Genomic DNA, 56,779 nt, shown 5'->3' on the forward strand with positions numbered 1-56,779 from the left:
GTGTTGCGACGCTGCAAAGCCTTCTCGGGGTAGACATTGGGATCCAGGTCGACCGGGTTCTTGACCAGGCCCGCGAGAGTCGCCGCCTCGCGGACGTTGAGCTTGTCGGGACTCTTGGAGAAGTAGCGATCGGCCGCAGCGCTGATACCGTACGCGCCGCCGCCGAAGTAGGCCAGGTTGAGGTAGCGCTCCAGGATCTCGTCCTTGGTGTGCGTCTCTTCGTACTGGATCGCGAGCTTCAGCTCACGGATCTTGCGGGCCGTGGACTTCTTGGTCGCGGCGCGGACCTGTTCCTTGGTCTTGGCCTGTGACACGAGGGTGAGCTTGACGAGCTGCTGCGTAATCGACGATCCGCCCTGCGTCTGACCGTCGGAGGCATTGTTGACGAGGGCTCGCAGTGTTCCCTTGAGGTCGAGCGCGCCGTGCTCGTAGAACCGGTTGTCCTCGATCGCGAGCTGCGCCTGCTGCATGACCGGCGCGATCTCCTTGAGGGGCACGTCTTGCCGGTTCTCCTTGTAGAAATACGCGATGAGGGAGCCGTCGGCGGCAAGGAGACGCGTCGTCTGGGCGCTCGGCTGATCTTCGAGGGTCAGCGGCAGATTGACGACGTCGGTGGTCACCTTGTTGAACGTGATGGCGACGACTGCGGTGGCGGGGATCAGCATCATCGCGACCAGGAGGCCACCCAAACCAGAGAGCCGAGCTATCGCTCCGATCAGTACTGACTTGCGCGGGCTGCGGGTTTCAGACTGGGCTGCGCGTCGTAGGGAGCTGCGAAAGTCGTCCAATGCCATAGAAGACAGAGTACGTGACCAGTGATAGCGAAGCTGCCAGGCGACAAGCTGTCTAGTCATTTGTGGCTAGACAAAATGGTCCACAACGCTCTGACGCCGGGGGGACCAAGTTCCTAGATTTGAAAGTAACCAACTTCGGCCACCGTGGCCGGTCTCGGGGAGGTTTGGATATGTGGAATGAAAATTGGGCAGCTGATGCTGCTTGCCGTGGTAAGTCTGATGCTTTGTTCGTCAAGGGCGCTGAGCAGACTCGCGCGAAGCAGGTGTGCGGGACGTGTCATGTACGCGCCGAATGTCTGGCCGAAGCGCTCGACAACCGCATCGAGTGGGGTGTGTGGGGTGGAATGACTGAGCGCGAACGCCGTGCGCTGCTGCGTCGTCGCCCGAACGTCACCGCGTGGCGCAGTATCCTTCAGGTCGCTGTCTGAGCCGTTTCGGCCAGAAGAGCACCGATCTGACGTAGCCCGTCGAGATCGTGGACGTCGCCGGGAAGAGCGGCGACCGACACCGTCGGCACAGCCGGATGGGCGGCACTGAAACGTCGCTTGAGACGTGACTCGCGCGCGTCGACCCGCATGCGGTCGGCGTGGATGTCGAGCAGTTCGGCGGTCATCTTGTCGGTCGGGGTGCCGGCGCTCAGTTGGTGGCTCGCCGATTCGGCGTCGACCGCGCTGACGGCTTCGACTGGATTCTCGTGAACCCGGTTGACCACCAAGCCGGCAAGCGGCATCTGCTCGCCGGAGAGTCGTTCGACAAAGTACGAGGCCTCCCGCATCGCAGCGGGCTCGGGCGCCGCGACGACGACGAATGCGGTTCCGTCGGCCTGCAGCAGTGCGTACGTGCTCTCCGCGCGTTGGCGAAAGCCTCCGAACAGTGTGTCGAAGGCGGCGATGAACGTCTGCATGTCGGTCAGCACCTGTGCGCCGAGCACTTTGTTGAGTGCGCTGGTGACGATGCCGAAACCGGCGCTCAGGAGCCGTGCGGGGCCCTTCGCCGGGGCCAGCATGATCTTGATGAACCGGCCGTCGAGCATCGACGCGAGCCGGTCGGGCGCGTCGAGGAAGTCCAATGCGGAGCGGGACGGCGGGGTGTCGACCACAATCAGATCCCAAGTGCCGGTCGCGTGCAGCTGACCGAGCTTTTCCATCGCCATGTACTCCTGTGTGCCCGCGAACGAGCTCGACAAAGCGACGTAGAACGGGTTCGACAGGATCTGTGCGGCCTTCTCAGGGGTTGCATGCTGTTCGACGACCTCGTCGAACGTCCGTTTCATATCGAGCATCATGGCGTCGAGTGAGCCACCGTCGAGCTCAGCGCCCTTGACCGGTCGCGGAGTGTTGTCGAGCTCGGTCAACCCCATCGACTGGGCGAGGCGGCGGGCCGGGTCGATCGTCAGTACGCAGACCTTGCGACCCTTCTCCGCCGCGCGAAGGGCCAACGCCGCAGCCGTCGTGGTCTTACCGACTCCCCCGGAACCGCAGCACACGATGATCTCGGTGGCAGGTGACCCGAGTAGGGCATCGATGTCGAGCCGGCCGCCCAGGGAGGTCCGATGGCCGCCACGGGCGGGAGTGCGGCCCTTACGGGTCGACGGGCTGGTCTGGGCCTTGCCGGTCATGTGAGCTCCCTCAGCCGTTCGGCCAGCTCGAACAGGCCGCCTAGATCGATCGCATCACTCAGCAGCGGCAGCTCGACGAGACTCTGGCCGCACCCGTCGAGGATCTCGCGCTGCCCGTCCTGCAGGTGCTGGCGCTCGACGTGGGCGAGCCCGCCCGCGATCAGCGGCTCGGCTGCGACTTGGGGGAGCCGGGTCTTGGTCAGCGACTTGGCGACTTTCGCGGCGGTGAGTTTGCCGTCGGACAGTGCCTCACGGGTGGCGGCCGAGACGAGTGATGGGCGCACGAGATTGAGGACGACATGACCGACGGGCAGACGTTCGGACGTCAGCTCGGCGATGCCATCGATCGTCTCCTGCACCGGCATCTCCTCCAGCACCGTGACCAGGTGAACGCGGGTCGCTGTCGACCGCATCATCTGCATGATGGAGTCGGCCTGACGCCGGATAGGCCCGACCTTGGCGAGGCCGGCCACCTCGGAATTGACGTTGAGGAACCGGGTGATGCGTCCGGTCGGTGGGGCGTCCATGATCACGGCGTCGTACGTGAACCGGTTGCCGTCGCGGCGTCTGGCGGCCTCATAGACCTTGCCGGTCAGCAGGACATCGCGGACCCCCGGCGCAATCGTGGTCGCGAAGTCGATGATCCCGAACCTGTCGAGTGCCTTGCCGGCACGACCCAGGCGGTAGTACATCGCGAGATATTCCAGGAGTGCTGCTTCCGGGTCGATCGCGAGCGCGAAGACCTCACCGCCGCCCAGCCCGACCGCGACCAGCCGCTCCTCATACGGCAGCGGCGGCACGTCGAACAGCTGGGCGATGCCCTGACGGCCCTCGACTTCACAGAGCAGAACCTTCTTGCCCTTGTCGGCCAGCGCGATCGCCAAAGCAGCGGCAACGGTTGTCTTGCCGGTGCCGCCCTTGCCGGTGACGACATGGAGCTCGGTCGATTGGGCCACGTCACGAGCCTACCGAGCTTGAGCGATGGCGCCTCTCGATCAGTGATTTCCCTACTTACCGACCGTCTCAGACGTTCCTACGCTGGAGGCTCCCCGGGCCAAGGAGTTCTGTCATGCGCCGATGCGTCATCGCCGTCACCGCTGCCGTGTTGTGGACCCTCGGCGCCTGCGGAGGCAGCGAAGACCCCTCTCCGGCCAAGGGCGCTGTGGATTCGGGAGACTCGGGCAAATCCGGAGACTCCAGCGACAAGGTCGCCGAAGCCTTCGATCCGTGCACCGAGATCTCAGCCGATGAGGTCGGCAAGATCATCGGTGCGATCGTCACCTCCGAGGTCGGGCCATTCGATGCCTGCGAGTACGACCAGGAAGATCCTCGGGCGACGTCGGTCGCGATCGACACCCAGCCTGAGGCTGATCTGGGTGGCGGATTCGAGGTCTATAAGTCAGGCTCGGTCTCTGCCCTGACCGATGCGCAGCTCACCGACGTCCCGGGGGTCGGTGATACTGCGTTCGCGGTCACGGGGCGATTCGGCGACGGCGAGAACACTCAGCTGCAAGGCGCAGCCCTCGTCGACGGTGTTGTCATCACGGTCAACCTGACCCAAGCCTCAGGCGTGACCGCCGACGTTCTGGTCGACCAGGCGACCCAACTTCTGAAGCTGGCAGCGGCAAAGGCCTGATTCAGACGGCTGGCCGGATCGGAGGGCAGCTTCGCCAGATACAGTCACATCATGACCAAATGGGAGTACCTCACCGCCCCGATCCTCGTCCATGTCTCGAAGCAGATCCTCGACAACTTCGGCTCTGACGGCTGGGAGCTCGTGCAGATCGTTCCGGGCGCCAACCCCGAAAGCCTTGTCGGCTACTTCAAGCGACCGGTCGCCTGATGTCCGGCGTCGACGAGCGGCTTGCCGAGATCGGCCTCACCGTTCCAGTTGCTCCGGCACCCGTCGCGGTCTACGTGCCGTCGGTCCGCTCGGGACAGTTCGTGTTCACGTCAGGACAGTTGCCGCTGGCTGACGGACAACTGCTCGCCACGGGCAAGGTCGGCGGCGAAGTCAGCGCCGAGACGGCGTACGAGTGCGCGCGCCAGTGCGCCCTCAACGCGATCGCGGCCGTGCGGCAGCAGGTCGAGCTCGACGACATCGTGCGCGTTGTCAAGGCGACGGTCTTCGTCGCCAGCACGCCCGACTTCACGGGCCAGCCCGGCGTCGCCAATGGCGCGAGCGAGCTGTTCGCCGCAGCGTTCGGCGATGCCGGTCAGCATGCCCGCAGCGCCGTGGGCGTCCCGGTCCTACCGCTCGACGCGCCGGTCGAGGTCGAGCTGGTGGTGGAAGTTCGATGATCCGCATCCCGCTGCCCGAACGATTGCGCGACTCGGCAGCGAACCCGCCTCAGACTCCGGTCCAACCACGGGACGCCTCGACGATCGTCGTCGTCCGCGACGGGGACGACGGCATCGAGGCGTACTTGATGCGTCGGCAGACCAGCATGGCGTTCGCGGCGGGGATGTACGTTTTCCCCGGCGGCGGGCTCATGGCGACTGATTCACATCCCGACATCCCCTGGTTCGGCCCCGATGCCGAAGAGTGGGGGCGGCGTTTCGGCTGCGAGCCCGACCTGGCCCGTGGGCTGGTTGTTGCTGCGGTTCGTGAGACCTTCGAGGAAACCGGGATCCTTCTGGCAGGCCCTGATGGCGAGACGATCGTGTCCGATACAACCGGCGATGAAATGGAAGCGGCACGAGTCGCCCTCGATGCCGGCGAACTGGCGTTCGCCGACTTCCTGAACGATCGCGGTCTCGTGCTGCGGGCAGATCTGCTCGGCGCCTGGGCCCACTGGATCACGCCGGAGTTCGAACCGCGGCGCTATGACACCAGGTTCTTCGTGGCTGCTCTTCCGGCCGGCCAGACCGTCGGAACCATGAGCCGTGAGGCCGATCATGCCGAGTGGGCACCGTTGACCAAGGCGTTGGCCGCAGCCGAAGCCGGCGAGGTCGCCATGATGCCGCCGACGATCTCGACGTGCCGCGATGTTTCGGTCTACACGGCAGCGACCGTCGTAGCTGCTTCGGCCGATCGTACGTTCACCACGATCGTGCCGAAACTGGTGCTGATCGACGGTGAGCCGTACCTCGAGACCTATCTGGGGGATTCAGCATGAGCGTCACAACGGTCACCGATCGGGTCTCGTTCGTCCTGGCCGAGAATCCCGGCATCATGACCCTGAACGGCACGAACACCTGGATCCTGCGCGAACCGGGCGCCGCGCGATCGGTTGTCGTCGATCCGGGGCCGAACGATGAGCAGCATCTTCAGAACGTCCTCGCGGCGGCAGGGGAGGTCGCGCTGGTGCTGTTCACCCACCGGCACTTCGACCACACCGAGGCGTTGGGACGGTTCGCCGAACTGACGGGCGCGCCGACCCGGTCATTCGATCCGGACTTCACAACCGGTGCTGACCCGTTGGAGGACGGGGAACGGATCGTCGTCGACGGCCTGGAGCTCGAGGTCATCGCGACTCCCGGTCATACGACCGATTCGGCCTGTTTCCTGATCGGCGCGGAGAACTCACTGCTGACCGGCGACACGATCCTCGGTCAGGGCACGACGGTCATCGCACATCCCGACGGCGTCCTCGGGGCGTACCTCGACTCATTGGCCTTGATCCGCGAGCTCGTGCAGGAGGGTCTGGTCGAGCGGATCCTGCCGGGCCACGGCCCTGTCATCACGACGCCCGAGCCGGTTGTCGACTTCTACCTGGAGCACCGCGCCGAGCGACTCGACCAGGTCAGGGCAGCGGTGGAAGCCGGCGCGTCGACGCCGCGCGAAGTCGTCGAAAAGGTCTACAAGGACGTCGACGAGATCCTCTGGCCGGCCGCCGAGCAGAGCGTCAAAGCTCAACTCGACTATCTGGCCTGACCCGGTCGTCGGTTTCCCACGAGACCTACCGTCTTTGTCACGTACCTGGCGTTGCAGCGCTGGGTACGTGACAAAGACGCTAGGTGGGTGCGTTCGGAGCAGGTGCGCCGTGGTCAGCGGGCGCGACGCTGGAGGCGTTCCAGGTCGAGGATGACGACGCTACGGGGCTCGAGGCGCAGCCAGCCGCGGCTCGCGAAGTCGGCCAGAGCCTTATTGACCGTCTCACGGGAAGCGCCGACCAGCTGGGCCAGTTCTTCCTGCGTCAGATCGTGGTTGACGTGGATGCCGTCGTCGGCGCGACGGCCGAAACGCGAGGCCAGATCGAGCAGCGCCTTGGCGACACGGCCGGGCACATCGCTGAACACGAGGTCACCGACAACCTCGTTGGTGCGGCGCAGGCGACCAGCGAGCTGGTTCAGCAGCGCATGGGCGACATCGGGATGCGCATTCAGGACCGGCGACAGCGCCTCGTGTCCCAGCGACTTGAGTTCGACGTCGGTCACGGCGGTGGCCGTCGCGGAGCGCGGTCCGGGGTCGAAGAACGAGAGCTCGCCGAACATCTGACCGGGGCCGAGGATCGCCAACAGGTTCTCGCGACCGTCCGGGGACGTACGACCGAGCTTGATCTTGCCGTCGGTGACGACATACAGCTGATTGCCGTCATCGCCTTCGCTGAACAGGATCTCCCCGCGGCGTAAGGACGACGATGACATCGAAGATTCGAGTGCCCCCGCGACCTCATCGTCGAGGCCGGAGAACAGCGGCGCCTGCCGGAGAACGTCGTCGGTCACGGTGTTGCCTATCTCTCGTTGCTGGGATCACCATGTGGTGTTCCTTGTGCAGTTTCCCACATCCGGACTGTTCAGGGCCAACCACTCGCCGCGACACGTAGGCTTCCATTGTGACCGATGCCGTGAATCGCCCGGACACGTCGCTCGTCAGGCGGGCCCGCAAGGTCAACAGAGTGCTCGCCGAAACGTATCCCGACGCCGGTTGTGAACTCGATTTCCGCAATCCCTTCGAGCTGCTGGTCGCCACGGTGCTGTCCGCCCAGACGACCGACCGCCGGGTCAATGCGATCACTCCGGCGCTGTTCGCGGCCTATCCCGATCCCTATGCGATGGCGGCGGCGGCACGTGCCGATCTCGAAGAGATCATCCGGCCGACCGGATTCTTCCGAGCCAAGACCGACAGCTTGCTGGGGTTGTCGGCCGCGCTGGTCGAACGCTACGACGGACAAGTCCCCGGCCGTCTGGAAGATCTCGTGACATTGCAGGGCGTCGGTCGCAAAACGGCCTTCGTCGTGCTGGGCAATGCCTTCGGCGTACCCGGCCTGACGGTCGACACGCATTTCGCCCGCCTCGTCCGCCGACTCGGCTGGGTACCGCCCGAAGTGGCCAAGGACCCGATCAAGACCGAGCATGCCATCGCAGCGATCTTTCCCCGCAAAGACTGGACGATGCTGAGTCATCACCTGATCTGGCACGGTCGACGACGCTGCCACGCCAAGAAGCCCGCATGCGGCGCGTGCCCGGTCGCGCGGTGGTGTCCGTCGTACGGGATCGGACCGACCGATCCGGTCGAAGCCGAGGCTCTCGTGACGACACAGGGACCCGCGTGACGCCGCAACGGGGCGCCATGTGGCTCAGCAGTCCACAATGGACTCCATGACCGCCCCGAGCCTGCCTGCGTGGTTGCGCCCCCTCGCGACGCTCGCCTCGTCGGTCGAGGCCCGGCATCTATCACCCAATTTCACGAATGTGCCGCCGGATGCACGTCCGGCCGCGGTGCTGATGCTGTTCTCCGAAGGTCCTGACGGCCCCGAACTGTTGTTGACCGAGCGCTCACGGACCATGCGCAACCATCCTGGTCAGATCTCATTCCCGGGCGGCAAATCCGATCCTGAGGACGCCGATCCGGCCGCGACGGCGCTGCGTGAGGCAGAAGAGGAGATAGGTCTCGATCCGGCGACCGTCGATGTGTTCGGCGAGTTGCCGACGCTGTGGGTGCCGCCGAGTAATTTTGCCGTCACTCCTGTGCTCGCGCACTGGCGGGAGCCCAAACCTCTGGGTCCGGTCAGCGACCAGGAAGTCGTGTCGGTGCTGCATCTGCCGATCCACCGACTCATGGATCCGGCCAACCGGTTCAGCATCCGTCATTCGTCGGGCTGGGTGGGACCCGGCTTCGAGGTCGGCGCTCCGATGCCGTTGTGGGGATTCACCGCCGGCATCGTGTCACGACTGTTCGAGCAGGTCGGCTGGGAACAGCCGTGGGACGACAGCGTCGTGCGCCCGCTGCCTGAGTTGCCAGCATGAACTCGCTCGATCTGATCATCGTCGTGATCCTGATCGGCTATGCGATCTCGGGTTACTTCCAGGGCTTCGTGGTCAACCTCATCGCGACGGTGGGCCTGCTGGTCGGGGGACTGCTGGCAGTCGCGCTGATCCCCCGATTGCTCTCGGGTGATTCGCCGACCTTGTCGAGTTCGCTGCTCGCGCTGGGGCTCGTGATCGGCGCCGCCGCGATCGGGCAGGCCGTCGGGGCGTACGTGGGATCGGACTTGCGCGATGCCATGACGTGGCGCCCGTTGAGGTGGGTCGATGCTGTGGCGGGAAGCGGACTCAGCATCATCGCGGTGCTGTGTGCGGCGTGGGCTTTGGGCTACTCGGTCAGCGGAACCTCGATTCCCTATCTCTCGGTCGCCTCGCGGGACTCGTCGATCCTGCAACGGGTCGATGCCGTCATGCCGAAGCAGGCGACCTCCGTGCTGCGCTCGTTCAACGAGGTTCTCGACTCCAACATCTTCCCGCGCTACCTCGATCCGTTCCAGAGCGAAGAGATCGTCGCGATCGGTCCACCCGATGAGGAGACGCTGGCGCGTCCGGGCGTCGAGCGCGCGCGGGACAGCGTCGTGAAGATCTTGGGCCGCGCCAAGTGCGACCGTGGCATCGAGGGGTCAGGCTTCGCCTATGCCGATGGGCGGATCATGACGAATGCGCACGTTGTGGCCGGTGTTTCGAAGCCCTCGATCGTGATCGGCGATCGCCGGGTGCCCACGCGGGTCGTGCTGTTCGACCGAAAGCTTGATGTCGCGGTGCTCGCGGTCGACGGGGTCGACCTCGACCCGCTGAAGTTCGACACCGGCGGCAAGGACGGACAGTCGGCGGCGATCCTCGGCTTCCCCGAGAACGGCCCGTTCGATGCCCGTGCGGCCCGTATCCGCAATGAGATCCGGCTGCGCAGTCCCGATATCTACGATCGCGGACAGGTCATCCGGCAGACGTTCTCGGTGCGCGGACTCGTCCGGTCGGGCAATTCGGGTGGTCCGCTGGTGTCGGAGAAGGGCGACGTGCTCGGGGTGATCTTCGCGGCGTCGGTCTCGAACAAGTCGACGGGATATGCGCTCACGGCCGAGCAGGTCGCCGAGGACGCTCGCGACGGGGTCAGGGCGACGAAGGCCGTTTCGACCGGCGATTGCGCGTAGGACCGACCGTCAGCGGGGGGACTGACCCTTCAGCGCGGCCGGGATCTCCTTGGCGGTGGCGATCGTTCGTTTGGGCGCACGGATCTTCTTCAGCGCCTTGATGCCGATCAAGATCAGCAGTGCTGCCAACAGTAGATATGCGCCGGCGACGATCAGGAAGGCCCACGCCGGATCGAGTCCGGTCATGGTCAGGAAGTAGGCGAACGAGATCGACAGCAAGATGATGATCATCAGGCCGAGGAATCCGGCGACCGCGATCATCGCCGCGCCGATTCCGCCGGCTTTGGCGCTGACCGTCAGCTCGCTCTTCGCCAGCTGGATCTCGGCCTGCACCAGTGCGGAGATGTCTCGGCTGGCATCTGCGACGAGCCGGCCGATGGTCGGGTCTTCCTGGGTGCTCATGATCCGACCCTACAAGTGACCGCCAGTCTCGCGCAGGAGACCGGCGGTCACTGTCACCATGATGTGTCGCTCAGTCCTCTTTGGACGTCTTCATGCCGGACGTGATCAGGTCCATGACTCCGCTGTCGGCCAGCGTCATGGTGTTGCCGACCTCGCGGTTCTCGGCGACATCACGCAGCAGCCGGCGCATGATCTTGCCCGAGCGGGTCTTGGGCAGCTCCGGGACGACCATGATCTGACGGGGTTTGGCGATCGGTCCGATCTGGGTGCCGACGTGATTGCGCAGTTCGGCGATGACGTCCTCTCCGCCGTCGCCAGCAGACTCGCGCAGGATCACGAACGCGACAACGGCCTGGCCGGTCGTCTCGTCATTCGCGCCGACGACTGCTGCTTCGGCGACCTTCGGGTGCGACACCAGCGCGGACTCGATCTCGGTCGTCGACAGCCGGTGCCCCGACACGTTCATGACGTCGTCGACCCGTCCGAGCAGCCAGATCGCGCCGTCCTCGTCCTTGCGGGCGCCGTCACCGGCGAAGTAGTAGCCCGGCCAGCGCGACCAGTACGTATCGCGGTAGCGATCGTCGTCGCCCCAGATCGTGCGCAGCATCGACGGCCATGGCTCGGTGATGACGAGGTAGCCGCCCTCTCCGTTCTCGACCGGATTGCCGGCGTCGTCGACAACTTCGGCAGCGATACCGGGCAGCGCGGTCATGGCCGAACCGGGCTTACCGGACGTCACGCCGGGCAGCGGGGTGATCATGTGTGCGCCGGTCTCGGTCTGCCACCAGGTGTCGACGATCGGGGTACGGCCGCCGCCGATGTTGTCGCGGTACCAGACGTACGCCTCGGGGTTGATCGACTCGCCGACCGATCCGAGAATGCGCAGCGACGACAGATCGTACTTGGCGGGGATGTCGTCGCCCCACTTCATGAACGTGCGGATGGCGGTCGGGGCCGTGTAGAAAAGACTCACCCCATAGTTTTCAATTATTTCCCACCAGCGTCCTCTGTTGGGGGAGTCGGGGGTGCCTTCGTACATGACCTGAGTGGCACCTTCGGCCAATGGTCCGTACGTCAGATACGAGTGGCCGGTGACCCAACCGATGTCGGCGGTGCACCAGAAGACGTCGGTCTCCGGCTTGTGATCGAAGACCGCCCAGAACGAGTAGGCCGCCTGGGTCAGGTAGCCGCCTGTGGTGTGCAGGATGCCCTTGGGTGTTCCGGTCGTACCGGAGGTGTACATGACGTACAACGGATGCTCGGAGTCGAACATCTCCGGTGTGTGATCGGTCGAAGCGGCCTCGACGGTCTCGTGCCACCAGACGTCGCGGCCCTCGGTCCAGTCGACCTCCTGACCTGTGCGGCGCACGACCAGGACGTTCGTGACGTCGGGACACTTCTCGAGGGCTTCGTCGACAGCCGGCTTGAGGGCGGAGGGGGCGCCGCGCCGGTAGCCGCCGTCAGCGGTGATGACGACCTTGGCCTCGCAGTCGATGATCCGGCTCGACAGGGCATCGGCCGAGAAGCCGCCGAAGACGACGGTGTGCGGGGCGCCGAGGCGTGCACACGCCAGCATCGCGACGACCGCTTCGGGGATCATCGGCATGTAGATCGCCACGCGGTCGCCGGTCTTGACGCCCAGGTCGATCAGCGTGTTTGCGGCCTGGGAGACCAGGTCCTTGAGATCGGCATACGTGATGTCGCGGGTGTCGTCGGTGGGCTCGCCGACGAAGTGCAGGGCGACCTTGTCGCCTCGACCGGCCTCGACGTGGCGGTCGACGCAGTTGTAGGCCGCGTTGAGTTTGCCGCCGACGAACCATTTCGCGAACGGCGCATTGGTCCAATTGAGGACGTCGGTGAAGGGGGTGCCCCAGTCGAGCCGCTCGGCCTGTTCACCCCAGAACGCGAGCCGGTCGGCGGCAGCGGTCTCGTAGACGTCGGCTTTGACGTTGGCTGCGGCGGCGAGGTCCGCGGGTGGGTCGAAGACCCGGTCCTCGTGGGACAGGTGACTGATGTTCTGCTCGTTCACGATTGCTCCTCGTCATCGCAGTCGATCGGCGCCCCGGGCGGGTGTCGGGACACCATGACAAACTGGGTGTGGTCTACCCCACATGTTCGCGGGGTGCTGGCACAAGGTCTAGCCCCAGAAGGGGGTACGTCGTGGCACAGGTCGGTCGGGTCGAAGATCACGATCTGCTGCGCACGGCGGCGACGCGTCTGCGCCGCGACAGCGACGTCCCGTTGGTGTTCGGTGGCCTGCGCGACGAGCACGGCGTCCCGGTCACGTTGACGTCGGGTGAGATCACGACCGATCTGTCGTCCATCACGATCCGTCCGGCAGCCGGGCTGGGTGGCAAGACGTGGCTCAGTCGCCGTCCGGCGTACGTGCGCGACTACGGCACATCGCCGGAGATCACCCACGAGTACGACCGGCAGATACTGGGCGAGCGGGTCACCTTCTTGGCGGTCGTGCCGATCGTCGTGCGAGATGACGTGCGGGGATTGCTGTACGCGGGAACCCGCGGCGATGCGCCGTTGTCGACCGATGCGATGGACGCCCTGGTCGCCGAGTCGCGTCGGGTGGCCGGCGAGCTGGAGATTCGCGACGAGGTCGACCGGCGGATCGGCCTGCGGGAGGCCCAGGCGCTGGCCGGCCCGGAGACCACGGAGCGGCAGCGTTTCCGCGATGCCTTCGCCGAGATGCGAACTATTGCTCGAGAGACCTCCGACCCACATACGCGTGCGCAGCTTCTGCGCCTGCTGGAGGACAGCTGCGCGCCGGCCGCCGAGGTGACCCTCACCGACCGCCAGCTCGACGTCATGGGGCTTGTCGCGATGGGCTGCCGCAATGCCGAGATCGCCGACCGGCTGGGCCTCGGACGCGAGACCGTCAAGAGCTATCTGCGTAGTGCGATGGCCCGTCTCGGTGCCCGGTCGAGACATGAGGCCGTCACGAGCGCTCGTCGCGCCGGCCTCCTGCCCTGACGCTCCCGTCATGAGCCGACCATGGGCCAACCATGGGCCGAGCGAGTGCAACGAGCGATGGCATGAGCCCGGGCGAAGCCCGGCAGCGGTGAGGAACGAACCGCTGATGTGAGGAGCGGAGCGACTCACGCTCACTTCTCTGATCCGGCGCCGGTCATCGACCGGACGTCCAGCTCGACGTAGCGGGCCTCGGCGTCGTGATCACGTGCTGTGACAGTGCCCAACCAACCGAAGAAGAAGCCCAGCGGGATCGAGATGATGCCCGGATTGGCCAATGGGAACCAGCTGAAGTCGGCCCCGGTGATCATCGCAGTCTCCGAGCCGGAGACGACCGGCGAGAAGATCACGAGTCCGACGCACGAGATCAGGCCGCCGTAGATGCTCCACACCGCGCCGCGGGTGTTGAACCGACGCCAGAACAGGTTGAACAGCAGCGCCGGGAGATTGGCCGACGCAGCGACCGCGAAGGCCAGGGCCACCAAGAAGGCGATGTTGAGCTTCTGTGCGGGGATCGACAGTGCGATCGCCACACCGCCGATCACGAACGCTGCGATTCTGGCGACCTTGACTTCCTGCTTCTCGGTCACCTTGCCCTTGTTCCAGACATTGGCGTAGAGGTCGTGCGCGACCGATGATGCAGAGGTCAGTGTCAGGCCGGCGACCACCGCGAGAATCGTCGCGAAGGCCACGGCCGAGATGAAGGCCAGCAACAGCGCGCCTCCGGTCGAACCGGAGCCACCTCCTACTGCCTCGGCGAGCAACGGCGATGCGAGATTGCCTCCGGAGTCGATGATGTCCTGCTTCTTGTCGCCCTTGACGAGTGCCGCAGCACCGAAGCCCAGGACGAGCGTCATGAGGTAGAACGAGCCGATCAGACCGATCGCCCACAACACCGACTTGCGGGCCTGGCGCGCGGTCGGGACGGTGTAGAAGCGGATCAGGATGTGCGGCAGGCCTGCCGTGCCGAGCACGAGCGCCAGGCCCAGCGAGATGAAGTCGATCTTGGCCTCGGTCGAGACGCCGTACTTGAGTCCCGGTTCGAGGAACGCTCGACCCGCTCCGCTCTCGGCAGCGGCCGTCCCGAGCATGTCGCTGATGTTGAAGTTGAACTTCGCGAGCACCAGCACCGTGATCAAGATGGTGCCGACCATGAGGAGTACGGCCTTGACGATCTGCACCCAGGTCGTGCCCTTCATTCCGCCGACCGTGACGTAGAAGATCATCAGGACCCCGACGCCGATGATCGTCAGGTTCTTGGTCGCCTGGCTGTCGGCGCCGAGCAGCAGTGCGACGAGTGCGCCGGCACCGACCATCTGGGCGAGCAGGTAGAAGATCGAGACGACGACGGTCGACGTCGCGGCAGCTGTGCGCACGGGACGCTGGCGCATCCTGAACGCGAGCTGGTCGGCCATCGTGAACCGTCCAGAATTGCGCAGCAACTCTGCCACCAGCAGCAGGGCCACGAGCCACGCCACCAGGAAGCCGATCGAGTACAAGAAGCCGTCATAGCCCGACAGCGCGATCGCGCCGGAGATGCCGAGGAAGGAGGCGGCCGACATGTAGTCACCGGCGACCGCGAATCCGTTCTGAGCGCCGGAGAAGCTGCGCCCTCCGGCGTAGTAGTCGGCAGCGGTCTTGTTGTTACGGCTGGCCCAGAACGTGATGCCGACCGTGATCAGCACGATCACGATGAACAGCGATCCGGTCAGGGCCTGGTTGCCGTCGTCGCTCGCGGCGAGCAAGGTCTCTGAGGTGCTCATCGCTCGATCTCCTGTTCGTACTCCTCACGCAGGCGGTCTGCGATGGGATCCATGCGGGAGGCAGCGAACCTGGCGTACCAGATCGCGATGCCGAAGGTCGTGACGAACTGCAGCAGGCCGAACACCAGGGCGACGTTGATGTTGCCGAACAGCACGTGCCCCATGAAGCCGTCCGCGTAATTGGACATCAGGACGTACAGCAGGTACCACGCCATGAAGGCGATGGTGAGGGGGACGACGAAGCCGAGGTAGGAACGCTTCAGCTGGGCGAAGTCGTCTGACGCGTGGATGCGTTGATAGGCCGCATTGGCCTCGTCCGAGATCGTCTCGCGCATGGTGACACCTCTTCTGGTCGGGGACGACGCGACGTGCGTCTCCTGCCAACAACGCTAGGGATCTGTCGCGGGGTGAGCCAGATCACTGGAACGCCGTGCGCCGGGATAGGGGGTGCGATGCGACGTGCGGTCGTGGACGGTCGGTTTCGAGCGCCGAGCGGTGCCCTGCCGTAAGGAGTCAGGGATCAGGAGTGACGTTCGACGTCGATGTGCTCGGGGGTGTGCAGCCGCACCATGGTGCGTGAGACGGTCGCCGGCACGGACGATCGCGTCAGCAGGGACACCCCGATCATGAGGCCGAATCCGACCGGCACCGACCAGGCAGCGGGTTGGCTCATCAGCACGCCGAGCCAGCCGTCCGGACCCCAGGCGATCGTCAAGACGGGCGCGATGCCTGCGCACAGTCCTCCACCGACGAGGCCGGCGATCGCGCCGGGGGCGGTGAGTCCCCGCCACCAGATGCCCAGCATCAGCAGGGGACAGAACGTCGACGCAGCGAGTGCGAAGGCGAAGGTCACCGAGCTCGCGACCGAGATCCGCTCCGATGACAGTGCCAGAGCAAGGGGCACGAGCACGCCCCCGGCCGCGCCCAGCCGCAGGGCCGTGATGGTCGACAGCTTCTCGCGCGCGAGGCCTTGGCCGACGACCCCCGCGATCGACATCGTGAGCCCTGACGACGTCGACAAGAAGGCCGCGAATGCGCCGGCCGTCAGCAGCGCCGCGAGCAGTTCGCCGCCGGTGCCGCCGATGATCCGCGAGGGCAACTCGAGCACCACGGCATCGGTGCGGCCCGAGCCGATCAGGTCGCTCGCGTAGACGCGACCGAGGACGCCGTAGATCGTCGGCAGCAGGTAGAACGTCCCGAGTAGCGCGAGCACGATGAGGGTCGTGCGGCGGGCCGCGCGCCCGTCCGGGTTGGTATAGAAGCGGACGACGACGTGCGGCAGGCCCATCGTGCCCAAGAACGTCGCGACCATGACCGAGTAGGTCAGGTACAGCCCGGGTCCGTCGCTCTCGGTCAACGGCGCGAACCACGCCTCAGACGCCACGGGGGACGGCCTGCCGTCGCGTATCCACGCTCGGGCCAAAAAGAACACCGGGATCAGCAGCGCAGTGAGCTTGAGCCAGTACTGGAAGGCCTGGACGAACGTGATGCTGCGCATACCGCCGGAGACGACGTTGATGACCACGATCACGGCCACCAGCACCGTCCCGACCCACGTGGGAGCGCCTGTCACGGTGCGCAGGGTCAGCCCGGCACCCTGGAATTGCGGCATCAGGTAGAGCCAGCCGACGGCCACAACCAGCACGCTGGCGACCTGACGAACTCGTACCGACTGCAGTCGCACCTGGGCGAAGTCCGGAATCGTGTAGGCGCCCGAACGGCGCAGCGGTGCGGCGACGAAGACCAGCAGCATGACGTACCCCGTCGTCCAGCCGATGGGGTACCAGAGCATGTCGGCGCCGTGGGCGAGCACCAGACCCGCGACGCCGAGAAAAGAGGCGGCCGACAGGTACTCCCCGCCGATCGCCGAACTGTTCCATACCGGGCTGACCGACCGCGATGCGACGTAGAAGTCGCTGGTGGTGCGGCTGAGCCGCAATCCGAAGGCGCCGATGCCGAGTGTGGCCAGCGAGACGAGCGTGACGGCGACGACGCCGTACGTCGAGTTCATGGTCCGTCGGGCTCGACGAGTGCGGTGAAGTCCCGCTCGGCCCGCTCGGCCTGGCGGATGTACACCCAGCCCAGCAGGAAGAGCCCCGGATAGACCGCGACTCCCAGGATCAGCCAGGGGGCCGGGATGCCGAACACGCGAAAGTCGGTGACGGCGTCGAACGTCAGGAACACGAGCGGCAGGGCGCCGATCGACAGCACCAGCGTCAGCGTCACAGTCAGCGCTGCGCGCAGCTGCGAGCGGATCAGCGAGCGCATGTAGATCTCGCCGATCGCGGTCGACTCGTCGATTTCCTGGCGGACACTTCGCCGCACGTGAGCCGGCGCCGAGGTCAGCGGGTTGGTCACGCGAACCCGTCCCGGGTAGACCGGCGGTTCGTCGGGGGAGGTCACAGCGCCCGCTCGTGGATCAGGTCGCGGAGCGTCCGGGTGTGCCGGCGCGCCACCTGCAGCTCGAGCAAGGTGTCGCCGGACGGCACCACGACGCTGCAGCGTCCCGCCTGCATGCGCACCTCCCGCACATGCGCGAGGTTGACTACGAGGCTGCGGTGGATGCGGGCGAAGCCGGCGTCGGCCCACTCCTCGGCCAAGGTGCCGAGGGGGATCCGGATCAGGTGACTGCTGCCGTCGGCGACATGTAAACGCACGTAGTCGCCCTGGGCCTCGGCATGGGCGACCGAGGCGCGGGAGATGAAACGGGTGACCCCGCCGAGCTCGACGGCGATCTGCTCGTCGACTGACGAGTGGGTGTCCGGGTCGCCGGCGCACGCCCTTCGGACGCTCTCGCGCAGGCGTTCCTCGCGGATCGGCTTGAGCAGGTAGTCGACGGCGTTCATCTCGAAGGCTTCGACGGCGTGTGCTTCATGGGCCGTGACGAACACGATGCGGGGCGCGTCGCGAAACCGGGCGAGCAGTCGGGCGATGTCGAGACCGGTCAGCCCGGGCATCGCGACGTCGAGGAACACCAGGTCGATGTCGCCGTGCTCGAGGATCCGCAATGCGTCGGCGCCGTCATGGGTCGCGCGCACCGAGGCGATGCGGTCATCGCGCTCGAGCAGCCACACCAGCTCGTCGAGGACGGGCTGCTCATCGTCGACGACCAGGGCGTGCAGCGCTGTGGTCATGGGGTGATCCTTGCCGAGGGTGACGTGGGCCACAAGTTCTTCGCGCGGCAAGTCTTCAGGCCGCGGGGCCGACGGCGGGTGAGAACTTCGGCACCCGCAGTGTCACTTTGGTGCCGTGGCCCGGCGCGGTCTCCACGACGATGCCGTACGCATTGCCGTAGACCGTGCGCATCCGCTCGTCGACGTTGGCCAGGCCGACCGAGGCGCTCGGATTGGTGCCGGACAGGGCGGCCCGGACAACCTCGGGGTCGACGCCTGCGCCGTCGTCCTCGATCGTGATGACGCATTCGTGGCCCGCATCCCCGGCCGTCAGGGTGATGGTTCCGTCTCCCGCACGGCTCTCCAGGCCGTGTCGCACGGCGTTCTCGACAAGGGGCTGGACCGACAAGAACGGCAGCGTCACGTTGAGCACCTCGGGTGCCACGAGCGTCACGACGCGAAGGCGGTCGCCGAAACGGGCCTTCTCCAGCACGAGGTAGCGCTCGATCGAGCGGAGCTCCTCGGCGAGCGTCGTGAACTCTCCGTGCTGGCGGAATGAGTAGCGGGTGAAGTCGGCGAACTCGAGCAGCAGCTCACGGGCGCGTTCGGGATCGGTGCGGACGAATGAGGCGATCGCGCCGAGGGAGTTGTAGATGAAATGCGGTGAGATCTGTGCCCGGAGGGCCCGCAACTCAGCTTCCATGAGGGCTGTGCGCGAGGTGGCCAACTCGGCGAGTTCCAGCTGGCTCGACATCCAACGGGCCACCTCGGTCGTCGCCCGGGCCAGTCCTGCGGATGCCTCGTCGGCCATGATCACGACACTGCCCACGACGTGACCCTCGATCGCGAGCGGGGCCACGATCATGGTGCCCGAGGCCTTGGTCGTACCGCTACCGATCGCGGCCGCCATCAGGTCGGCGACCTCGTCGGGGCTGCCGGGGCCGTCCCAGGCCAGCGGTGCGACGGTGTCGGTGATCGCGACCGTGCGGGCCCCGAGCAGCGTCCGAACGTGGGGAAGCGCGCTTGCTGCGCTCTCGGCGTCGAGTCCCCGTCGCAGGGCCGGGGCGGCCAAGGAGGTTGTGTGGAGCGTTTCGTACGTCGCCCTGTCCTCGGCCGTTCCAAGGCTGGGACGCCGTGACAGCAACCACCAGCGCGCGAAACCGGCGCCGGCCACGAGTACCGCGGCGGCGGTGATCGCCGTCAGCAGGTTGTCCATGTGTGGACGTTACTCCCGCCCGCCCCGGTCTTGTGGCATCAGTCAACGCCCGGCGGAGAGTACGTCTTTGCGGTCTCCGCTCCGATTAGTGCGCGGCATCGTGAGGGGAACGGCTGTTGCTTTCCGAGCGGGAGATGACGAACGCCACTAGTGCACTGATCACCACAGGTACGTTCAACGCGGTGTAGGCGTACGCCGACGGTCCCGTGGCGTCGTCGTTTGTCAATAGTGAACCCGCAATCAACCCGTAAGCAAAGACACAGACAACGAGGAGCGGCAATCTTGTCCAGCTTCGTCTGCGGAGTGCGATGACAGCGAGGGCCATGGCCACAATCGCGAGTGCCCCGACAGTGCGGTCAGCAGTCGTTCCGTCTAGCTGTAGCGCGGATATTATGCCGACCACACCACAACAAGCGATGCTGATTGCTAGCTTGCTTACGACGCCTTCGGTCATTGCATTCTCCTGATGGTGGGTCTCTACCTAGAGCTGGCCAAGGTGATTGCTGGGCAACGTGAAGTGCGTTTCAGTGTGTTCTTTGCGTATCAAGGCGTCCAGTCATCCCATCGATAGGCCGGGTAGACGGACGCGTACTGTGTGTGTCCCCAGCGTCCTGCATCGGTTTTTCCGTCGGTCTGCTTGACGACGGCATAGTGATACAGGTTTGCGCGCAAGTAGCATTTCTCCAACGCTTCCTTGCGTCGCGGATAGAGGTCTGTGCGGATGTAGTATCGGCAGTCAAATCTTGGCCAGTTTGCATCTAGTCGTCGGCGATGCCGCGGGCGTGCAGGGCGTCGCCGGTCTCATAGGCGCGGGCGACGGTGCGGATCGCCATCGGGACGAGCAGTGCCCGGGGGCTGCGTTCGAGGCCGCGGGCCTTCGCCGCCGCTCGGGTCTCCTGAGCGATCTCGAGGATTCCGGGGATCGCGCGGATCATGAGCGAGAACGCGAGGGCGACCTTCTCGGGGTTGACGCCGAGCCGCCTGAACGGGCCGAGGCCGCGGGTTATCGCGTCCAGCATCGCGTCGATGGGGGTCGTGCCGGTGAACACCAAAGCCGCGATGACCAGAGCCAGCAGATCGCCGATGACATGGACTGCCGTCGGCCATCCGCGCTGCCACACCTGGAATGCCGTGACGAAGACGATGACCAGAAGCAGGGGGCGCATCGCGCGCAGAATCGAGCGCAGTGGGAGGCGAGCCCAGGCGACGAGCAACAGCGAGAAGGCGACGAATCCGATGGCCGTCCATGGGCCCTTCGCGACGACCGTGACGATGCCGTAGACAGCGAGCAGGCCGATCTTCGGACCGGCCGGGATCTTGTGGAGCAGAGTCGTACCGGGCTGGTAGGCGCCGAGCGGTGAGGTGATCATGCGTCGACCAGAGAGCGGTAGAACGCGACGGCTTCACGGGGATCGCCGTCGAAGGCGACGCGTGCGTCGTCGACCACGAGCACCCGGTCACAGCGTTCGGCCAGGTCGAGGTCATGGGTCACGAGCACGAGTTGCTGCGACAGTCCGAACAGGCGATCGGCGACCAGTCGGGTATTGCGCAGGTCGAGCAGGGTCGTCGGTTCGTCCGCGACGACGATCTGCGGGTCGGTTGCCAACACTCCGGCCAGTGCCAGCATCTGTTTCTGGCCGCCAGAGAGCGCGTGCACTGTCGTGTTGGCCTTGTCGGCGAGGCCTACCTCCGCGAGGATCTCGATCGCGCGGGTCTGACGGGCGGTCTTGTCCTTGATCGACCGGCGCAGCGACAAGGCGATGTCTTCCGCGCAGGTGGGCATCACGAGCTGGGCATCAGGGTTCGTGAACACGAATCCGACCTGACGGCGTACCGCCGAACCGTCCTTGTGGGTGTCGTTGCCATTGACGACGACGGTGCCGGAAGTCGGCTCGACCAGACCGTTGAGCAGACGGGCGAACGTCGACTTGCCCGATCCATTGCTGCCGATCAAGGCGATACGCCGCTCGGTCAGCGTCAACGTCGTCGGGTGGAGCAGAACGAGGTCGCCGCCCGGTGTGTTGACCGAGACGACGACCTCGTTGAAGCAGATGGAATCGAGCACGCTCAACTACGCGACGTCAATTTCGGGAACGCGCGGAGAACCGCAGCGGCAACGATGGCGGCCAACACGCCCTTGACGATATCGGCCACGAAGAACGGCGTGGCGTATCCCCATGCGACAGCGAGACTCACGTCGAACTTCCACGCCATGCCGAGGGTCCCGAGCGTGCCGACGACGGCGACCGTCACGATCGCCGCGACGATCGAGACCACGACGACGAATGACGCCGGATCGCGGCGAGCGACCCGATGTGCGACGAATCCGACGATCAGCGCGGCGATGGGGAAGGCGATCAGATATCCGACCGTTTCGCCGGCCCAGACGGCGGGCCCGGCCGCGCCCTTGGCGAAGACCGGGAGGCCGGCCGTGCCGACAGCGAGATACAGCACGACAGTCAGGAATCCGCGGATTGCGCCGAGGATCGATGCGGCGAGGAAGATCGCGAACATCTGGAGTGTGAAGGGGACGTTGATCGAGCCGACGGTCAGCTGCGCACAGACCGCGATGAACGCGGCGAATGTCGCGACCAGCGCGAGATCGGTGGTGTTCAGGCCGGCACTGCGCTTGAGGGTGGCATTGCTCATGGGTTCTGCTCCTGCACGGATACGAGGGGATTCAGCTTCCTGAACGGTGATCAGGTTAACGGCGTTCAGGTTAGCCTATAGACTTCCGATGCTGTCAATGTGACGTACCCGACCGGAGGCCCCATGCGTTATCGCCGTACTGACATCGTCGAGCGTGCTGTCGGCATCCTCGACCTGTACGGTCTTCCTGACCTGTCGATGCGAAGGATCGCTTCGGAGCTGGGATTGCAGCCTTCTGCGCTGTATCACCACTTCGCAAACAAACAGGAACTGCTCGCCGCGGTCGCCGACGAGGTGCTCGCCCGCGGAGCGCGAGCGGTGGACGCCGACGCACCCTGGGACGAGCAGGTCACCGCCATGAGCCGCGAACTGCGCGATGCGATGCTGGCCTACCGCGACGGTGCCGAGCTGGTCGCCACGGTGCATGCATTCGGCCTCGGGAGCCGGTCGCCATCGACGGGACTCGTGGCAGCGATTCGCAGTGCCGGATTCGATGAGTCCTTCGCCGTCGCGGCAGCGATGACGGTGCTGTACTTCACATTCGGCCATGTCTCGGACGAACAGACTCAGATGCAGGCCAACAGCCTCGGCGCGATCGACACCGATCCGCTCGGTCCGACCGGAGCCGACTCGTTCGACCTCGGACTGGAGTTGATCCTCGACGGGATCCGGCAGCGTCAGGGCGCGGCAGTCAGTCGCTGAGATCCTTGACCCGGCGCGCCGGAGCCCCGGCGTAGAAGCCGTTGGGCGCGCAGTCGGTCGTCACGACCGAGCCTGCTCCGATGATGCAACCCTCGCCGATCGTGACACCCGGCTGGATGATGACGTTGACGCCGACCCAAGTGCCGTCGCCGATCGTGATCGGCAATGACCGTTCGGCGCCCATGCGCCGGCCGGACGGGCCGACATCGTGCGTCGTGGTGATGAGTTGGGAGTAGAAGCCGATTCCGCAGTTGGCGCCGATCGTGATGCGGGCGCCGGCCTCGAACAGGACGCACCAGTTGATCGTGGTGTTCTCGCCGATCGACACATTGGGGCTGCTGAAGATGAATCGGGGATGGATCTCCTTGCTGCGGGTGTCGACACCCCAGGCTCGCAGGATCCGGTAGCGGAGACCGCGCGGCATCAGCTGGGCCGCGACGACGGAGTTGACGAAGGCGCGGACGACGACGCGGAGCACATTCTTCACGGCGGCGACACTATCAACCGCATCGCATGTGCGGGGTGTACCGCGCCAGGGTCGTCACCTCGGAGCAGCCGTCTCGTTAGGTAGGGCATGAAGCGAGCGTTCATCACAGGAATCACCGGACAGGACGGCTCCTATCTGGCCGAGCTGCTGCTGGCCAAGGGTTATGACGTCCATGGGCTGGTGCGCCGTTCGTCGTCGTTCAACCGCGGACGGATCGACCCGATCTGGGCGTCCGAACCCGCTGCGGCCGAGCACTTGCATCTGCACTACGGAGATATGACCGACGGTGTCAGCCTGGTCAACCTGATCCGCGATATCCGGCCCGACGAGGTGTACAACCTCGCCGCGCAAAGTCACGTCAAGGTGTCGTTCGAGATGCCCGAGCACACCGCTTCGGCCGACGGGGTCGGTACGATCCGATTGCTGGAGGCGATCCGCGCCGCGGGACTGAATTCGCGGTTCTACCAGGCGTCGACGTCGGAGATGTTCGGCGCGACCCCGCCGCCGCAGGACGAGAAGACGATGTTCTACCCGCGGTCGCCCTACGGCGCCGCCAAGCTCTACGCGCACTGGGTCACGGTCAACTACCGCGAGGCGTACGACATGTTCGCGGTGTCGGGGATCTTGTTCAACCACGAGTCGCCGCGACGGGGCGAGACGTTCGTGACCCGCAAGATCACCCGGGCCGTCGCGCGCATCAAGGCCGGTACGCAAAAGGAGCTCGTGCTCGGCAATATCGACTCGATCCGCGACTGGGGATACGCCAAGGAATACGTTGAGGGCATGTGGCGGATGTTGCAGCAGGACGAGGCAAGCGACTATGTGCTGGCGACCGGGACCGGGACGACGGTGCGTGAGTTCTGCGATCTTGCCTTCAGCCACGCGGGGCTCGACTGGCAGGAGTTCGTGAAGTACGACGAACGCTACGAGCGTCCGACCGAAGTCGATGCGCTGTTGGGCGATCCGACCAAGGCACGTGAGGTGCTGGGCTGGAAGGCCGAGACGTCGACGCCCGAGCTGGCCGCGTTGATGGTCGATGCCGACATCGAGGAGTTCGCCCGCGGAGGGGTTCAGGTCGAACCCGCCCGATGACCTCTCGTTTCACCGCGCTCATCCTGGGTGTCGCGGGCCAGGACGGCACCCTGCTGGCGCGTCAGCTTCTGGCGGCGGGCCGCCGGGTGGTCGGGACGGTACGTCCGGAGAGCCCACTCGTTCGTGCGCCGTACCTGCGGGGCGTCGAGGTCGTGCCGCACGATGTCTGCGACACGGCCGGCTTCGCCCACCTGCTGCAGGTCCATCGGCCCGACGAGGTCTACAACCTGGCCGGCTTCACGTCCGTCGCTGCCAGCTGGACGCATCCGGCGTCGGCGGTGGCGGCCAATTTCGAGGCCGTCGAGGGAATTCTCGACGTTCTCGTGCGCCTGCGGGACGCAACCGGGGCGGCACCGCGGTTCTTCCAGGCATCGAGCTCGGAGGTCTTCGGGCCCGACCGTCCAGAGCCGCTCGACGAGCTCGCTGCGCATGACCCTCGGAGCCCTTATGGCGAATCGAAGAGTCGCGCGCATTTGGCGACCCAGCACGCGCGCGAGATCGACGGGCTGCACGCCAGCGTCGGCATCTTGTTCAACCACGAGAGCCCCTTGCGGGGTGCGGGTTACGTGACCGGAAAGATCACCAGGGCTGCTGCCGAGATCGCGGCGGGTACACGTGAACAGGTCGTACTGGGCAATCTGGACGTCTCGCGCGACTGGGGCTGGGCTGACGACTACGTCGCCGCGATGGCGCTGATGCTGGGCCGCGATCAGCCGTCCGACTTCGTGCTGGCCACCGGACAGCGGCACACGTTGCGCGAGCTGTTGGAAGCTGCGTTCAAGGGAGCCGGCGTCGATGATCCCTGGGCGTATGTCGTGCAGGATCCCGATTTGATGAGGCCGGTCGACGGGCCGGGTTGTGTCGGCGACCCAGGCCGGGCCGAACGGGAGCTGGGTTGGCGCAGAACCATGGACTTCGACGCCATGATCGCGAACATGGTCGCTGTCGACATCGTGCGGGTGCGGACGGGTATCGAGCAGAATCCGGCCTATGTGCGTCCGGCGGTTCCGATGTGCGAGGCCAGGGGGTGAGATGTGGTTGATCTGCGTTCCCGCAGGTGGCGCTACTGGGCGTGGGGGATCGGGACGGTCGTGATCGTGACCGCGATCCTTCTGGCATTCCTCTTGGGGCCCTGGCGCCAGGCCTATCTCGACCAGCGCCGGTTGACTGAGCAGCAACAGGCGATTCCGCCGATGAGTCAGTTCGTACCGGACACCGTCACGGGCCGCCAGGACATCGCCTACGGTTCCGATGAACGGGAGACGCTGGATGTGTGGTTCCCCAGAGACCTCGCGGCCAGGGAAGCGTTGCCCGCGATCGTCTGGGTCCACGGCGGAGGCTGGATCGGTGGCAGCAAGGCCGATATCGCGCCGTACATCCAGATCCTGGCAGGCAAGGGCTTCACCACGATCGGAGTCAACTACTCGCTGGCGCCGGATCAGGAGTTTCCCCGCCAGATCCAGCAGCTCAACGCAGCGCTCGGTTATGTGACCCAGCACGCCGAGGAACTGCACGTGGACCCGTCGCAGATAGTGCTGGCCGGCGATTCCGGCGGTGCGCACATCGCGGCGAAACTCGCGGCCGGGGTCACCGACTCGACGGCTGCAGAAGCGTTGGACCTGATGCCGGCGGTGCAGCCCGAGCAGCTCGCAGGCCTGATCCTGGCGTGCGGAGCTTTTGATCTGGGTGCGCTCGTCGATGACGTCGGCGGAGTCGTCAAGGACTATGTCGAGGCGTATGTCGGCACGACCTCGCTGAAGCGGCGATTGGCCAGGGCTTCGGTCGACGATGGTGTGACGCGTGCCTTCCCGCCGACCTGGTTGTCCGGCGGAAACGCCGATCCGCTCACCCCGCAGGTCAAGGAGTTCGCGTCCACGCTGACATCACGGGGCGTGGACGTCGAGACGATGTTCTGGGCGAAGGACCACGCGCCGCCGTTGGGCCATGAGTACCAGTTCAACTTGGGACTCGCGGAATCGGTCAAGACGCTCGAGAGCGCCGTGGCCTTCGCGCAGAAACACACCTCTCCCGCTGGGGCGGTGCGTTAGCGTCCACCCGAGCGTCGGGCGTGGACGCTAACGCCCGCGTGCGTGCGCCGATATCGCGCACGAGATCGGGATCGCCTGACAGATCCGCCAGCCACGCCACAGCCGATTTCGCGCCGACCTCGGTGGGATCGACGACGAATCCGCCGCTGTCGACGATATCGAGTGCGGCCGGATTGTCGTCGGGCATCAGGCCCAGGATGGGTCGGCCGGCGGCCATGTACGACAACACCTTGCTCGGGATCGAGAATGCGGTCGCGTCGGGCTCGAGCAGGGCCACGAGGACGTCGGCCGAGCTCAGCACATCGGGCAGATTGTCAGCGGGCTGGAATGGCAGCACGCGCATCGGCAGGTCCGGATCGTCATGGGCGGTCTGTGCGAGCTCGTCGGCTGCTTCACCCTCGGAGATGATCGCGAGGGACGCATCGATGCCGTTGTCACGGGCGGCGTGCAGGAGCGAGACCAAGAGATCGGGATTGTGCTTGCGCCCGATCGTCCCGGCGTACACAAGGCGAAGCGATGTCTCGTCGTCGAATAGATGCGCCGACCGGCGGTTGCTCCGGCCTACGGGGAAGACCTTGTCGAGCGGTGCCCAGTTCGGCACGACCGAGACACGGGTGGGCTCGACCCTCCAGGCGGGGTAGACAGCGCGGAACGCCTCGCCGATCGCGACGACGTGGCTGGCTTTGCGGGCGCAGTAGGCCTCCATGCGCTCGAATGCCATCGCACCGATCGCGGCCATGGGACGGGGTAGCTTGCGGCGCAGCTCGTCGGCGAGGCCGTAGCTGTAGATGTCCTGATGCCAGAACACGTAGGGCAGCTTGGTCCGACGCGCGAACATCGCGAACATGAACATCGAGATCAGCGGCAGATTGCACGCGATCGCGACGTCGGGACGGTCGGTGCGCAGGTGCTTGATCCACGCTCGCCCGTACGCGTATTCGAATCGCAGCCGGGCCAGGGGCGCGTATTTCTGGAACGGCAGGCTCAACGCGATGCCCCGGAAGCTCAACAGTGGGCTGTCGGCGGGCTGATGTTCCAGATGCCCCTTGCCGGAGATGTACTGCTGGGAGAAGACGTGCTCGACGGTGTGCCCGTGGGCGGCGAGCCGCCTGGACAGCTCGACCTGGAACGGGTGCCCCGAGAAGTCGTGCAGCTGGATCTTCATCGTCGGGACCTAGCCGCGGGCGGCGAGCTGGTCGTAGATCCAGGTGTACGTGCGTTCCAGGCCGGTGCGCAGTGAGATCGAGGGCTCCCACCCGTAGATGCTGCGGAACAGCTCATTGTCGCTGTTGCGGCCGCGCACTCCCTGGGGTGCCGACAGATCATGGTTCTTGGCCACCGTGATGCCGGCGATGTCTTCCAGGACCGCGATCATCTGGTTGATCGTGACGAGTTCTGCCGATCCGAGGTTGACGGGTTCGACGTTGTCGCCGGCGAGGATCTCCTGGGTGCCGCGCACGCAGTCGTCGATGTACATGAAGCTGCGGCTCTGCTCGCCGTCACCCCACACCTCGATCGTGTGATCGCCGCTGAGCTTGGCCAAGGCGATCTTGCGCGACAGTGCGGCCGGGGCCTTCTCGCGTCCACCCTCGAACGTGCCGTCGGGGCCGTAGACGTTGTGATAGCGGGCGACCCGGGTCTGCAGGCCGAAGTCCTCGCGGAAGTGCCTGGCCATCCGCTCGCTGAAGAGCTTCTCCCAGCCGTAGCCGTCCTCGGGATCTGCCGGGTAGGCGTCGGACTCCTTGAGCGCGGTGACGTTGGGATCGGTCTGCTTGTTCCCGGCGTACACGCACGCCGAGCTGCTGTAGAAGAGGCGTTCGGTTCCCGCGTCCCGCGCGGCGACCAACATATTGGTGCTCTGGAGCACCGAGAGCATGCACTCGGCCTTGTTGTTCTCGATGAAGCCCATGCCGCCCATGTCGGCTGCGAGGTTGTAGATCGAGTGGGTGCCGACCGCGACCTTCTGGGCATCGCCCATGTCGGCGCAGTCTCCTTGGACGTTCTCGGCGTCTGGATGCACTTGGTACCAGTCGGTTTGCGGCTTGACGTCGACCGCGCGGACGTCACGTCCTTGGGCCAGCAGGTCCTTCACGAGGTGTCCACCGATGAAGCCTCCGGCTCCGGTCACCAGAACAGTCATCATGTTCCCCATCTCGGTATCGCAGTGAGTTCTGCATCCCCAACGAGCAACCGGGCATTAGGTCCCGCAATTTCTCAGGACTAAGGGCATGTGAACGCGTAACCGCATATCGGGGCGACTCGTTGAACCGGCGTCTGAGTCGTCCAGCAATCGCGAGGGGTATCGAGTGCCGCAGAAGATGCCGACGCTGGCGTGGATGGATTCCATTCGCGCGATCGCGTGCGCCGCGGTCATTGTGTGGCACGGGTTCTTGACCATCGTGCCGGTCGCGCCGTCGAGCGGTCAGCAGATCGTCAGCCTGCCCCTCGGCGCCGCGGCGAGGGAGGCCGTCGTGGTTTTCGTGCTGCTGTCGGGATATCTGCTGGGACGGCATTGGCGCGGCGGTTTCACGCACGACGACCTGGGCGCGACGTTCAGGGTCTACATGCTGCGTCGGACCTGGCGCATGGTGCCGGCCTACTGGGCGGCCTTGGCGTTTGCGGTGATCTTGATGCTCGCGTTCGGACTCGACCAGGCGCAAGGAACCCACTGGGACAGCGGTCTGCCGCTGACCTGGTGGCGGGTCACGACCGACTTCCTGATGATCAGTGACGTGCTGGGCCACGTCCCGGTCAGCCACCAGCTCTGGACCGTCCCGATCGAGTACCACCTCTACCTCATGGCGCCGCTCGTGATCTTGATCCGGCGTCGCTCCTTGGTGCTGCTGTTCGGGGCGACGCTGACCCTGCTCGTGGTGTTCGCCCTGCCGCACTTCCACGCACCGTTTTTCATCTTCGCGTTCATCGCGGCATTCTGGGTCGGCGCGAGACGCCAGGGGTTGTCCACCACGCGACGGGCCGATACTGCGCACATGATGGCGCCCGTCGTGGCGCTGAGCCTGCTGCTGGCCGTTGTCGTGATGGCCTTCGGACCCCTGCCGCAGAGCACTGGGCGCTACTTCGTGCTCGACGCTCTGGTCAGCCCGCTGTTCCTGGCGTGGATCTTCCACGCCGACGTCACCGGCAGCCGGTCGTATCTGATCCGGATCCTGAGCTGGCGCTGGCTGCGTTGGCTCGGTCAACGGTCGTATTCGCACTATCTCGTGCACGCCGTGGTCCTGGAGATGCTGTGGCGGTTCATCGTCCGTCCCCTCGAACTGGGCGGTGACACAGCCGATATCTGGGCCATGGTCGTGGCGGGCTACATCGGGAGCCTCGTCGTGGCCGTCGCGTTCTACCGGGCGGTGGAACTGCCCACCGCTCGCAAATCGAGCCGTATCGGGGTCCCCCGCACACGGCCGGCACCTACTGATCGAGTCAGCTCGGAGGCACCGTGAACGACCAAGGCCTGAAGAACCGCATGCGTGAGGTCGCCAAGCTCGGCGTCCGGCGCGGTCTGCAACGTGCCGATCTGTCGATCGGTCGCGATCCGTACGTCCGCCGCCTCGTGCGGGCGTTGGAGCACGGAGGCATCGACACCGTGCTCGACGTCGGCGCGAACGTCGGGCAGTTCGGCCGGATGGTCCGCACCGCCGGATTCGACGGCCGGATCATCTCGATCGAGCCCCTCGCCACCGCCTTCGAACAGCTCTCGCGGCGGGCGTCGGCCGATCCGCAGTGGCAATGCGTCAACACCGCGGTGGGAGCCGAACCCGGCGCGACACAGATCAACGTCTCGGCCAACTCCTATTCGTCCTCGTTGCTGACCATGACCCGCGAGCACCTGGCCGCGGACCCCGAGTCGCAGGTCATCGGTACCCAAGACATCGACGTCGTGACGGTCATCGACCTGGTCGCCGCCCACGACATCGTGCCCGCCAGGACATTGCTCAAGATCGACACCCAGGGTTACGAACAACAGGTCCTCGACGGCGCGGGGACGCTCGTGGACGAGTTCGCGGCGATCCAGTTGGAGCTGTCGTTCGTCGAGTTGTACGAGGGACAACGACTGTACGGCGACCTCGTCGAACAGATGACCGGACACGGTCTGACGATGTGGAGCATCGAGACCGGGATCTCCGACGACGCCGGTCGTCTCCTGCAATGCGACGGACTCTTCCTGAGGAGCAGAAATGGACGTTGAGAGCTTCAGTCCCGATCCCGTGCTGCGGCGGCTCTATCCCGAGGCGGCGGTCGGTGGATTCTCCCGACTCGACGGGCAGGTCGAGTTCTACACCCGGATCAATGCGCTGGTCGGCGAGTTGAGCCGGGTCCTCGACTTCGGTGCAGGTCGTGGCCATTGGGCCGTCGACCCGATGCCGGAGATGTCGCGCCGTCTGCGGATGCTGCGTGGCCGCGTCGCCGAAGTCGTCGGCACCGACGTCGACCCGGCAGTGCTGACCAATCCGGCCCTCGATGCCGCGCAGGTCGTGGCATTGGGAGATCAGTTGCCCTTCGAGGCCGGAGCGTTCGACCTGGTGATCGCCGATCACGTCTTGGAGCACGTCAATGCCGACGATGCGCAGGATGTGGCCGACGACGTCATGCGAGTGCTCAAGCCCGGTGGTTGGTTCGCGGCCCGGACCCCCAACAAGTGGGGCATGATCGGCGTCGGTGCCCGGGCGGTGCCCAACAGCCTGCACGTGCGGACGTTGCGTCGTCTGCAGCCCGACCGCAAGGCCGAGGACGTCTTCCCGACCCGCTACACCATGAACACCCGCCGTGATCTGGGCCGACTCTTCGCGGCCCACGATCTGCACGTCTACGGGCACACCAGCGAGCCGACGTACTTCGGACGTTCGCCTGTGGCTTGGCGGCTCGCTGCCGGCCTGGGTCGCCTGACACCGCCGCGCTGGGCGCCGACGCTGATGATCTTCGTGCAGAAGTCCGGAAGGCCGAACGGTTGAGGATCGTCGTCGAGGCGATGTGCGCCGAGTTCGGCGGCATCCGCACGTACGTCGAACATCTGTTGGCCAAGTGGTCCGAGGCATTTCCCGAAGACGAGCTGCATGTCATCGTCCCGATCGGCTCGTCCCTGCCGACCGCGGGTCACGTGCGCCATGAGATCGCGGTGCGCCGGCCGGCCTCGATCGGACGTCCGCTGGCTCAGACCAAGTCGCTGCGACGTCTGACCCGCCAACTGAATTCCGATGCGGTATTGGCCACTTTGCCGTCGACGACAGTCCTGAAACCGGGGCGGCCGATGGCGGTCGTCCTCTACGATCTGCGCCACGAGCTGCGACCCGAGCAGTTCAGCCGCAAACGCCGGATCTTGCGGCGGATCTCGTACTCACGCGGATATCAGTTGGCGGACGGCATCATCTCGATCTCCCAGCGCAGTCTGGATGATCTGCACGAGCGACATCCCTCGACCCGCGCGACTCCTTCGGCGGTTGCGCATCTGGGTGCCGATCACGTCGAGCAGTGGCCGTCGCCGGCAGGTGTCGGGCCGTGCGTGACGTTCGCGCACCACACCAACAAGAACGTCGGTCTGCTGGTCGACGGCTGGTCAGAACTCGTCCGGCGCGGCGGCGACGTTCCGCCGCTTCTGATGCTGGGTGTCCCTAGATCGCAGCAGGACGAGCTGATCGCCCAGCTCACGGCTCAGGACTTGAACGAGTACGTGCAATTGGCGCCGTTCCTGCCTGAGGACAGATTTCAACAGGTCATGGCGGAAGCGGAGATGGTCGTGTTCCCCACCGACTTCGAGGGATTCGGCCTGCCGGTCGTCGAAGGCATGCTGCTGGGATCTCCGGTCGTGATCGGCCCCGAACGCGCGACCAACGAGATCGCGGGCGGGCACGCGACGATCATGTCCGAATGGAGTCCGACCGCCTTGGCGGACGCCGTGACGGCCGCCGGCGCCATGACGGCAGATCAGCGCGAGGCGGCCCGTGATCACGCGGCAGCGTTCACCTGGGTTCGGACAGTGCGACAGACTCGGGCGATGCTGATGCAGCTTGCGGCCACAGGATCATCACCAGGCTCGTGACGGTCGCGACCAGTCCCGCCAGCAGCATCACGAAGCAGGAGCCCTCGACACCCCACTGACGGCTCAGGGGAAAAATCAGGACGACGAACACCGCAAGGCCCGAGGTCTCGGCCCAGGTCGCCAGCAGCGGGCGTCCCATGCCTTGCAGCATGCCCGCCGTGAGGCGACGTAGACCGAGGAACAGGCCGGCTGTGACCAGGATCCGGGTGGCGGGCACGGCGGCTGCCGCCTCGGAGCCGAAGGCGAGTTCGAGGCCGGGGTCGATCACGAGCTGGATCGCGGCGACGACGGCAAGACCTGTCCCCGCGCCGATGACGATCCAGCGGCGGCAGTGCGCCCTCTGGGCCGCGGGATCCGTGATCGAGGCGACCGTGGGGGTGCAGACGCTCGTGAGCGCCAGGAGGACCAGAACCGGTCCGGTCTCGAACGCCAGCGCGACGATGTACAGCCCCAGCTCGGTGTGCGAGAGGATCAGCCCGACCGCCAGCTGGTCGAGGCCGAGATTGTCGATCGGTGCGGCGGCGGTGACGAAGGCGCGGCGGGCATAGGAGCGCAACACTGGAAGTGCGGGGACATCCGCGACCGTCGCGGGACCAGGTCGGCGGACCAGCCACACGCCGATCACCGCGACGGCGAACCAGCTGATGAAGAACAGCACCAGGATCAACAGGATCGAGGCGCGGCCGATGAACGCGACGACGATGATCGCGACGGTGTAGCTCAGGCCCGGCACGGCCTGGAGCACCGCGAGGGCGTTGAAGCGTTTGGCGCCGGTCAGGCAGGCCAATGCCAGCACCGCGACCATGATCGAGGCGATTCCGGTCATCGCGAGCAATGCCTCGGCGAGGGGATGGGTCAGATCCGTCGCGAACCGTGAGGCGGCGAGTATCCCGAGGGCGCCGAGGACCGCGATCAGGGCCGTCTTGCGCAGATAGCGGCCCAGGTAGGCGTCCAGCAGCGCGCGAGGATCGGTGTCACCCCGGGCGATGAAGTACGCGAACGCCTGGGGGAGGCCCCACGGTCCGACCTGACTGATCAGCAGCACCGTCGCGACGATCAACGCGACCTCGCCGCGCGCCTCCACACCGAGCAGTCTGACCGTCAGCGGGCCGGTGACGACCAGGCCGGCCTGGGTGATCAGCGACGATGCGAGGACCCGTGTCGCCGGATGCCTGAGGCTCGGCACGCCTAGGTCTTGGCTCGCTTGTTGTGACGGTTGGTCGGCTGGTACGCGTTGTAGCCGTACTGGTCGTAGTCGCCCTGGCCCTTGGTGGGTGCCCGGTTGAGGATCACGCCGAGGACGTTGCCGCCGACGTCGCGCAGGCCTTTGACAGTGTCGGCGAGCGGTCCCTTCTTGGTGTGCCGGTAGCGGCTGACGACGATCGTGCCGTCGACCATCGACGTCAGCTGGCGGGCATCGGCGAACATCCCGGCCGGTGGGCTGTCGAGGATCACGATGTCGAAGTCGTTGGCGAGTTTATCGAGCACCTCGGCGAGCACCTCGGTCGACAAGACATCGGCCGGATTGGGCGGCAGCGGCCCGGACGACAGCAGCATGAGGTGGCTGTCGTTGACCGGCTGGAGCGCTTCCTCGATGGCGGCGCGGCGTAGCAGCACCGAGGTGACGCCGACCGAGCGTTCGAGGCCCAGCCGTTCGGCAAGCATGGGACGACGCAGGTCGAGGTCGACCAGTGCCACCCGCATGCCGGTTGCGGCGTACACCGCAGCGAGGTTGGCGCAGACGAATGACTTGCCTTCACCGGGGCCCGTCGAGGTCACGAGCAGTTTGCGTGGTTGACGGTCGAGCGAGGCGAACTGCAGATTGACCCGGAGCTGGCGGAATGCCTCGGCGGCCGGAGTGTTCTCGCTGAACGAGATCAATGTACTCGGCGCTTCGCCGTTGCGGCCTCGTTTCTTGGCCGAACGGGTCGGGATGGGGCCGAGCGTCGCGAGTTCGATGTCCTCGAGGTCGCTGACCGTCTTGACCGTGTCGTCCAGGAGATCGCGCAGAGCGGCCAGCGCGATGCCGAGCAGGAATCCGGCGAACAGCGCCGCGATGATGTTGAGACCGATCTTCGGGGACGTCGGGGACGTCGGCAGCGTCGGCGTCTCCATCGCGCTGACCGTGATGGGCGAGGACTCGCCGTCAGCGACGTCGACCTCGGCCACGACCCGGTTGTAGTTCGTGATGATCGAGTTGGCGATCGCGCTCGCACGGTCGGCCGATTCGTCCGTGACGACGATCGTGACCAGGACCGTCCCGAACTCGACGGATGTCTTGACCTGGCTGGCGATCTCGGCAGGTGACACGTTCAGGTTGAGATCGGCGATAACCGTCTCGGCCATCTTCTCCGATGAGGCGATCGCGGCATAGCTCAAGACCTTCTGCTGTGCGTATATGCCGGCGCCGAGAGCCGAGCTGATGTCCTGATTCTGCCCGGAGTTGGAGACGAATACGCGCGCACGCGATTCGTACTTCGGAGTGATCAGCAAAGTGATGACGGTGGCGAGAGCGACCAGCACCGCCATGGTCAGCACAATCACACGCCAGCGCTGCGAAATGCGGCGGACGTAATCGGTCAGCGTCACGTGCGGTGTCCTCCTCAGCGGCCAGAACGATCCGGCCTGCGGGACAAAAGTATGTCATCGGACGGGACCTTAGGCCTAGGATGGGGCTTCCGTTGGCACTTTTTCGTGAGTGCCGTTTCACAAGCACCGTCTCAGGAGCGATGTGTCCCAAGCCCTTGTGAGCCGGTTGGACCCGGACGCTCGGCTGCGTTTTGCTGCCCTTGCCATCAGTGCGTGTGCGTTCGTCGCCTTGACGTTCAAGCTCTCACCGGCTCTCGCGCTCATGTTCAGCGCGGTGTTGGCCCTGGTGGTGCTCGTGATCGGCTTGCACGCCAACCGGCTCATCACGGCTCTGTTGCCGTTCGCGATCGTTGCGGTGCTGCTCCCGCTCAACGGAATCCGTCCCGCGACAGGTGTGTCGATCGGCGATATCGCCCTGGTTCTCGCGGGGGTGGCAACGCTGCCGTTCGCGCGCCGGGCCACTCCGCCGGGCACCGTGATGGTCGTCCTCGTCGGAACCTTCCTGGTGACCGCGGGCGGGCTGATCGGCATGGCGAGCTCGCAGGACTGGGCCGGTACGGGCCAGATGCTCAAATTCATCGCGGGCGCACCCATGGTCATCATCATCGTGACGTTCATGAATCCGCGCCAAAAGGTCGCGATCATGTTGGTGATCTTCTACGCGCTGGGCGGGTTCATCAGCTCGGTGGCCGCGTTGATGGGCCGCAACGATCCGGCGCTGCAGCGTGCCTCCGGCTTCGGTGCGCACCTGGGGCACCTCGGGCTGGCGGCGATGTTCGGCGCGTTCGTCTTCCTGGGGTGGTTCTTGTCGACGTCCAACAACCTGGTGCGTGCCGCATCGGCCTTGATGGGTGCTGTGTGCGTCTACGGGATGCTGTTGACCGGCATGCGGTCCGCGGTGCTGGGCGTCGTCCTCGGCGTCATCTTCATCGCCTGCTGTGCCCGTCTCAAAGGCATCGCCCTCGCGGTGGGCGGTGGGATATTGGGGCTGGCGCTGCTCATCGCGCTGATGCCGTACCTGCCCGCCAGTGAGAACCTGCTGCGAATCGTCGGACGGGGTGAACGTCAAGGACTGCTCAGTGCGAGCAACGACGCGCACATCGCGGTGTTCTGGGATTCGCTGCACGTCATCGGGACGCATCCGTGGACCGGCGTTGGTTTCGGGGAGGCGTTGGCGGCTCACAACCTCGTGCTGCAGACGGTCAATCTCGGCGGCCTGATCGCGCTGATCGGACTGCTCATCATCTGGGTCACATTCTTCCTGGTCGTGTTCGATCGCTTCCGGATCGGTATGACCAAGGACACATCGATGCAGACGTGCCTTTTGGCCGCGGTGATCGGTTATTTCGTCATCGCCCAGTTCGAACCGCTGATCTGGGACCGGCACTTGTGGTTCTTCATCACCCTGACGTACTTCGCCCAGCGACCCGATCCGAATCCGAGCACTGTCGAAGGAGCCGAGTATGAGCCAGCGCCCGCGCACGTCTGAGAATCTGGTCCAGCGGGTCGTCCGGCGGATCGGCTGGGCAGTGCGGGGGACCTGGCCGCACCGCTCAGTCAGGCGCAATGTGCAGGGTGTCGATCTGTGGCTCCCGTGGTCGCACCGGCTGCCCGACTACGCACGTCTCGCGCCGTCGTACGGTCAGAATCTGGTCGAGCTCGCAGCCTTGCTCGCGGTCGACGACACTCCGTTGACGGTCATCGACGTCGGCGCGAATGTGGGCGACTCGACGTTGCAGATCATGAACGCCGTCGAGTCTCGTGTTCTGTGCGTCGAGGCAGACGGATTCTTCCTGGAGTACCTGCGGCGCAATGTCGGTGACGATCCGGGGGTCACGATCGAGGCCTCCCTGTTGGAACCCGGCGAGGCGGCCGAATCGGTGCAGAAGGCACCGGTCAGAGTCGGCGGCACGACCCGGTTCGAGCCAGGCACGTCGACGGAGACCGCGCCGACCGTCTCGACCACGGAACTGCGCCGCCGTCACCCGGATCTCGACCGGCTGCGGCTCGTGAAGTCCGACACCGACGGCTATGACGTCGTGCTGGTGCCTGCCTTGGCGCGGGCGTGGTCGGAGTCGTCGCCGGTGCTGTTCTTCGAATACGACCACGTGTTGTCGCGGATCGCGGACAATCATCCGCTCCTGGTCTGGGAGGAGCTGGCCGAGCTCGGCTACAGCGAGGTCGCGGTGTGGGACTACAGCGGCCAGCCGCTGGGGCGTGTCGCGGTGGGAGACATGGCGGTCGCCGCGACGGCATTGGACGGGACTCCCGACGACCGATCGCACATCTACTGGGACGTGGCCGTCGCGCACCGAGATGACGAGGTGGCGTTGGCCGCGCTTCACCAGCTGGTCCCCAGCCAGCTCATCTGATCCTGGTGACCATGGGGCGAGCGAAGCGAGACAGGCGCCTGGGCGAAGCCCAGCAGCGAGGAGGAACGAGTCGCTGGTTGCGGCGGAGCCGCGCGCCCTACCAACTGGCGTTGAGCGGACGTCCCTCGTCGTATCCGGCTGAACTCTGCAGGCCCACGGTCGCGCGTTCGCGGAATTCAGGGATCGACCGGGCGCCGGCGTACGTCGCGCTCGACCGGACGCCCGCAATGATCGCGTCGACGAGATCCTCGACACCGGGTCGTTCGGGATCCAGGAACATCCGCGAGGACGAGATGCCCTCCTCGAACAGCGCCATGCGGGCGCGTTCGAAACCGGCGGCGTCGCGGGTGCGATTGGAGACCGCGCGAGCCGAGGCCATGCCGAACGACTCCTTGTAGGGCCGGCCGTCGGGGCCGACCTTGAGGTCGCCGGGGCTTTCCAGCGTTCCGGCGAACCAGGAGCCGATCATGACGCTCGCAGCTCCGGCGGCCAGGGCCAGCGCGACATCGCGGGGATACCGGACGCCACCATCGGCCCAAACGTGAGCACCGAGTTCACGCGCCGCGTCGGCGCACTCGAGAACGGCCGAGAACTGCGGACGTCCGACGCCGGTCATCATGCGGGTCGTGCACATCGCTCCGGGACCGACACCGACCTTGATGATGTCGGCGCCCTGCGCGACGAGATCGCGTACCCCGCCGGCCGAGACGACGTTGCCGGCAGCGATCGGCACGCGCCGTCCGGAGCTTGCGGCATGGGCGTCACGGGCGGCCGCGACGATCGGGAGGGCGTCGAGCATCTTGACCTGGTGACCGTGCGCGGTGTCGACGACCAGCACGTCGATGCCCATCGCCAGCAGCGCGGCGGCCTTGCCCTCGACATCGCCGTTGATGCCGACAGCGGCGCCGATGACGAGTTGGCCGTCGGGATCGACGGCGGGATCGTAGATCGTCGATCGCAGTGCCGATTTGCGGGTCAGGACGCCGACCAGCTGATCGCCGTCGACGACGGGGGCGAAGTCGATGTGACTCGCGGACATCTCGTTGAAGCACGTCTTCGGGTCGGTGCCTGATTTGAAGGTCAGCACATCGGTTGTCATGACCTCGCGGACCTGGGCGAAACGATCGATCTCGGCGCCGTCGCGCTCGGTCACGATGCCGAGGACCCGGCCGTCCTCGACGACCACGACAGCGCCATGCGCCCGTTTCGGTATGAGGCTCATGGCCTCGCCGATCGTCGTGGCCGGTCCGACCGTCACCGGGGTGTCGTACACCGTGTGGGCGGCTTTGACCCGCGAGATCGTCTCGCTGACGATGTCGAGCGGAATGTCCTGCGGGATGATCGCGATGCCGCCGCGGCGGGCGATCGTCTCGGCCATGCGCTTGCCGGAGATCGCGGTCATATTGGCCACGACGAGCGGGAGGGTCGTCCCGGTGCCGTCTTCGGTGCTCAGGTCGACGTCGAAGCGGCTCGTCACATCGGAGCGGCCCGGCACCATGAAGACGTCGTTGTACGTCAGGTCGAACGAAGGCAGCAGATCATTGAGGAACTTCACCCCCTAACTCTACGGGGGACAGCATTCTGCGGGGATCGTGCAGACTCAGCGGAAGTCGAGCAGCATCGTGTCGGGCGGATCGACGTCCTGGCTCATGCTGGCCTTGTCGACGCGGGCCCGCGTGCAGAACGTCTCGTGCCGCAGCCGCAAGAATCCGGTCTGGCCGCCGTAGCTCATGAACAGCTCACGGACGTCGGTCAGCGCGGCCTCGCTGACCGAGGGGTGTTTCGTGGCCTCGGCGAAGCGGAGCAGGCCCGGCAGATCGAGCTTCTCCCACGAGCCGACGGCATGACTTTCGGGTTCGTGGAACAGTCCCGACGCGCTGAATGTGTCGACCGACGCGGCACCGTGCTCGCGGACGCCGATGATCTCGCGCAGCTTGCGCATCCAGGGGATCGAGTCGTCGTGTCGTCGCGAGATCGTCGACAGCAGTCCGTCGGGTCGCAGCACGCGGGCGTACTCGGCCAGCGCGGTCGGCGACTCACGCAACTCGGGGACGATCACGGCGTCGAACGCGTCGCCGACGAATGGCAGTCGCTCGCCGGAACTGCGGACGTATTGGATCTCCGGGTGGCGGCTTTGGATCACATCGTCGCCTGCGACGACGACCTCATGACCCTGCTCAGCCAGCCGGTAGGCAAGCGAACCGTCGCCGAGGTGCAACACACAGGACAGGCGATCCCCGACCAGCCACTTGGCCGTGCGATCTTCGGGGGAGTCGTTCATTGTGTGAAGGCTACCGCTACCCGTATGAGGCGGCCGGTACGCTTCGGGCGTGTCCGATCCGTTCATCTCGGCTGCCCAGCTCGAGGGCATCCCATCGACCTATGCCGGTACCCGCGACGGCATCGACGGAATCCTGCGCGACCGCGGGCTCCGGCGCAGCACCCCCGACGACACGGCGCGAGCGTTACTGCTCGGCGCCGCGGCGACCGCGAGTCTCGAAGGCAGCACCTTCACGGTCGACGAACTCGCAGCGGGAGGCGGTGACCCGCTCGCCCGCGGCGCGGTGCGCCTGTCGACCGAGCTCCTCGGCCTGCTCCCGGTGTGGAACCGTGCACCCGTCCAGGCGCTGGCACGGATCCACGCCCTCGCCGCAGCCGGCTCCGTCGACGACATCGACCTCGGCCGTCCGGTCAACGCAGAGGGCGTCGCGCGGCTGACCGAACTGGCCTGGATGCTGGGCCAGCCGACCCAGGCGCCCGGTCTGGTCGTCGCGGCTCTCGTCAACGCCGAGATCACGTCGGCGGGCGCATTCGCGACCCACAACGCGATCGTCGGACGTGCGGCGGAGCGACTCGTGCTGGTGTCGAAGGGTGTCGACCCGGCTTCGGTACTGGTGCCTGAAGCCGGTCATGCGGCCGAGCCGGAAGGCTATGCCTCGGCCCTTGCTGCGTACGGCAGCGGCAAGCCGACCGGTGTGCACCAGTGGCTGATGTACGCATCGCAGGCCTTCACCCGGGCGGCTGAGGCTTCCCCGTTGGCCCGCTGACCGCACTGCCCCCAGACATAGGTGGTGGCGCCGACTCTCGGAGGAATCGACGCCACCTGGCCAGCAGGGCGCGGCTACCATGCGTGCTGAATCTGTGCCGTCGCGGCTCCAAATGGATCCTCTGTGGGTTGGAGTCCTGCGAGCGGCCTTCCCATTGAGACGGGTGATCGCCGCGTGGGTACCGGATGCTGTGCCGCTGTGGAGTTGTGATCTACAACTGACTCCTGTCTACGCCAGCGTCGGATGAAACAAAAGGCCTACTCACGCGTAACGTTGTGCGCCTTGATTCACAAGGTCCGGCGGGCGATCACGCCGACGGACGGTACTTCCTGCGGGTCACGAGCGCCACCGCGATAGCGCCCGCGGCGCTGACGGCGGCCGTCGCCGCGGCGGCTTTGCCCACTTTCGTGGTCAGTCCGAGACGTGGGCGCAAGGCGACCGGACGGGCGAACACGAGGATCGGCCAGTCCTTCTCCTGGGCCAGCTTGCGCAGCGTTTTGTCGGGATTGACCGCGAACGGGTGACCGACCGCCTGCAACATCGGCACATCGGTCTCGGAATCGGAGTAGGCGTACGAGTGGGCCAGATCGTAGCCGCGTTCCTCAGCGAGCTGGAGCATCGCAGTGGCCTTGTGCGGGCCGTAGGCGTAGAAGTCGACCTCGCCGGTGTAGCGACCCTCTTCGGCGATGAGCGTCGTGGCGATGACGTGGTCGACGCCGAGCATCGCGCCGATCGGTTCGACCACCTCGGCGCCCGAGGCCGACACGATGATGACGTCGCGGCCTGCGGCCTGGTGCTCTTCGATGAGGGTCACGGCTTCGTCGAACACGATCGGGTCGATGATCGAATGGAGTGTCTCGGCGACTGCCTGGCGGACGACTTCGACGTCCCAGCCCTTGACCATCTGGGTCAGATAGGCGCGCATCTTCTCGAGCTGGTCGTGGTCGGCGCCGCTGATCGAGAACATGAAATTGGCATACGCACTGCGCAGCACGGCGCGACGATTGAGCAGACCGCCGTCGTAGAAGGGCTTGCCGAATGCCAGGGTGCTGGACTTGGCGATGATGGTCTTGTCGAGGTCGAAGAAGGCGGCGGTCCGTGTAGGGCTCACGTGTTCAGGATAGGACGATCCACAACATCGTGGGCGGTCCTGCCATATCCACAACCGGCCATCCGACGCTTTCGGTCCTCGTCATCCGGCGTCATCGTCGAGATATGACCCATGGGACCGCGCCCCTGATTGCGACGAGCGACGAACGGTTGCGTGATCAGGCGCAGCGCTGGTGTGCGGCTCTCGGCGCGGTTCCCGACCTCGTGCACGATCTCACTGGTGTCCGACGATCCTGGCGTCAGGCCGCGGGCGTCATCGTCGGCGAAGACCTCCTCGGCGCTGCCGCCGATGCCGGACTCGCACGACGCGATCATGTGCTTGTTGTCGCCCGGGAGCCGGCCGACTGGTGGACTGCCGCGGTCGCGTTGGGCGCTGAGGCGGTGTGCAGTCCAGATCAGGAGCGGCGGATCCTCGATGCCTTGGCCAGAGCGCTCGACGGCCGCGATGAGGCATGTGTCGTCAGCGTCGTGGGAGGTGCCGGTGGTGCCGGCGCCTCGACCTTGACCGCGGCGCTAGCGCTGGCGGCCGGGCGTCGGGGTCTGCGGTCTTTGGCTGTCGACGCGGATCCTGACGGCGGCGGATTGGAGCTCCTGCTGGGCTCGGAGAGGATTGAAGGTCTGCGCTGGCACGACTTCGCTGCCACCCGTGGCCGGGTCGATACCGGCTCGCTCGTCGAGGTGCTGCCTCGTCATCGCGGGGTCTCGACGCTGTCGTGGAGTCGCGATGAGCGGGGTCCGCTGCCCGAGTCATGGCCGGGAGTGCTCTCGGCGGCGGTACGGGGATTCGATCTGCTTGCGGTCGATGTGCCCCGCCATCTCGACGATCAGGCGGCCGAACTGGTCGGAAGATCGGTGCTGACGCTGCTGGTCGTTCCTGAGGAGATCGGCGCGGTTGCCGCGGCGCGCGGTGTCCTGTCGCGGGCGCGGCGCAGCGCGCCGACTGTCGCGTTGATCTGCGTCGCGCGACCTGGAGGCATCGGTTCAGCAGCGGTTTCCGAGGTCCTTGGTCTACCGGTTCTGGCGCGGCTGCGACACGATCGGCGCATTCGCGGCGCGATAGATCGGGGATACGGCCCGGGACGGTCTCGAACGTTGCGACGTGCCGCCACGACGGTACTCGAGACCTTGGGGCTGGAGTCGACGTGACCGAGCCGTCCCTTCTGGAGCGGGTACGCCGGAGGCTTGCCTCCGCGACGACCGAGCCGACGCCGCACAGTGTGGCCGAGGCGCTGCGGGCCGAACACCAACTGGCGGGCAGCGACACCGTGCTGGCGCTGGTCGACCAGTTGCGCAGCGAATCCCGGGGCGCCGGGTTGCTCGACCCTCTCCTGGAGCGGCCAGGTGTCACCGATGTCTTGGTCAACGGTGCCGAAGCGGTTTTCGTCGATTGCGGCACCGGCCTCGAGCAGGTTCCGGTGCGCTTCACCGACGAGGCCGAGGTGCGACGACTCGCCCAGCGTCTGGCGGCACAAGCGGGTCGACGCCTCGACGATGCCAGTCCGTGGGTCGACGCCCGATTGCGTGACGGCACCCGACTGCACGCGGTCCTCGCGCCATTGGCCAGGCCGGGCACGACCATCTCGTTGCGTGTTCCGGCTCGACGTGCGTTCTCCCTCGACGAGCTGCAGCGGGCCGGTTCGCTCTCGGCCGAGGCGTTGATCTGTCTACGCGAGGTCATCGAGGCGCGGGCGGCGTTCGTCATCTCCGGAGGGACCGGATCGGGCAAGACGACTTTGCTCTCGGCCCTGTTGGCCCAGGTCGATCCGGCCGAACGGATCCTGATCGTCGAGGACGCGACCGAACTGCGACCGGATCATCCACACGTCGTCGGGCTGGAGGCGCGTCCGGCCAATGTGGAGGGAGCCGGACTGGTCACGGTCCGCGATCTCGTCCGCCAGGCCCTGCGCATGCGTCCTGACCGATTGGTGGTCGGAGAAGTACGCGGCGCCGAGGTTGTCGATCTGCTGGCAGCGCTCAACACCGGTCACGAAGGCGGCTGCGGGACCGTGCACGCCAACTCGCCGTCCGACGTCCCGGCGCGTTTCGAGGCGCTCGGCGTCGCCGCAGGGCTGCCGCGCGAGGCCGTCCACAGCCAGTTGGCAGCGAGTATCGATCTGGTGGTCCACGTCGCGCGTCGAGGTGATGGGCTGCGCATCGTCGAGCAGGTGGGAGTCATCCGGCGCGATGCAACCGGGAACGTGGTGTGCGTTCCGGCGTTGACGTTCTCGGACGGCGGCGTCTCGGCCGGACCAGGCCGTGACCGTCTGCTCCAGATCCTCCGATGACGGTGCTGGCGGCGGGTATGTCGATCATCGCGGTAGTGCTGTGGCGTCCGGCCGGTTCGACGTTGGTCCGACACCGCCTCGGCGATGGACGGTTCGTGGTCATGCGTGTCGTGCCATGGGCGGTGGTCGGTGCCGTCGTCGCGTTGGCCCTGGTTGCCGGACTGCCGGGCCCACGACTCGTCGTGGCGGTGACCGTGCTCGGTGTGGCCGGATTCGCGATGCGCCAGCTTCGTGCGGCGAAGGCGCAGCAGCGTCTCCGGCAGCGTCGACATGAAGTGTCGGATCTGCTGGGCCTCATGGCGGCCGAGTTGAGGGCTGGTCTGCTCCCAGCACAGACGTTGACCGGGCTGTGCCGGGACTTCGCCTTTCTGGCGCCTGCGGCGCGAGCGGCAGATCTGGGCGGTGATGTTGCAGCGGCGCTCCGTGAGGCCGGAGGAGTCCCCGGTCGGGAGGTGCTGCGCGAGGTCGGTGCCGCCTGGCACGTCGCAGAGCGGGCTGGGGCACCGCTTGCGGTGGTGCTCGATCGCCTCGAGCAGGCCGTGCGCGACGGCCGCGAGGTCGATCGAGAAGTGCAGGCGGGCGTGGCACCCGCACGGGCCACCGGACGCTTGATGGCGATGTTGCCCCTCGTGGGTCTCATGCTCGGATCGGGCCTCGGCGGGAGCCCGGTCTCGGTCCTGACCAGCTCATGGATCGGTTCTTTGTGTGCCGCGGGCGGATGTCTGCTGGCATGCCTGGGGGTCGCCTGGATCGACCGGATCGCGCTCTCAGCGGAGCGCGTAGGGTGACGGCTGCGGTCCTGGCCGCGCTCGCGGTCTGGTGTGTTGTACCTGGATCCGCTGGTCGACGGGTTGAGTGGCTGACCGGCAAGGAACGGATCGGTCGCCGGGTGGAGCCGCAGTTGATGGCAGCATTGCTCGTGCCGTTGGCCGGTGCGGCGCTTCTCGGCCCGCTGCTCGGCGTCGTCGTGGGTGCGGCGGTCGCGCCGATGGCCTACCGGATCGTGGGCCGGTTGGAGTCGGCAGCCGCACGCCGCCGTGCGGGCGAACTGGCCGCGGCGCTGCCGGCCTCGCTCGATCTCATGGTGTCTGCGCTGGAAGTGGGACGTCCACCGGTCGATGCCTTCGCCCTGGTCGCCGAAGCAACGCCTCCGCCGCTCGGTCCGGAGTTGGCGATCATCGCGAGTCGACTGAGCATTTCGGCCGATCCGGCGATGGTCTGGCGGTCCCTGAGCGTGGATCCGGTCATGGGTGCACTGGGCCGGGCGTTCGGTCGCGCGCAGGCGTCGGGAATGCCGGTCGCCGAGGTTGTGTCGGGCGTGGCGCTGGAGCTGCGGCGTGAACACGCTGCGCGACGTCGCCACCGAAGTCGCCGGGTCGCGGTGCAGACGGCCGCCCCGCTGGGAGCCTGCTTCCTGCCGGCCTTCTTCCTGATCGGGATCGTGCCGGTTCTCGTGGCCTCGTTCGCCTCCCTGATGCCGTGACGTCCACAGTTGCGATGCTCCTTCGAACAGTGTCCCCAGCGGGCGAAGTGGGCCGCAGATCGCAGGTCGCACGGCGCATCTTCTCCATGACAGTCACACCCCATGAGAGGACATCACATGTTGAAGCCACGCAACCGCAAGGAATCCGGAATGACCACTGCCGAATACACCGTGGGCACGCTCGGCGCCTGCACGGTCGGCGGCGTCCTGGTCAAGATCGGCCAGTCCGAGTGGTTCGGCGATCTGGTCAAGGATCTGCTCGACAATATCCCCGACATCCTGCCGTTCTGACCCGATCCCGGGGCGGCACCTGGTGTGCCGCCCCGGCTCAGCCGAAAGGGCAACACCGTGAGACGTTCTCGAGATCAGGGCATGGTGACCGCCGAACTCATGACGATCGCACCATTGGGCGTCGCCTTCGTGTTCTTGCTGTTGTGGATCATTTCGCTTGGCCTGACCCAGGTGCGGGCGACCGATGCATCGCGCGAGGCGGTCAGGATGCTGGCCAGAGGCGAGTCGATCGAGGCCGCACGTACTGCGGCCGAGCGGTTCTCACCGGACGGGGCAAGCGTCCGGGTCACCCAGGAGGGCGGCGCGGTGTCGGTCACGGTCCGGGTCAAGTCGCGCATGCCGGTGCCATTCTTCTCCGGGATCGGCTCCCGCACGATGGAATCGACCTCGGTCGCGATGCGCGAGCAGCCGTGAGAGTGACCGAACGTGGCGCGATGACGATCCAGGCGGCCTGGGCCGCGATCGTCCTGGTGGTGGCGGCACTGGTGATCGTCCAGGTGGCCCAGTTGATACGGATGCGGCATCAGGTCGCGGCGGCTGCGGATCTCGCGGCACTGGCCGGTTCCCAGGCCAGTGTGCGAGGTGAAGACGGCTGCGCGGCAGCCCGGGTGGTCGCGCGGCGCAACGGCGCCAGATTGGCTGCCTGTCGGATGGACTTCGACGTCGCGACCGTGACGGCCCGTGCCACGAGCGGATCCTGGTGGGGCACCCGCTGGACAGCGGAACAGAAGGCAAGGGCGGCCCCCGCCAGCTACCTCACGGAGAACTAGGCAGGCGCATCTTTGAGCAGGGCGTCCAGCAGCTTGATCGCTCCGGCCTTGTCGAGAGGTTCATTGCCGTTGCCGCATTTGGGCGAGTGGACGCACGACGGGCAGCCGCTCGGGCACTCGCATGCGGCGATCGCGTCGCGGGTCACCCGAAGCCACCTGGCGGCCGTCTCGTAGCCCCGCTCGGCGAATCCGGCACCGCCCGGATAGCCGTCGTAGACGAAAACCGTCAGGGTTCCGGTGTCGGGATGCAGCGCTGTCGAGACTCCGCCGATGTCCCAGCGGTCGCAGGTTGCCAGCAGCGGCAACAGACCGATCGCGGCGTGCTCGGCGGCGTGGGCGGCACCCGGCACATCGTCCTTCTCCAGAGCATCGGCGACGGCACCGGGTTCGAGCGTCCACCAGACGGCTTTGGTCTGCAGGCTGCGGGCGGGGAGATCGAGCAACTCCTCGCCGAGGATCCGTCCTCCGGTGGTGCTGCGCTTGAGATACGAGATGACCTGGTTGACGACTTCGACCGAGCCGAATGACATCGCCGCATCGCCCCACCGCACGCTGCGATCAATGGCCAGCACGTCGATCTCGGTCGTCGAGCGCGCCGATGTGGAGTAATCCGGATCGGCGCGGTGCACGATCGCGGCACCGTGCTCGACGTCGTACTCGTCGACGACGTACAGGTCGCCCTGGTGGATGTAGACCGCACCCTCGTGCACCGTGGAATCTGCCGAAGCCGCATCGACCGTGCCGATGAGTCGTCCGGTGGGGGCGTCGACGATCTGCACTGGAGCGCCGCCGCTGGAGCGGATATCGGCCAGATCGCTGGCCCGTTCGCGCTTGGTCCAGAACCATCCGGCTTGCCGTTTGCGAAGCCACCCCGCGGCCTCCAGAGCGGCGACACCCTCGGCCGCCCGTGGACCGAACATCGCGAAATCGTCCTCGGTCAGCGGGATCTCCTGGGCGGCCGCCGCGAGGTGCGGGCCGAGGACATAGGGATTGTCGGGGTCGAAGACCGATGCCTCGACCGGCGTCCCCAGCAGCGCCTCCGGATGGTGGACGAGGAATGTGTCGAGGGGTTCGTCACGCGCGATCAGGATGCCGATCGAGCTGCGGCCCGAGCGTCCGGCGCGACCGAACTGCTGTTGCAGTGCGGCCCTCGTGCCCGGGAAACCGACTGTGATGACGGCATCGAGCCCCGCCACGTCGATCCCGAGCTCGAGCGCATTCGTGCTGGCCAAGCCGAGAAGGTCGCCATTGCGGAGTCGGCGCTCGAGGTCTCGGCGCTCCTCGGGCAGATAGCCGCCGCGGTAGGTCGCGACCCGGCTGACGAGTTCGGGATCGACCTCGCCCAGACGTCGTTGGGCGGTGGCCGCGACGGCCTCGGCTCCGCGCCGGGATCGGACGAAGGCGAGCGTCCGGACCTTGCCGATGACCAGGTCGGTCAGCAGTTCCCCGGCCTCGGTCGTGGCCGAGCGGCGGACGACGCCTTGCGTGTCCTCGCCGAGGCCAGGGAGTATCGGCGGCTCCCACAGTGCGATGGTGCGGGCCGCGTGCGGGGAGGCATCGTCGGTCACCGAGACGACCTGCAATCCGGTGAGTCGGGATGCGAAAACCTCGGGTTCGGCGACAGTCGCCGACGACAGCACGAAGACCGGATCCGCGCCGTAGTGCGCACAGATGCGACGCAACCGACGCAGCACGTGGGCCACGTGGGCGCCGAAGACGCCGCGGTAGTGATGGCACTCGTCGATCACGACGTGGGTCAACCCCGCCAGCAACCTGGTCCAGCGGGCGTGGGCCGGCAGTATCGAGTGGTGCAGGGTGTCGGGATTGGTCAGTACGTAATTGGCATGGTCGCGGGCCCAGGCCCGTTCTTCGCGGGAGTTGTCGCCGTCGACCGTCGCGGCCCGTACGAACCCCGACGCGCCGGCGAGTCGGCGTAGTTGGTCGGCGGCCAGCGCCTTGGTCGGCGCGAGGTACAGCACTGTCGGCATGCGATGGCCGTGCAGCGGGCTGCCTGACCGTCCGGCCTGGAGACTCGTGAGTGCAGGTACCTGGAATACCAGCGATTTCCCGGACGCGGTGCCAGTCGAGATGACGGTGTGACGACGCTGGTTGACGTGGTGGAGCGCTTCGGCCTGATGGCCCCACAAGGCGGTGATGCCTTCGCCGGCGTACAGATCGCGCACAACGGGATCGACCCAATCGGGCCAGGGTTCGATGACTGCCTCACGGGCCGGCACTTGTTCGACGTGCGTCACCCGTTCGCCATAGCGCAGCACGAGGTCAGCAGGGTCCACGTGCCGAGTCTCCCAGAGTGGGTTCAAGCGGCGGTCATCGTGCAGCGGGCGGCGAAGAAGGCGACAATGTCTCTGTCCGCGAATGAGGGAACGAGGGAGATGACCATGGAGCTGGCACTGACGTCTCGCACAGACGGTGACTTCGAGATCATCGAAGTCGGCGGCGAGATCGACGTCTACACCGCACCGCGGCTGCGGGAAGCGATCGTCGCGGCCGTCGATGCCGGGCATTCCAGGCTGATCATCGACGTGCGTCGGGTGGACTTCCTCGATTCGACCGGACTCGGTGTGCTCGTCGGTGCGCTCAAGCGGGTCCGGGCGGACGGCGGCTCGCTCGACATCGTGTGCACGCAGGAGCGGATTTTGAAGATCTTCCAGATCACCGGACTCGACAAGGTATTCGGTCTGCATGTCTCGATCGAAGAGGCACGTTCGGCCACGTAGTGAGAAAGATCGCCCGCCGGGACCGTCTGGGCATGTAACGTGCGTCACGCGGCCTGCCCGCCAGTCCGCAGCAAGTTCATGTCTGAACCTCTGGAGGATTTTTCATGGCGAGTGCAACATTCGTTGCGGCGGCCGGTGACCTCGAGCTCACCGACGGCAACACCTACTGGGTTGCCGGTGTCGCTGCGATCGGCGTCATCGCGCTGATCATGGCCGCAGTTTTCCGGGCCGAAGTGCTGAAGGCTTCGGTCGGTACCGAGAAGATGCAAGAGATCGGTCAGGCGGTACAGGAAGGAGCGGCGGCGTACCTCGGGCGCATGTTCAAGACGCTCGCGGTGTTCGCCGTCTTGGCGTTCGGCGTTCTGTTCCTGCTGCCCGGCGATGCCGAGATCCGGATCGGCAGATCGATCTACTTCTTGTTGGGCGCCGGATTCTCCGCGTTGATCGGCTACATCGGCATGTGGCTTGCCACGCGGGCCAATATCCGCGTCGCCGCAGCAGCCCAGAACGACGGCCGCGAAGCCGCCATGAGGATCGCCTTCCGTACCGGTGCGACGGTCGGCATGCTGACCGTGGGCCTCGGCCTGGTCGGTGCCGCGTCGGTCGTCCTGATCTACGAAGGCGATGCGCCTCGGGTCCTGGAGGGCTTCGGCTTCGGCGCGGCGCTGCTTGCGATGTTCATGCGTGTCGGCGGAGGCATCTTCACCAAGGCCGCCGATGTCGGAGCCGACCTCGTGGGCAAGGTCGAGAAGAACATCCCCGAGGACGATCCGCGCAATGCCGCGACGATCGCCGACAATGTGGGCGACAACGTCGGTGACTGCGCCGGAATGGCCGCCGACCTGTTCGAGTCGTATGCCGTCACGCTGGTGGCGGCACTGATCCTGGGCTCGGTCGCATTCGGCCAAGAGGGCCTGGTCCTGCCGCTCGTCATCCCGGCGATCGGTGCGATCACCGCGCTGCTGGGTGTGTACTTCACCCGACCGCGCGCAGGCGAAGGCGGGTTGAAGACGATCAACCGGTCGTTCTACCTGTCGGCGGTCATCTCTGCGGTCGGTGCGAGCGCCTTCGCGTGGTTCTACCTGCCCTCGTCATTCGAGGGATTGAGCGGTGCCGGTGGCAGCACCGTCATCGAGCAGGTCTTCGCCCAGAACGTGCCATTGCAGTCCGCGGTCGACAGCGATCCGCGCTGGATCGCGATCATCGCGGTGCTGATCGGCATCGTGCTGGCGGCCATCATCTTGGCGCTGACGGGCTACTTCACCGGCACCGAGACGCGTCCGGTGCAAGATGTCGCCAAGACGTCCCGCACGGGCGCCGCGACGGTGGTGCTCTCGGGCCTCTCCGTCGGCTTCGAGTCGGCGGTCTACACGGCACTGGTCATCGGTGCGGCAGTGTTCGGCGCCTTCCTGTTGGGCAGCGGCTCGGTCATCGTGTCGCTGTTCGCGGTCGCCCTGGCCGGATGCGGACTGCTCACGACAGTCGGCGTGATCGTTGCGATGGACACCTTCGGCCCGGTCAGCGACAACGCACAGGGCATCGCCGAGATGTCGGGCGATGTCGACGAGCAGGGTGCGCAGATCCTGACCGAACTCGACGCTGTCGGCAACACGACCAAGGCCATCACGAAGGGCATCGCGATCGCGACGGCGGTATTGGCCGCGACGGCACTGTTCGGTGCCTTCACCGATGCGATCAAGGACGCGATCACCGATCTGGGTGGCGGCGCCGGTGATACGACGTTCAAGATCGGCGACTTCCTGGCGACTCTCGGTGTGTTCAATGTCGCCGATCCGAGCAATCTGGTCGGCCTCCTGATCGGCGCCGCAGTCGTGTTCTTGTTCTCCGGTCTGGCGATCAACGCGGTCGGCCGGGCTGCCGGTGCCGTCGTGTTCGAGGTGCGCCGTCAGTTCCGCGATATCCCCGGAATCATGGAAGGCACGGGACGTCCCGAGTACGGCAAGGTCGTCGACATCTGCACACGTGACTCATTGCGTGAGCTGGCGACGCCGGGCATCTTGGCGATCTTCGCCCCGATCGCGGTCGGATTCGGTCTCGGCGTCGGGCCGCTCGGTGCCTATCTGGCCGGCGCGATCGCGACCGGCACGCTCATGGCGGTGTTCCTGGCCAACTCCGGTGGTGCCTGGGACAACGCCAAGAAGCTCGTCGAGGACGGTAACCACGGCGGCAAGGGATCGCTCGCACATGAGGCGACGATCATCGGCGACACGGTCGGTGACCCGTTCAAGGACACCGCCGGCCCCGCGATCAACCCGTTGCTCAAGGTCATGAACCTGGTGGCTCTGCTGATCGTCCCGCTGATCATCAAGTACACCTACGGCGACGATGCCAGCGATGCGCTGCGCTACTCGATCGCAGGTTTCGCGGTGCTGATCATCGCGGTCGCGGTCGGAATCGCCCGTTCCCGCCCGATCGCCCTGGACCCCTCGGAAGGTGAGGAAGAGGTTTCTGAGGAAGCCACCGTCTGAAGTCCGCGAGTGGTGCGAAGTGGTCAAAGTGGGACGGCGTGTCGGTCCAGAACGCGCCGGTCGGGACCGCTTTTGCACCACTCGCGGGATCGGGGGGATGAGTCTGGGAGGGTTGCCAGGTGCTTTCTGACTCAGTTGTTCCTTCTCTTCGTTCGGCTTTGAGCCGGGCTCACTTCACGGTCGATGCCGTCTACGCTCTCCTCGGCGACGATGCGCACCGTGCGCTGGGGCGCAATCAGATCGTGCCCGCGCTGCGCGCGACCCGCGGTGGCGGTGACCTGGCAACGCTCGTGCGGCTGTTCGCGCTGCAAGTTCCGGTCGACCGGACGAGCATCGACGCGGTACTGCCCGGCCTGATCGATCCGCTTGTCGAGGCAGGTCTGTTGCAAGCGTCCGCCGGTGAGATTTCGGCGCTGGTCGACATCCGGCCGTACGGCGACGAGGATCACGACTGGTGGATCGTGTGCGATCAGACACCGGGTCTGGACGGACGCCAGTCGCGGATGGACCCTTCCCACGTGCTCGGCATCAGCGAGGCGTCGTCCTCCCTGGCTCAACTCACGATCCGCGAACCGATCGGCCGCGCGCTTGATCTCGGCACCGGTTGCGGTGTGCAGGCCCTGCACCTGACGCAGCATGCTCGCAAGGTCGTCGCGACCGATGTCAATCCGCGGGCGCTGGCGATGGCCCGATTGACGGCCAAGCTCAACGAGGTCGACATCGATGTCCGAGATGGCAGTCTGTTCGATCCCGTCGCAGGTGAGAAGTTCGATCTGATCGCGACCAACCCGCCGTTCGTCATCTCGCCGCCCGGCAGTCAGGTACTCGTGTACCGCGACTCCGGTATGCCCGGTGACAGCGTCGTGCGGCATCTGGTCGAGAACGCCGACTCCCACCTCAATCCCGGTGGGTGGTGCCAGATTCTGGCGAACTGGGCCCATCGTCGCGGCACGGCATGGGAGGACGAACTGGGCCAGTGGCTCGAGGGACGCCCGTTGGACGCGTGGATCCTGCAGCGCGAGCTCGTCGATCCGGCGGCGTACGTCGAGATGTGGCTGTCCGATGCCGGACTGGCGAATGCGCCGGACTACCTGCAGCGCTATGACGACTGGCTCACCTGGTTTGACGCCGAAGGGATCGAGGCGATCGGATTCGGCTGGCTGAGCCTGCGCAAGACCGATCGGGCACCGATCCACCGCCTGGAGGAATGGACCGGGGAGATCGCCCAACCGGTTGGTCCGGGCATCGAGGCATGGGGTCGCAGGATCGAGTCATTGCGGGGCGCCGATGACGACGCGCTGCTCGACCGACCACTGCGCCAGGCCTTCGACCTGGTCCAGGAGACCCGGGGTGCGGCGGGAGCGGACGATCCGGAGAGCATCGTGATCCGCTTGCAGCACGGCGTCCGCCGGACTCGTCAGGTCGACACGATCGAGGCCGGGCTGGTCGGCGCGAGCGATGGCGAACTGACCTCGGGTCAGATCCTGGACGCGTTGGCCTCGCTACTCGGCCGGGATCCGGTCGAACTGCGACAGACCTACGCGTCGTCGGTCAGGGAACTGGCCGAAGAAGGCTTCTTGGTCTGATCGCCGACGGGAGGCGCTTCGACGGGCCGGGGCCGGAAGGTGGGGATCAGCTGGCCGCCCAGCGCCAGGATCGCGATCGCCGCGGCGACCGATCCGCCGAGCGCGAAGCCGCCCCAGGCACCCACGCCGTCGATGGCCGAACCGACGACCGGTGCACTCGCGGCACCGCCGAGGGTGAACGACGTGCCTTGCCAGCCCATCGCCTCGCCGCGGCGGCGCTCGGGTACGAGCTTGGCGATCCATTCGCCGGCGGCGGTCATCGTCGGCGCGCACAGGAGCCCGGCCGGAATAACCCACAGCGATAGCGACCAGACTTGACTGCCCAGGCCCACAGGGATCGTGGCGAGACCGAGTGCCAACAGCAGATAGGTCGGCCGGATCGATGTGTGCCAAGCGCCGTAGACCAGGCCGCCGACCAGTGACGACAGTCCCCACAGGCCGTAGACGATCCAGACCGACCCGACCTCGTCGAGTTCGCGCAACTGCGCGACGATGCCGAGATCGGTCGCCATCAGCGCGATCATCGCGCCGGCGGAGATGAAGAACAAGAATGCGAGCGGAACCGACATCCACGTGGTGACGTCGTCAGTTGGTTCGGTCTCGTGACCCGGCGCCGACTTGGTCGGGGGATTGAGCCACAGGAACAGCACTCCCGCGATGCCCTCGCACACACCGATCGCGATGAGTGCCGGACCGCCGCCGGCGGTCGTGACGATCACGGCGCCCACAGCCGGACCGATGATGAAGCTCGCCTCGGCGATGACACTGTCGAAGGAGAACGCCGTGCGACGCTGGTCCTCGGTGACCATGACCGACAAGGCGAGCCGCACGATCGAGAAGATCGGGATCAAGAAGATGCCCATCAAGAACGCGAGCGGGATCAGCCAGACGTAGGTCGCGATCGTCGCGAGGGGGTACAGGACCAAAACCGCGATGACTGACGGGACGACGGCCCGGCGCATGCCGAGTCGATCGATCAGACGTCCGCGCCACGGCGCACCGACTGCCATGCCGATCGTGCTGGACGCGGCGATGACACCGGCTTCGGTGTAGGTGCCGCCCAGTTCATCGACAACGTGAAGGGTCAGAACCAGAGGCGCGGCCATGGCCGGGATACGGGCGAAGAACGCCGCGATGAACAATGATCGGACAGAACGGTCCGCCCACAGTCGTGCATATCCCGAAAAAGCCACAAGCTATCTTCGCACTGGGCACCGACACTGTTTTACGCTCGCCGTGGAGAACCTGTCGCACATCACATCCGACCCTGCGGTGAGCGAAGGCTTGACATCACGCGTTAGCGTATGCCCGTCCGACCACTACAGGAGTTCCTCTTGACCTCGCTCGTCATCGTCGAGTCCCCCAACAAGGTCCGCAGCATCGCGGGCTACCTCGGGGACGGCTACGTCGTGGACTCGTCCGTCGGCCATATCCGGGACCTCCCGCGCGGTGCTGACGAGGTGCCGGCCAAGTTCAAGGGCGAGACCTGGGCCCGTCTCGGCGTCAATATCGACTCGGCGTTCGAACCCATCTATGTCGTGTCTGCCGACAAGAAGTCGCAGATGACCAAGCTCAAGAAGCTGCTCAAGGACGCCGATGAACTCGTCCTGGCGACAGATGAGGACCGCGAGGGCGAGGCCATCGCGTGGCACCTGTACGACGAGCTCAAACCGACTGTCCCGGTCAAGCGGATCGTCTTCAACGAGATCACCAAGGACGCGATCCAGTACGCGATCGCCCATCCCCGCGAGATCGACATGGACCTGGTCGATGCGCAGGAGGCACGCCGCATCCTCGACCGCCTGTACGGCTACGAGGTCAGCCCGGTGCTGTGGAAGAAGGTCATGAGCGGCCTGTCTGCGGGACGCGTCCAGTCCGTCGCGACCCGCCTGGTCGTCGAGCGCGAACGCGAGCGGATGGCGTTCAAGATCGCGTCGTACTGGGACCTCGAGGCCACGTTCGACGCCGGCGAGGGCTTCGACCCGCGTCAGTTCCCGGCCAAGCTGTTCAGCGTCGACGGCAAACGGATCGCCTCGGGCAGCAACTTCGACAACACCGGTGCGCTGACGTCCGACAAGGTCGCGCATCTGGACGAGACACAGGCCGGGGTGCTCGCCGAGGCGCTGGCCGACCAGGCCTTCACGGTCCGGTCCGTCGAGGAGAAGCCCTACACCCGCCGTCCCTACGCCCCGTTCCGCACCACGACGATGCAGCAGGAGGCCTCGCGCAAGTTCGGCTTCGGCGCCGCCCGCACTATGCAGGTCGCGCAGCGCCTGTACGAAGGCGGTCACATCACGTATATGCGTACCGACTCCACGACCCTGTCGCAGACCGCGCTCACCGCGGCCCGTGCCCAGGTGCTGGAGCTGTACGGCCAGCCGTACCTGCCCGAGAAGCCGCGCGTGTACGCCAGCAAGGTCAAGAACGCCCAAGAGGCGCACGAGGCGATTCGTCCGGCCGGCGAGAAGTTCAAGACTCCTGAGCAGACCGGACTGTCGGGTGACGAGCGCCGCCTCTACGAGCTGATCTGGAAGCGCACGATCGCCAGCCAGATGAACGATGCCAAGGGAAACTCGGTCTCGATCCGCATCGGTGCGAAGGCAAGCACGGGCCAAGACGTCGTGTTCGGCTCATCAGGCCGCACGATCACGTTCTACGGTTTCCTCAAGGCGTACGTCGAGTCGCACGACGACTCCGATGCCGAAGGCGATGACCAGCAGACCAAGCTGCCCAATCTGTCGGAGGGCCAGACCGTCACGGCCGCCGAGCTCGGCAAGGCCGGTCACGAGACCAAGCCGCCTTCGAGGTTCACCGAAGCCTCGCTGATCAGCGAGCTGGAGACCCGCGAGATCGGTCGTCCGTCGACGTACGCCTCGATCGTCGGCACGATCCAGAACCGCGGCTACGTCTACAAGAAGGGCACGGCGCTCGTGCCGGCCTGGATCGCGTTCTCGGTGATCCGCCTGATGGAGCAGCACTTCGGACGCTTGATCGAGTACTCGTTCACCGCCGAGCTCGAAGACGTCCTCGACGAGGTGGCCGGTGGTCGTGAGGAACGCCTCAACGTCCTCAACGGATTCTGGACCGGCACAGGTGACGGCGACACCGGTCTCAAGCGGCTGGTCGAGAACCTCCCCGACATCGACGCTCGAGGACTCGCGACGTTCCCCCTCGGCGACGACATCGCCCTACGCGTAGGCCGCTACGGCCCGTACGTCGAAGGTCCGCCGTTCACCGAGGACGCTGAGGGCAAGAAGGTGCCGACCCGCGCCAACGTCCCCGACGACCTGCCGCCCGACGAGCTGACGCTCGAGAAGGCCAAGGAGCTGCTGGCGAACCCGTCGGGCGTCGAGCGGGTGCTGGGCAAGCACCCCGAGACCGGTCTGGAGATCACCGCCAAGAGCGGAAGATTCGGCCCGTACGTCACGGAAGCCCTCCCAGAGGGTGCCAAGAAGGCCGACAAGCCGCGCACCGCGAGCCTGTTCAAGAGCATGGATCTCGACACCATCACGCTCGAGGATGCCGTGCAGCTACTGACGCTGCCCCGAGTCGTCTATGTCGAAGACGGTGTCGAGGTCACGGCGCAGAACGGCCGGTACGGGCCGTACCTCAAGAAGGGCACCGACTCACGCTCGCTCGAACGTGAGGAGCAGTTGCTCACGATCACCGAGGACGAGGTCAAGGCGATCTACGCACAGCCCAAGACCTACGGACGCAAGGCTGCTGCGGCTCCCTTGAAGGAG

The 56,779-nt window shown here is 66.2% G+C and carries 57 protein-coding genes (2 of these 57 running past the window's edge); 32 read left to right on the forward strand and 25 right to left on the reverse strand.

Annotated elements, in window-relative coordinates; all coding sequences use genetic code 11:
• Positions 1-794, reverse strand: the beginning of a protein-coding gene (locus tag ACXJKC_RS16205; protein WP_456697775.1) for a transglycosylase domain-containing protein. 1,393 nt of this gene lie to the left of the window's left edge; 794 of the gene's 2,187 nt are visible here — the first part of the coding sequence; the start codon lies at positions 792-794; the stop codon falls past the left edge of the window.
• Between the two features lie 170 nt (positions 795-964).
• Here ACXJKC_RS16205 and ACXJKC_RS16210 point away from each other — a divergent pair, with 170 nt between their 5' ends.
• Positions 965-1,222, forward strand: a complete 258-nt coding sequence (locus tag ACXJKC_RS16210; protein ID WP_456697776.1) for a WhiB family transcriptional regulator — start codon at positions 965-967, stop codon at positions 1,220-1,222.
• Here ACXJKC_RS16210 and ACXJKC_RS16215 read toward each other — a convergent pair.
• Both ACXJKC_RS16215 and ACXJKC_RS16220 read right to left on the reverse strand, forming a co-directional pair.
• The gene (locus ACXJKC_RS16215; RefSeq protein ID WP_456697777.1) at positions 1,207-2,412 is read right to left on the reverse strand and encodes an ArsA family ATPase; all 1,206 of its coding nucleotides are present in this window, start codon (positions 2,410-2,412) and stop codon (positions 1,207-1,209) included. The genes ACXJKC_RS16210 and ACXJKC_RS16215 overlap by 16 nt on opposite strands.
• Positions 2,409-3,368 (reverse strand): ArsA-related P-loop ATPase, encoded by a 960-nt coding sequence (locus ACXJKC_RS16220; protein ID WP_456697778.1) that lies wholly within the window; start codon positions 3,366-3,368, stop codon positions 2,409-2,411. Before ACXJKC_RS16220 ends, ACXJKC_RS16215 begins: the two co-directional genes overlap by 4 nt.
• Before the next feature lie 113 nt (positions 3,369-3,481).
• Here ACXJKC_RS16220 and ACXJKC_RS16225 point away from each other — a divergent pair, with 113 nt between their 5' ends.
• From ACXJKC_RS16225 to ACXJKC_RS16245, 5 genes are read left to right on the forward strand one after another with little or no spacing between them, the layout of a single operon-like run.
• Complete coding sequence (locus ACXJKC_RS16225; protein ID WP_456697779.1) at positions 3,482-4,048, forward strand: hypothetical protein; 567 nt, start codon at positions 3,482-3,484, stop codon at positions 4,046-4,048.
• A 51-nt stretch (positions 4,049-4,099) separates the two neighbouring features.
• Positions 4,100-4,255: a DUF4177 domain-containing protein gene (locus ACXJKC_RS16230; protein ID WP_456697780.1), complete on the forward strand. Its 156-nt coding sequence runs from the start codon at positions 4,100-4,102 to the stop codon at positions 4,253-4,255.
• A complete protein-coding gene (locus ACXJKC_RS16235) occupies positions 4,255-4,713 on the forward strand; it encodes a RidA family protein (protein ID WP_456697781.1) in 459 nt (152 codons plus the stop codon). The genes ACXJKC_RS16230 and ACXJKC_RS16235 overlap by 1 nt, the downstream gene beginning before the upstream one ends.
• Positions 4,710-5,531 carry an NUDIX hydrolase gene (locus ACXJKC_RS16240; RefSeq protein ID WP_456697782.1) on the forward strand — a complete coding sequence of 274 codons (822 nt, stop codon included), beginning with the start codon at positions 4,710-4,712 and terminating at the stop codon, positions 5,529-5,531. The genes ACXJKC_RS16235 and ACXJKC_RS16240 overlap by 4 nt, the downstream gene beginning before the upstream one ends.
• Complete coding sequence (locus ACXJKC_RS16245) at positions 5,528-6,289, forward strand: MBL fold metallo-hydrolase (protein WP_456697783.1); 762 nt, start codon at positions 5,528-5,530, stop codon at positions 6,287-6,289. The genes ACXJKC_RS16240 and ACXJKC_RS16245 overlap by 4 nt, the downstream gene beginning before the upstream one ends.
• A 113-nt stretch (positions 6,290-6,402) precedes the next feature.
• Here ACXJKC_RS16245 and ACXJKC_RS16250 read toward each other — a convergent pair whose 3' ends face one another.
• Positions 6,403-7,080, reverse strand: a complete 678-nt coding sequence (locus ACXJKC_RS16250) for a Crp/Fnr family transcriptional regulator (RefSeq protein WP_456697784.1) — start codon at positions 7,078-7,080, stop codon at positions 6,403-6,405.
• Positions 7,081-7,190: 110 nt separating this feature from the next.
• Between ACXJKC_RS16250 and nth the strand changes: the two genes are divergently transcribed.
• From nth to ACXJKC_RS16265, 3 genes are read left to right on the forward strand one after another with little or no spacing between them, the layout of a single operon-like run.
• A complete protein-coding gene (gene nth / locus ACXJKC_RS16255; protein WP_456697785.1) occupies positions 7,191-7,910 on the forward strand; it encodes an endonuclease III in 720 nt (239 codons plus the stop codon).
• A 46-nt stretch (positions 7,911-7,956) separates the two neighbouring features.
• Positions 7,957-8,604 (forward strand): NUDIX hydrolase, encoded by a 648-nt coding sequence (locus ACXJKC_RS16260; RefSeq protein ID WP_456697786.1) that lies wholly within the window; start codon positions 7,957-7,959, stop codon positions 8,602-8,604.
• Entirely contained in the window at positions 8,601-9,773 is a 1,173-nt protein-coding gene (locus tag ACXJKC_RS16265; protein ID WP_456697787.1) for a MarP family serine protease, read from the forward strand. The genes ACXJKC_RS16260 and ACXJKC_RS16265 overlap by 4 nt, the downstream gene beginning before the upstream one ends.
• 9 nt (positions 9,774-9,782) lie before the next feature.
• Here ACXJKC_RS16265 and ACXJKC_RS16270 read toward each other — a convergent pair whose 3' ends face one another.
• Both ACXJKC_RS16270 and acs read right to left on the reverse strand, forming a co-directional pair.
• Positions 9,783-10,175, reverse strand: coding sequence for a phage holin family protein (locus ACXJKC_RS16270; RefSeq protein WP_456697788.1), 393 nt, complete (start codon positions 10,173-10,175; stop codon positions 9,783-9,785).
• Positions 10,176-10,245: 70 nt separating this feature from the next.
• Positions 10,246-12,204, reverse strand: coding sequence for an acetate--CoA ligase (acs, locus tag ACXJKC_RS16275; protein WP_456697789.1), 1,959 nt, complete (start codon positions 12,202-12,204; stop codon positions 10,246-10,248).
• A gap of 131 nt (positions 12,205-12,335) precedes the next feature.
• On the opposite strand from acs, the gene ACXJKC_RS16280 reads away from it, so the two are divergent.
• Positions 12,336-13,160, forward strand: a complete 825-nt coding sequence (locus ACXJKC_RS16280) for a LuxR C-terminal-related transcriptional regulator (RefSeq protein WP_456697790.1) — start codon at positions 12,336-12,338, stop codon at positions 13,158-13,160.
• A gap of 131 nt (positions 13,161-13,291) precedes the next feature.
• Here the strand turns inward: ACXJKC_RS16280 and ACXJKC_RS16285 are convergent, their stop codons facing one another.
• From ACXJKC_RS16285 to ACXJKC_RS16325, 9 genes are all read right to left on the reverse strand, one after another.
• A complete protein-coding gene (locus tag ACXJKC_RS16285; RefSeq protein ID WP_456697791.1) occupies positions 13,292-14,920 on the reverse strand; it encodes a solute symporter family protein in 1,629 nt (542 codons plus the stop codon).
• On the reverse strand, positions 14,917-15,255 hold the full coding sequence (locus tag ACXJKC_RS16290; RefSeq protein WP_456697792.1) for a DUF485 domain-containing protein: 339 nt from the start codon (positions 15,253-15,255) through the stop codon (positions 14,917-14,919). Before ACXJKC_RS16290 ends, ACXJKC_RS16285 begins: the two co-directional genes overlap by 4 nt.
• A gap of 185 nt (positions 15,256-15,440) precedes the next feature.
• A complete protein-coding gene (locus ACXJKC_RS16295; RefSeq protein ID WP_456697793.1) occupies positions 15,441-16,931 on the reverse strand; it encodes a sodium/solute symporter in 1,491 nt (496 codons plus the stop codon).
• On the reverse strand, positions 16,928-17,323 hold the full coding sequence (locus ACXJKC_RS16300) for a hypothetical protein (RefSeq protein ID WP_456697794.1): 396 nt from the start codon (positions 17,321-17,323) through the stop codon (positions 16,928-16,930). Before ACXJKC_RS16300 ends, ACXJKC_RS16295 begins: the two co-directional genes overlap by 4 nt.
• The gene (locus ACXJKC_RS16305) at positions 17,320-18,054 is read right to left on the reverse strand and encodes a LytR/AlgR family response regulator transcription factor (protein ID WP_456697795.1); all 735 of its coding nucleotides are present in this window, start codon (positions 18,052-18,054) and stop codon (positions 17,320-17,322) included. Before ACXJKC_RS16305 ends, ACXJKC_RS16300 begins: the two co-directional genes overlap by 4 nt.
• Positions 18,055-18,109: 55 nt before the next feature.
• Entirely contained in the window at positions 18,110-19,249 is a 1,140-nt protein-coding gene (locus ACXJKC_RS16310) for a sensor histidine kinase (RefSeq protein WP_456697796.1), read from the reverse strand.
• Between the two features lie 758 nt (positions 19,250-20,007).
• Positions 20,008-20,619, reverse strand: coding sequence for an energy-coupling factor transporter transmembrane component T family protein (locus ACXJKC_RS16315; RefSeq protein WP_456697797.1), 612 nt, complete (start codon positions 20,617-20,619; stop codon positions 20,008-20,010).
• Positions 20,616-21,314: an energy-coupling factor ABC transporter ATP-binding protein gene (locus ACXJKC_RS16320; protein WP_456697798.1), complete on the reverse strand. Its 699-nt coding sequence runs from the start codon at positions 21,312-21,314 to the stop codon at positions 20,616-20,618. Before ACXJKC_RS16320 ends, ACXJKC_RS16315 begins: the two co-directional genes overlap by 4 nt.
• 2 nt (positions 21,315-21,316) lie before the next feature.
• Positions 21,317-21,898 (reverse strand): biotin transporter BioY, encoded by a 582-nt coding sequence (locus ACXJKC_RS16325; protein ID WP_456697799.1) that lies wholly within the window; start codon positions 21,896-21,898, stop codon positions 21,317-21,319.
• A 99-nt stretch (positions 21,899-21,997) separates the two neighbouring features.
• Between ACXJKC_RS16325 and ACXJKC_RS16330 the strand changes: the two genes are divergently transcribed.
• The gene (locus ACXJKC_RS16330; RefSeq protein ID WP_456697800.1) at positions 21,998-22,600 is read left to right on the forward strand and encodes a TetR/AcrR family transcriptional regulator C-terminal domain-containing protein; all 603 of its coding nucleotides are present in this window, start codon (positions 21,998-22,000) and stop codon (positions 22,598-22,600) included.
• On the opposite strand, the gene ACXJKC_RS16335 is transcribed toward ACXJKC_RS16330, so the two are convergent.
• Positions 22,590-23,087 (reverse strand): acyltransferase, encoded by a 498-nt coding sequence (locus ACXJKC_RS16335; RefSeq protein ID WP_456697801.1) that lies wholly within the window; start codon positions 23,085-23,087, stop codon positions 22,590-22,592. The genes ACXJKC_RS16330 and ACXJKC_RS16335 overlap by 11 nt on opposite strands.
• An 87-nt stretch (positions 23,088-23,174) precedes the next feature.
• On the opposite strand from ACXJKC_RS16335, the gene gmd reads away from it, so the two are divergent.
• Genes gmd through ACXJKC_RS16350 form a run of 3 tightly spaced genes read left to right on the forward strand, consistent with a single transcriptional unit; the run spans position 23,175 to position 26,227 of the window.
• The gene (gmd, locus tag ACXJKC_RS16340; RefSeq protein ID WP_456697802.1) at positions 23,175-24,179 is read left to right on the forward strand and encodes a GDP-mannose 4,6-dehydratase; all 1,005 of its coding nucleotides are present in this window, start codon (positions 23,175-23,177) and stop codon (positions 24,177-24,179) included.
• Complete coding sequence (locus ACXJKC_RS16345; RefSeq protein ID WP_456697803.1) at positions 24,176-25,210, forward strand: GDP-mannose 4,6-dehydratase; 1,035 nt, start codon at positions 24,176-24,178, stop codon at positions 25,208-25,210. The genes gmd and ACXJKC_RS16345 overlap by 4 nt, the downstream gene beginning before the upstream one ends.
• Positions 25,211-25,213: 3 nt before the next feature.
• A complete protein-coding gene (locus ACXJKC_RS16350) occupies positions 25,214-26,227 on the forward strand; it encodes an alpha/beta hydrolase fold domain-containing protein (protein ID WP_456697804.1) in 1,014 nt (337 codons plus the stop codon).
• On the opposite strand, the gene ACXJKC_RS16355 is transcribed toward ACXJKC_RS16350, so the two are convergent.
• Together ACXJKC_RS16355 and ACXJKC_RS16360 are read right to left on the reverse strand one after the other, a co-directional pair.
• On the reverse strand, positions 26,160-27,392 hold the full coding sequence (locus ACXJKC_RS16355; RefSeq protein WP_456697805.1) for a glycosyltransferase family 4 protein: 1,233 nt from the start codon (positions 27,390-27,392) through the stop codon (positions 26,160-26,162). The two genes, ACXJKC_RS16350 and ACXJKC_RS16355, sit on opposite strands and share 68 nt — an antisense overlap.
• Before the next feature lie 9 nt (positions 27,393-27,401).
• Complete coding sequence (locus ACXJKC_RS16360) at positions 27,402-28,370, reverse strand: NAD-dependent epimerase/dehydratase family protein (protein WP_456697806.1); 969 nt, start codon at positions 28,368-28,370, stop codon at positions 27,402-27,404.
• A gap of 193 nt (positions 28,371-28,563) precedes the next feature.
• Between ACXJKC_RS16360 and ACXJKC_RS16365 the strand changes: the two genes are divergently transcribed.
• From ACXJKC_RS16365 to ACXJKC_RS16380, 4 genes are read left to right on the forward strand one after another with little or no spacing between them, the layout of a single operon-like run.
• Positions 28,564-29,682: an acyltransferase family protein gene (locus tag ACXJKC_RS16365; RefSeq protein ID WP_456697807.1), complete on the forward strand. Its 1,119-nt coding sequence runs from the start codon at positions 28,564-28,566 to the stop codon at positions 29,680-29,682.
• Positions 29,679-30,428, forward strand: coding sequence for an FkbM family methyltransferase (locus ACXJKC_RS16370; protein ID WP_456697808.1), 750 nt, complete (start codon positions 29,679-29,681; stop codon positions 30,426-30,428). The genes ACXJKC_RS16365 and ACXJKC_RS16370 overlap by 4 nt, the downstream gene beginning before the upstream one ends.
• The gene (locus ACXJKC_RS16375) at positions 30,418-31,191 is read left to right on the forward strand and encodes a class I SAM-dependent methyltransferase (protein ID WP_456697809.1); all 774 of its coding nucleotides are present in this window, start codon (positions 30,418-30,420) and stop codon (positions 31,189-31,191) included. Before ACXJKC_RS16370 ends, ACXJKC_RS16375 begins: the two co-directional genes overlap by 11 nt.
• Positions 31,188-32,276, forward strand: a complete 1,089-nt coding sequence (locus ACXJKC_RS16380) for a glycosyltransferase (protein ID WP_456697810.1) — start codon at positions 31,188-31,190, stop codon at positions 32,274-32,276. The genes ACXJKC_RS16375 and ACXJKC_RS16380 overlap by 4 nt, the downstream gene beginning before the upstream one ends.
• Here the strand turns inward: ACXJKC_RS16380 and ACXJKC_RS16385 are convergent.
• Together ACXJKC_RS16385 and ACXJKC_RS16390 are read right to left on the reverse strand one after the other, a co-directional pair.
• Entirely contained in the window at positions 32,197-33,462 is a 1,266-nt protein-coding gene (locus ACXJKC_RS16385; protein ID WP_456697811.1) for a hypothetical protein, read from the reverse strand. The two genes, ACXJKC_RS16380 and ACXJKC_RS16385, sit on opposite strands and share 80 nt — an antisense overlap.
• A gap of 2 nt (positions 33,463-33,464) precedes the next feature.
• The gene (locus ACXJKC_RS16390; RefSeq protein ID WP_456697812.1) at positions 33,465-34,865 is read right to left on the reverse strand and encodes a polysaccharide biosynthesis tyrosine autokinase; all 1,401 of its coding nucleotides are present in this window, start codon (positions 34,863-34,865) and stop codon (positions 33,465-33,467) included.
• Between the two features lie 142 nt (positions 34,866-35,007).
• On the opposite strand from ACXJKC_RS16390, the gene ACXJKC_RS16395 reads away from it, so the two are divergent.
• Positions 35,008-36,354, forward strand: a complete 1,347-nt coding sequence (locus ACXJKC_RS16395) for a hypothetical protein (RefSeq protein ID WP_456697813.1) — start codon at positions 35,008-35,010, stop codon at positions 36,352-36,354.
• A complete protein-coding gene (locus ACXJKC_RS16400; RefSeq protein ID WP_456697814.1) occupies positions 36,329-37,237 on the forward strand; it encodes an FkbM family methyltransferase in 909 nt (302 codons plus the stop codon). The genes ACXJKC_RS16395 and ACXJKC_RS16400 overlap by 26 nt, the downstream gene beginning before the upstream one ends.
• 97 nt (positions 37,238-37,334) lie before the next feature.
• On the opposite strand, the gene ACXJKC_RS16405 is transcribed toward ACXJKC_RS16400, so the two are convergent.
• Together ACXJKC_RS16405 and ACXJKC_RS16410 are read right to left on the reverse strand one after the other, a co-directional pair.
• Entirely contained in the window at positions 37,335-38,792 is a 1,458-nt protein-coding gene (locus ACXJKC_RS16405; RefSeq protein WP_456697815.1) for a GuaB1 family IMP dehydrogenase-related protein, read from the reverse strand.
• A gap of 45 nt (positions 38,793-38,837) precedes the next feature.
• Positions 38,838-39,518 (reverse strand): class I SAM-dependent methyltransferase, encoded by a 681-nt coding sequence (locus ACXJKC_RS16410; RefSeq protein WP_456697816.1) that lies wholly within the window; start codon positions 39,516-39,518, stop codon positions 38,838-38,840.
• 49 nt (positions 39,519-39,567) lie between these two features.
• On the opposite strand from ACXJKC_RS16410, the gene ACXJKC_RS16415 reads away from it, so the two are divergent.
• Complete coding sequence (locus tag ACXJKC_RS16415; protein ID WP_456697817.1) at positions 39,568-40,284, forward strand: oxidoreductase; 717 nt, start codon at positions 39,568-39,570, stop codon at positions 40,282-40,284.
• Positions 40,285-40,591: 307 nt separating this feature from the next.
• On the opposite strand, the gene ACXJKC_RS16420 is transcribed toward ACXJKC_RS16415, so the two are convergent.
• Positions 40,592-41,395, reverse strand: a complete 804-nt coding sequence (locus ACXJKC_RS16420) for an HAD family hydrolase (protein WP_456697818.1) — start codon at positions 41,393-41,395, stop codon at positions 40,592-40,594.
• Positions 41,396-41,499: 104 nt separating this feature from the next.
• Here ACXJKC_RS16420 and ssd point away from each other — a divergent pair, with 104 nt between their 5' ends.
• The 7 genes from ssd (at position 41,500) to ACXJKC_RS16455 (ending at position 46,223) form a co-directional block, all read left to right on the forward strand.
• Entirely contained in the window at positions 41,500-42,540 is a 1,041-nt protein-coding gene (gene ssd / locus ACXJKC_RS16425) for a septum site-determining protein Ssd (protein ID WP_456697819.1), read from the forward strand.
• On the forward strand, positions 42,537-43,679 hold the full coding sequence (locus tag ACXJKC_RS16430) for a TadA family conjugal transfer-associated ATPase (protein WP_456697820.1): 1,143 nt from the start codon (positions 42,537-42,539) through the stop codon (positions 43,677-43,679). The genes ssd and ACXJKC_RS16430 overlap by 4 nt, the downstream gene beginning before the upstream one ends.
• On the forward strand, positions 43,676-44,467 hold the full coding sequence (locus ACXJKC_RS16435) for a type II secretion system F family protein (RefSeq protein WP_456697821.1): 792 nt from the start codon (positions 43,676-43,678) through the stop codon (positions 44,465-44,467). The genes ACXJKC_RS16430 and ACXJKC_RS16435 overlap by 4 nt, the downstream gene beginning before the upstream one ends.
• Complete coding sequence (locus ACXJKC_RS16440; protein WP_456697822.1) at positions 44,464-45,162, forward strand: type II secretion system F family protein; 699 nt, start codon at positions 44,464-44,466, stop codon at positions 45,160-45,162. Before ACXJKC_RS16435 ends, ACXJKC_RS16440 begins: the two co-directional genes overlap by 4 nt.
• Positions 45,163-45,279: 117 nt before the next feature.
• Complete coding sequence (locus ACXJKC_RS16445) at positions 45,280-45,453, forward strand: DUF4244 domain-containing protein (protein WP_456697823.1); 174 nt, start codon at positions 45,280-45,282, stop codon at positions 45,451-45,453.
• 57 nt (positions 45,454-45,510) lie between these two features.
• Complete coding sequence (locus ACXJKC_RS16450; protein ID WP_456697824.1) at positions 45,511-45,867, forward strand: TadE family type IV pilus minor pilin; 357 nt, start codon at positions 45,511-45,513, stop codon at positions 45,865-45,867.
• Positions 45,868-45,887: 20 nt separating this feature from the next.
• Positions 45,888-46,223 carry an Rv3654c family TadE-like protein gene (locus ACXJKC_RS16455; protein WP_456697825.1) on the forward strand — a complete coding sequence of 112 codons (336 nt, stop codon included), beginning with the start codon at positions 45,888-45,890 and terminating at the stop codon, positions 46,221-46,223.
• Here ACXJKC_RS16455 and ACXJKC_RS16460 read toward each other — a convergent pair.
• Positions 46,220-48,517, reverse strand: coding sequence for a DEAD/DEAH box helicase (locus ACXJKC_RS16460; protein WP_456697826.1), 2,298 nt, complete (start codon positions 48,515-48,517; stop codon positions 46,220-46,222). The two genes, ACXJKC_RS16455 and ACXJKC_RS16460, sit on opposite strands and share 4 nt — an antisense overlap.
• Before the next feature lie 105 nt (positions 48,518-48,622).
• On the opposite strand from ACXJKC_RS16460, the gene ACXJKC_RS16465 reads away from it, so the two are divergent.
• The 3 genes from ACXJKC_RS16465 to ACXJKC_RS16475 all read left to right on the forward strand — a co-directional run bounded on the left by ACXJKC_RS16465 (position 48,623) and on the right by ACXJKC_RS16475 (position 53,036).
• Positions 48,623-48,961, forward strand: a complete 339-nt coding sequence (locus tag ACXJKC_RS16465; RefSeq protein WP_456697827.1) for an STAS domain-containing protein — start codon at positions 48,623-48,625, stop codon at positions 48,959-48,961.
• A 104-nt stretch (positions 48,962-49,065) separates the two neighbouring features.
• Complete coding sequence (locus ACXJKC_RS16470) at positions 49,066-51,450, forward strand: sodium-translocating pyrophosphatase (RefSeq protein WP_456697828.1); 2,385 nt, start codon at positions 49,066-49,068, stop codon at positions 51,448-51,450.
• 119 nt (positions 51,451-51,569) lie between these two features.
• Positions 51,570-53,036, forward strand: coding sequence for a DUF7059 domain-containing protein (locus tag ACXJKC_RS16475; protein WP_456697829.1), 1,467 nt, complete (start codon positions 51,570-51,572; stop codon positions 53,034-53,036).
• Here the strand turns inward: ACXJKC_RS16475 and ACXJKC_RS16480 are convergent.
• On the reverse strand, positions 52,988-54,229 hold the full coding sequence (locus tag ACXJKC_RS16480; RefSeq protein WP_456697830.1) for an MFS transporter: 1,242 nt from the start codon (positions 54,227-54,229) through the stop codon (positions 52,988-52,990). The two genes, ACXJKC_RS16475 and ACXJKC_RS16480, sit on opposite strands and share 49 nt — an antisense overlap.
• 111 nt (positions 54,230-54,340) lie before the next feature.
• Here ACXJKC_RS16480 and topA point away from each other — a divergent pair, with 111 nt between their 5' ends.
• Positions 54,341-56,779, forward strand: partial view of a type I DNA topoisomerase gene (gene topA, locus ACXJKC_RS16485; RefSeq protein WP_456697831.1) — the 5' portion only. The gene runs 282 nt beyond the window's last position; 2,439 of the gene's 2,721 nt are visible here — the first part of the coding sequence; the start codon lies at positions 54,341-54,343; its stop codon lies off the right edge, out of view.

The organism is Aeromicrobium sp. P5_D10 (assembly GCF_054049535.1).

Coding starts and splice junctions, on each gene's coding strand:
- ACXJKC_RS16455 (WP_456697825.1), top strand. CDS start 45,888: ATGACGATCCAGGCGGCCTGGGCCGCGATCGTCCTGGTGGTGGCGGCA.
- ACXJKC_RS16355 (WP_456697805.1), bottom strand. CDS start 27,392: ATGAAGATCCAGCTGCACGACTTCTCGGGGCACCCGTTCCAGGTCGAG.
- ACXJKC_RS16470 (WP_456697828.1), top strand. CDS start 49,066: ATGGCGAGTGCAACATTCGTTGCGGCGGCCGGTGACCTCGAGCTCACC.
- ACXJKC_RS16360 (WP_456697806.1), bottom strand. CDS start 28,370: ATGATGACTGTTCTGGTGACCGGAGCCGGAGGCTTCATCGGTGGACAC.
- ACXJKC_RS16465 (WP_456697827.1), top strand. CDS start 48,623: ATGGAGCTGGCACTGACGTCTCGCACAGACGGTGACTTCGAGATCATC.
- ACXJKC_RS16315 (WP_456697797.1), bottom strand. CDS start 20,619: ATGATCACCTCACCGCTCGGCGCCTACCAGCCCGGTACGACTCTGCTC.
- ACXJKC_RS16365 (WP_456697807.1), top strand. CDS start 28,564: ATGGATTCCATTCGCGCGATCGCGTGCGCCGCGGTCATTGTGTGGCAC.
- ACXJKC_RS16215 (WP_456697777.1), bottom strand. CDS start 2,412: ATGACCGGCAAGGCCCAGACCAGCCCGTCGACCCGTAAGGGCCGCACT.
- ACXJKC_RS16445 (WP_456697823.1), top strand. CDS start 45,280: ATGTTGAAGCCACGCAACCGCAAGGAATCCGGAATGACCACTGCCGAA.
- ACXJKC_RS16245 (WP_456697783.1), top strand. CDS start 5,528: ATGAGCGTCACAACGGTCACCGATCGGGTCTCGTTCGTCCTGGCCGAG.
- ACXJKC_RS16225 (WP_456697779.1), top strand. CDS start 3,482: ATGCGCCGATGCGTCATCGCCGTCACCGCTGCCGTGTTGTGGACCCTC.
- ACXJKC_RS16260 (WP_456697786.1), top strand. CDS start 7,957: ATGACCGCCCCGAGCCTGCCTGCGTGGTTGCGCCCCCTCGCGACGCTC.
- ACXJKC_RS16325 (WP_456697799.1), bottom strand. CDS start 21,898: ATGAGCAATGCCACCCTCAAGCGCAGTGCCGGCCTGAACACCACCGAT.
- ACXJKC_RS16410 (WP_456697816.1), bottom strand. CDS start 39,518: ATGAACGACTCCCCCGAAGATCGCACGGCCAAGTGGCTGGTCGGGGAT.
- ACXJKC_RS16290 (WP_456697792.1), bottom strand. CDS start 15,255: ATGCGCGAGACGATCTCGGACGAGGCCAATGCGGCCTATCAACGCATC.
- ACXJKC_RS16310 (WP_456697796.1), bottom strand. CDS start 19,249: ATGGACAACCTGCTGACGGCGATCACCGCCGCCGCGGTACTCGTGGCC.
- gmd (WP_456697802.1), top strand. CDS start 23,175: ATGAAGCGAGCGTTCATCACAGGAATCACCGGACAGGACGGCTCCTAT.
- ACXJKC_RS16235 (WP_456697781.1), top strand. CDS start 4,255: ATGTCCGGCGTCGACGAGCGGCTTGCCGAGATCGGCCTCACCGTTCCA.
- ACXJKC_RS16435 (WP_456697821.1), top strand. CDS start 43,676: ATGACGGTGCTGGCGGCGGGTATGTCGATCATCGCGGTAGTGCTGTGG.
- ACXJKC_RS16210 (WP_456697776.1), top strand. CDS start 965: ATGTGGAATGAAAATTGGGCAGCTGATGCTGCTTGCCGTGGTAAGTCT.
- ACXJKC_RS16400 (WP_456697814.1), top strand. CDS start 36,329: ATGAGCCAGCGCCCGCGCACGTCTGAGAATCTGGTCCAGCGGGTCGTC.
- ACXJKC_RS16285 (WP_456697791.1), bottom strand. CDS start 14,920: ATGAGCACCTCAGAGACCTTGCTCGCCGCGAGCGACGACGGCAACCAG.
- ssd (WP_456697819.1), top strand. CDS start 41,500: ATGACCCATGGGACCGCGCCCCTGATTGCGACGAGCGACGAACGGTTG.
- ACXJKC_RS16270 (WP_456697788.1), bottom strand. CDS start 10,175: ATGAGCACCCAGGAAGACCCGACCATCGGCCGGCTCGTCGCAGATGCC.
- ACXJKC_RS16265 (WP_456697787.1), top strand. CDS start 8,601: ATGAACTCGCTCGATCTGATCATCGTCGTGATCCTGATCGGCTATGCG.
- ACXJKC_RS16295 (WP_456697793.1), bottom strand. CDS start 16,931: ATGAACTCGACGTACGGCGTCGTCGCCGTCACGCTCGTCTCGCTGGCC.
- ACXJKC_RS16375 (WP_456697809.1), top strand. CDS start 30,418: ATGGACGTTGAGAGCTTCAGTCCCGATCCCGTGCTGCGGCGGCTCTAT.
- ACXJKC_RS16240 (WP_456697782.1), top strand. CDS start 4,710: ATGATCCGCATCCCGCTGCCCGAACGATTGCGCGACTCGGCAGCGAAC.
- ACXJKC_RS16305 (WP_456697795.1), bottom strand. CDS start 18,054: ATGACCACAGCGCTGCACGCCCTGGTCGTCGACGATGAGCAGCCCGTC.
- ACXJKC_RS16230 (WP_456697780.1), top strand. CDS start 4,100: ATGACCAAATGGGAGTACCTCACCGCCCCGATCCTCGTCCATGTCTCG.
- ACXJKC_RS16345 (WP_456697803.1), top strand. CDS start 24,176: ATGACCTCTCGTTTCACCGCGCTCATCCTGGGTGTCGCGGGCCAGGAC.